This is a genomic window from Streptomyces turgidiscabies Car8, assembly GCF_000331005.1.
Lineage (GTDB): Bacteria > Actinomycetota > Actinomycetes > Streptomycetales > Streptomycetaceae > Streptomyces > Streptomyces turgidiscabies.
Map to the genome: position 1 here is coordinate 1 of NZ_AEJB01000209.1, position 54297 is coordinate 54297.

Genomic DNA, 54297 nt, shown 5'->3' on the forward strand with positions numbered 1-54297 from the left:
GACCTCCTCTCCGGTGTCGAGGTTCCTCAGATGGTGCCGGGCCGCGTTCGGGTTGGTGGCGTGCATGGTGCGATGGATGTGCCAGCGTTGTCCGTTGTGCAGGAAGGTGAGTTCGACGCTCATGGCCTGCGCACCGTCGGCGATGAGCTGCCGAGGTTCCTTGGCGTCCCAGGAGCTTTTGCGGAACAGGGCGTAGACGATGGCGTCGAGCATGCTGCTCTTGCCAGCGCCGGTGTTGCCGACGGTGGCGACCAGGTTCTTGCCGGTGAAGTCGACGGTGACCGGGGTCGGGTAGCTGCGCAGTCCGATGAGGGACAGTGTCAGGGGTTTCATCGCGTTGTCTCCGCACCGGGAGTGTCGATGCCGGGCAGCAGGCCTGAGCGGTCGATGGTGTCGAGGGATTGGCCAGCGATGGCCGCGGTCAGCAGGTTCTCCTCGCAGCACGGGGCGGGATCGTCGGGGTCGGGTTCGGCCTGCAGATGGGCGAGGGCGGCCATGGCACGGTCCAGGGCCAGGCCGGTGGTGCCGCGGCCGGGCAGGTAGTCGCGCAACAGGTCTTCGACATCGGGGAGTTCTCCGGTGGAGGCCTCCCGGTCCAGTACACGGTCGGCTGCCCCGGTGCGGCGTTCGTCGATGTCGACGAGCGTCGCCTGCGGCATCATCTTGGCGAGGGTGTCCGGCAGGAAGGGGTTGGAGACCTCCACGTTCACCACCGCCTTCACCCAGGCGTCTCCGACACGGCTGGCGCGTTGCGTGATCTCTTCCAAGGTGCCTTCCAGCCGGATCAGACGGCGGCCGGCGGTCAGCGGCACGAAGTCGATGCGGGGCTCGATGCCCGGGCCGACCTCGGCCAGCACCACGCCCTTGGTGTCGCCCCTCTCGCCGAAGTCCATCTGCAGCGGGCTGCCCGCGTAATGGGCCGGGAAGCCGGCACGGCCGACAGACTGCTGCTTGTGGATGTGGCCGAGGGCGCCGTAGGCGACCTCGGGCAGGTCAGCGGCGGCGGCTGCGTACTCGGCGGCGAGGGAGATCTTCCGCTCCGAGTGGGAAGGGGTGGCCCCCTCGACGAACAGGTGGGCGGCGAAGATCAGGACGTCCCGTGCGCCGCGGCCCGCGGCCAGGCGGCGGTACACGTCGGCCTGGACGATGCGTATCCGCTCGGTGTAGGCCGCGGTTGTCATGCCGGGGTCGGCGAAGTCGTAGGTGAACCGGTTGGGGTGCAGGTACGGCAGCGCGCCGATGCGCAGTGTCAGCTCCCCGCCTCTGGTGGGGTATTCGGCCACGAGCAGCCCGTCGGGGCGGGCGTCGGTGGCGAAGCGGACCCTGGCCTCGTCCCCTTCGCGGGTTCCCATGTCGCTCAGCATGAACTTCAGGAACGCCAGGACGTAGGTGGTGTCGTGGTTGCCGGCGACGACGACCACGGGCGCGATCTCGCCGAGGCGGCGCAGTACCTGCGCCGCACGGCGCAGGTCGTCCAGGCCCGGTCGGGAGCTGTCGAACAGGTCGCCGCTGTGCACGATCAGGTCGGGGGCGAAATCGGCGGCGATGTCGATGATCTCGTCCAGGACGGCGTCGACTTCGGTATCACGCCGGTAGCGGCCGATCTGGCGGCCCAGGTGCCAGTCGGAGGTGTGGAACACGCGTCCCGTCACGGGGTGCCTCCAGGGGAACGGTCTGCGGGGCGGCGCGGGCTGCGCCGCTGCGGCCGGAGGTTCGGTGGCGCCGACTGTACACCGAATCTCGGGAAGAAATCTGGAAAGCTCTGGAACTCTGGTAACGTCTGGGGCATGAGTGATCCGCTGGACGCCTTGGAGAAGAGCATCAGCACCCTGCGCCGCGCGATTCGCGACGCTTCCGCAGCCGGTGACACCGAGCGCGCCGGTGAGCTGCGGATGCAACTGCGCCGCGCCGAGCGGGCCTGGGACGCCCTCGTCGACGCCGACGAACCGGCCACCACCCCGCCTCACCCCGTACCGGCAGCGGCTCCGGCCGCGCGGGGGTCACAGCTCCCGGCGCGCGAGCACGTCCACCGTGCCCTGATGCTGCTCGGGACCCCGGCCGCCCCCAAACTGATCGTCGGCGTGCACGAGGCGTTCTTCCCGGGCGAGCTGTCCGCGTCCAAGCTCTCCAGCCTGCGCCGGGACGAGGAGCGCTCCTACCTGTCCAGCCCCGGCGCCCGGCCGTACTACCTGTGCCCGGCACTGGCGCACGACCTGCTGACGCCGGTGCGGGCGCTCATCACCATCAGCACCTGGACGCTGGACCAGCGAATGATCGGCCCGCTGTCACCGCGCGTGGACTTCCTCACCGGCGCGATCCGCATCGCCGAGGCCGTGCGCACCTCGGCCGAGTCCACAGTCGGCGGGCCCGGTCCGGAGGCGCTGCGGCTGCTGTGGCGCTTCGCGGTGAACATCCCCGACGCCCTGCCGAGGAGCGTGGCCGGTCACGAGGGCGCGATGGACCCGCAGCAGGTGATCGACGCCGCCGGGGCCGAGCTGGACGTGCATGCCGACGCCGACCGCGCCGCCCGGGCGGAGGCCGCACGGCGGGCACGCAAGTCGCTCAAGGACGACCAGCAGTTGTTCGGCGCGCCCGCGCAGGGCGTGACGTACCTGCGGACGGCCCGGGCCTGACCCCTGACGCTCAGCAGTCCCTTCTCCCCCGCAAGGATCTACGAGACCGTGAATGCACCAGTCGACGAACGCCTCGCCGCGCTTCGCGGATCCGCGAAGCGCCTGGACTACAACGCCCGGTCGCTGGCGGCCCTGCAGAACAACCCGCGCTGCACACTGCGGGCACTGCTCGACGCCTCCGGCTCTGACAAGGCCGCAATCGCCGCGCACGCCGGCCACCCCTCGCCCTTCGGCCAGTCCGTCTTCGCCCTCGCGCGCGGAAACGCCTTCGAGACGATGGTGAAGGACAACGGCTGCGCGGAGCTGGTGCGGGTCCTGCGCGAGACCCTGCAGCTGACGCTGCCGGAGGTGGGGTACGAGGACCTGAACAACGTCGGCGGCGACGGCCGCGCCGCGGTGCGCCACGACCGCACCGCACAGGTGCTGCTGCAGGCTGCCCGGGGTGACGGTGACGGCACCTTGTTCGACCATCCGATGCTGCGCCTGCGGGTCGGCGGGCACGATGCGTTCCTGGAGCCGGACCTGGTGGCGTTCCGTGTCGACGGGCGCTTTCACATCGTGGAGATCAAGAGCTTCCCGATCCTCGACGGGCAGGCCGATCCCACGCAGGTGCGGGCGGCGACCACGCAGGCGTGCGCGTACATCATCGCGCTGCGTGACCTGCTCGCGCGGGCCGGTATCGACGGGCAGGCCGTGTCCGACACGGTCGTGCTGGTCGCGCCGAAGGACTTCACCAACCGGCCGACCGCGGCGTTCGTCGATGCCCGCAAGCAGGTGGCCGCGCTGAGCCGCCAGCTGTCGCGCATCGAGCGCATCGGCGACCTGGTGGACCTGGTGCCCGAGGCCTCACTTTCGATCTCGACCTGGATGAGGAGCAACGGCCCCGGCGCCCGGCCGGGGAACTGGCCGCATCGCTGGATCGGGTCCTGGTGACCTACCGTCCGGACTGCCTGAACCACTGCGAGATGGCGTTCTACTGCCGCAGCCGTGCCCGCGCGGAGGCCTCGCTGGATGTCCTCGGGCCGGTGGTGCGCGAGCAGTTCGGCGGTATCGACACCACGACCATGGTGATGGGGCTGGCCCACGGCGAACTGCAGCCCAGCGAGGCACAGTCCGAGATGGCCGACGCCCTGCGGCACGCAGCACGGCTGCGCGCCGAACTGGACGGTCTCGGAGGTGCGGCGTGAGCATACTGTCGGCGTTGGCGCATGTGCAGGCGATGGAGTCGATGCGGGCGGTGCCGCTGACCGAGTACCGGCACCGGCGTCTGTCAGGCCGGCCGCTGGTGATCGTCCCGCTGGCCATGGCCGGAGAGGCCGGGGCGCCCTTGGCCGCGATGGTCGGCTCCTCCAGGAGGACCGGGACGCTGCTGGTCGTGTCGCAGCCCCGCAACCGGGACCAGCGGTTCGCGTTCGCCGCCGGTCTCGGCCGGATCGTGGTGGACTACATCGATTCCTTCCGTCACAACCGCCGCGGTGAAGACGAGCGTTCCCTGTACACCGACGCGCCGCAGGTCCTGGTGCCCAACCCCGGCGGCGTCAAGGCCCTGGCCGATCTGGGACGCATGTGCCGCTTCCGCTCGACGTCCGGTCCTCACGCGGTGCCGGATGTCGTCCCCGAGTTCGGCATGTGGCTGACGTTCCTGGTCGACAGGGCCGAGCAGGCAGGCACCTCCCTTCTGCTGCCCGTCACGGGGATGCTCACCGAGCACTGGGCGACCGGCCAGAGCACGCTGGAGGACCAGAACCTCGCCTCCCTGATGGCCTGGATCTCTCCCCCAGCGGGCTTGAGCGTCGAGCAGGCCATGGCCGAGGCGGAGAACCCGGACGTGTGCCCGCCAGCGGGCCCGACGACCTCCCCCGAGTTCGACAACCGCGACCTGGCGCCGGCGATCAGACGGTTCGACACAGCCCGCGCCCTCGGTGACCCGCGTGCGCTGGCCACCGCCGAGTCCGACCTGCGGGAGCTGATCGCGGGGCAGATCCAGCCCACCTGGCGCATGGTGTGGGAGGCCATATCGCTTCTGCGGTCCGTACGCGAGGCGCCGCAGACCGCCAGGCGCTTCGAACGCGATTGCGCGGCCTTCACCCGCTACTCCGACGACCGGGACGCCGGGGGCCTTCCGCAGCGCAAGCGGGACACCGCGATCAGCGCGGCCCGGAGGCTGAGCCGGCTGGAACGCGCGCTGGCCGACTTCGAGTCCGAGACGGCGTTCGACGACCGGTTCGTGCGGGCGGACCGGCGCAGCGCCGGGGAGGCGTTCGCCGGGACGGTCGTGGAGACCGAATCCGGCCGGACGGTCACCACGGCAAAGAACAGGCGGGTGCCACGACCGCGGGTCACCGTCCGCACCGAGGATCCCGTGCGGCTGGCCGCCGACACGAGGCTGATCAGCCCGTCCATGCCGGCCGGTCACAAGGCCGTGATCGTCTCCGTCCTTCCCGGCGGGGACGCCACGCTGGTCATGGTGGAGGTCACGGGCGGAATGGGGCGCTCTGTCGTCCCGAAGCCGGGCACGGTGCCGGAGCCCGGCCAGAGCATCGACTACCTGCCCGACCCGGGGTGGCGCCCGGAGCCACGATTCCCGGTGTCCGATCACACCCCGTGGACGCACAGTGCCGGCCCGGACGGGCCGGACACCGAATCCGCCGTACCCGAGGACGCCGCCGCAGAGGAGTGGGGCAATGACGACTGACGACACCACCACGTTCGACGCGTCCGCGGCTGCGGGCGCCGCCACCGCAGCAATCCTGGCCGACCTGGCCAACTCCCCGCACAGGGCCGTCGTCGTCGACTCCCCTCCGGGCGCCGGCAAGAGCACCCTGGTAGTCGACGCCGCCCAGGAACTCACGGCGGGCGACGAACGCCCGATCATCGTCGCCCAGACCAACAACCAGGTCGACGACCTGATCGAGCGGCTCGCCGACAAGCACCCCGACCTTCCCCTCGGCCGTCTGAGCGCGAGCACCTACAGCCCGCCGCAGGCCCTGAGCGAGCTGACGAACATCACGATCGGGCGCACCCTGGCCGATCTGGCCGGCTGCCGGATCGTCGTCGGCACCGCCGCCAAGTGGGCCACCGTCCGCGACGCCACCACGTTCGGCTGGGCAATCCTGGACGAGGCCTACCAGATGCGCTCGGACATGCTGCTGCAGATCGTCGAGCACTTCGACCGCGGTCTGTTCGTCGGCGACCCGGGCCAGCTGGACCCGTTCACAATCGTCGGCACCGAGCGCTGGATCGGGCTGCCGCACGACCCGACGCAGAACGGCGTCAGCGTGATGCTGGAACACAACCCCGGTATCCCCGTGCACCGGCTGCCGGTGTCCTGGCGCCTGCCCGCCTCGGCCGCACCGACCATCGCCCAGGCGTTCTACCCCTTCAACCGCTTCACCGCCGGCACCGAAGAGGCCACCCGCGCCCTGGAGTTCAGCACCACCGGGTTCGCCCGCACCGACCTGGACGAGACCCTCGCCAAGGCGTTCACCACCGGCTGGGCCCTGCACGAACTGCCCCGCAGACACGTACCGCGCACCGACAACGAAACCATCCGGACCGCCGCCGATCTCGCCGCCCGGCTGCTGATCCGCGGAGCAGTCGCCACCTGCGAGCGCCACCCGGACGGACGGCCCCTGGACGCCCGTGACATCGCCATCGGCGTCGCCCACCGCGACCAGGCCGAACTGGTCCGGGCCGCGCTCGCCCGGACCGGGAACCCCGCCGCGCGGGGCGTGGCGGTGGACACTGCGAACCGGTTGCAGGGCCGCGAGTTCGAAGTCGTCATCGTCGTGCACCCGTTGTCCGGCCGCCGGGACGCCACGGCCTTCCATCTGGAGGCCGGGCGGCTGTGTGTCCTCGCCTCCCGTCACCGGCAGGCATGCATCGTCGTCGCCCGCGAAGGAATCACCGACCTCCTCGACAGCCACCCCTCAATGGACCCGGTGCACCTTTCCGTGCGCGCCAAATTCCCAGACGGGTGGGAGGCCAACCAGGTCATGCTGGCCAAACTCGCCCAACACCGCGTCGCCGCATGATGCCCGTGCGACGTCAACGCCCGGGTGCGGGACTTTCCCGCTGAATTCGCAAATTCATTCGTTTTCCCGGGTTTTGTCAGTGCCGGTTTCTAGAGTGACGTCACCTGCCGCGCCCGGGGCAGGACAGACTTTGCATGCGATCGGGGGGTTGTGTGGATTTCGACCAGGTCACAGAGCTCATGCGTCATCCGGCGTGGGTGCTGCTGCGTGCGGACAATGCCGCTTTGGTGCTGTCGTTCTGCGGCACGGTGTTCGTCGACGAAAACGCGCGCGGTGTGCCGGAGACCGTGCTGGAGTCCCGGCTGGACGACCGGCTCTACCTTCTCAACGAGGAAAAGCCCGGCTCGTTTCCCCGGTCCGCCGACGTCTATCTGGCGGAGTGGACGAAGAACGGCTGGCTGCGCAAGTACTACCCGCCCGGGGAGGACGAGGCGCATTTCGACGCGACTGCGGCGCTCGAGAAGGGGGTGGCCTGGGTGCGGGAGCTGCCCGCACGTTCGTTCATCGGAACCGAGTCCCGCCTGAACACCATCGTCGCGCTCCTGCGGCAGATGGCGTTCGGCACGGAGACCGATCCGCAGACACGCATCGACGAACTGCGCCGGGAGCGTGACGCGATCGACGCCCAGATCGCCCGGCTGCTCGCCGGTGAGGTCGACATGCTGTCCCCGCTCGCTCTGCTGGACCGCTACCAGCAGGTGGAGAGCACCGCGGTCGAACTCCTGCGGGACTTCCGCGAAGTGGAGGCGAATCTTCGGGAACTGGACGTACGGCTGCGCCACCAGGTCGCTACCGCCGAGGGCGGGAAGGGAGAGCAGCTGGCCGCGTTCCTGTTGGACCGCGACGAGATCGCCCGGTCCGATCAGGGACAGAGTTTCCAGGCGTTCTTCGACTACCTCCTCTCCCCCCGCCGCCAGCAGGAACTGCGGGAGCTGCTGCAACAGGTCAACCAGCTGCCGCAACTGGACGGCAGGGCCAACCAGAGCCTGCTGAAGGTCCCCTTCGCCTGGTTGGAGGCAGCCGAGAACACCCAGGACACGGTCCGGCAGCTGACCGAGCAGCTGCGCCGCTTCCTGGTCGACCGCAGCCGAGCGGAGGACCGCCGCGTACTGGCGCTGGTGCGCTCCATCCAGCGTCACGTCACCGCCCTGGAAGGCCGAGCCGACCTGCCCGGCATGACGCTGGACGTACCCAAGGCGGATCTGACGCTGCCGATGGAGCGACGGCTGTACATGCCCGTCGAACGCATCGAGCTGGACACCGCCGCGGTGGAGGAGTCCGAGGACGCGGAAGTGGACATCTCCGAGCTTTTCTCCGGCGTCCACGTCGACACCGAGGCGCTGACCGGCCATGTCCTGGAGGCGGTCGCCGCAAGCCCGAGCGGCCAGGCGAACCTGGCCGCCATCGTCGACGACCACCCGCTGGCCCTGGGGCTCGCGGAGCTGCTCGCCTACTTCCAGGTGGAGCACCCCGGCCTGGACATGATCGTGGACCCGGACCGCGCCGACCTCCTGGTCTACCCGCGCGTCCACGTGCCCGGGCACACGCAGGCGAGAGTGCCGCACGTGACGTTCGTACGCGACGAAGGCGGCACCGCCGCCGGAAAGACGGAGCATCAGTGAGCGACCCCCTGACCGTCCCCGTGGTCCACCTGCTGAAAGCGGGCGTGCTTTACCAGGGCGACGCCCCTGCCGTCTGGGAGCAGATCGTCAGCCAGCAGGCGGCGATCGGCGACTACCTCGGCGTGATCGGCCTCGACATCGTCATCGACCGCGCCGAGGGCTACGCCTACGTCCGGCAGCAGGAGCTCGATTCCCGTGACGACGGCGTCCCGGTGCCGCGGCTGGTCACCCGCCACCGGCTCTCGTTCCCCGTCAGCCTGATGCTCGTCCTGCTGCGCGGACGGCTCGCGGACAGCGACGCCGACTCCGCCGACCCGCGCCTGGTACTCACCCGTGACGACCTGGTCGAGATGGTCCGCGGCTTCCTCCCGCCACGCAGCAACGAAGCCCAGCTCGTCGACCAGATCGACGCCCACATCAAGAAGCTCGTCGACCTCAAGGCACTGCGTCAGACGAAACAGACCGGCGCCTACGAGGTCCGCCGCCACATCAAGGCCCTGGTCGACGCCCAGGCCCTCAACGACTTCAACGACCTCCTCGCCACCTACCGCGACGCTGCCTCCACCACGGCCAAGGACGACACATGACCCTCACCACCGACCCGGCAGCGTTCATCCCCCGGCAGGCAACGCCCGCAGAGCCGGCCGGCACGTCCGGCGTCGGCCCCGGTTACCGGCTCGCCCGTCTGGAAGTGCTCAACTGGGGCACCTTTCACCGCACCACCTGCACCTTCACCATCGACGGGCACTGCGCCTTGCTCACCGGGGGCGTGGGATCGGGGAAGTCCACCCTCGTCGACGCGCTCACCACGCTGCTTCTGCCCGCCCACAAGATCGCCTACAACAAGGCGGCGGGCGCCGACGCCAAGGAGCGCGACCTGCGGTCCTACGTCCTCGGCCATCACAAGAACGAGCGCGTCGAGGCATCGGACACCACCCGCCCCGTGGGGCTGCGCGACCACACGTCCTACAGCGTGATCCTGGGCGTCTTCGCCAACTACGTCCTCGGCACCCACCTCACGCTCGCCCAGGTTTTCTACTGGACATCCCCGACCAGCACCGGGCAGCCCGAGCGGTTCTACCTCACCGCCGAGGCACCACTGTCCGTCGACACCGACTTCACCGGCTTCGGCACCGACATCACCGACCTGCGCCGGCAGCTGAAACAGCGCGGGGCCACCATCCACGGCAGCACATACACCCAGTACGGCAAGGCACTGCTGAGAGGTCTGGGCATCCCCAGCCTGCAGGCCCTGGACCTGTTCCACCAGACGGTGTCGATGAAGGCCGTGGGCAGCCTGGACGAGTTCGTCCGCGAGCGGATGCTGGAGCCGTTCGACGCGAAGACGGCCGTCGACAAGATCGTCGCCCACTTCGACGCGCTCACCGCCAGCCACAACGAGGTCGTCCGGGCCCGTCGGATGATCGAGGACCTGACACCGATCGTGACGGCATGCGACCGGTACGACACCGTCCAGGGAGAGATCACCACCCTGGACAAGCGCCGCAGCGCCGTCCCCGCGTTCTTCGCCCAGCACCGCCACCGGCTTCTCACGACACGTCACACCGCGCTGATGTCCGGTGCGGCGGACCTGGAGGAACTGCAGTCCACCCGCGAGGGGCAGCTGGAACAGCTGCGCGGGACGGCCGACGGCCTGCGGCGCCGTATCGACGGCGTCGGCGGGGAGAAGCTCATCTCCCTGACCGGCAGGATCGAAGAGCTCGGCCGCGAACGCGAACGGCGCCGCAAGCGCGCCACCGAGTACGGCACCTGGCTCACGCAGGCCGGCATGGATCCCGTCCCCGACGCCGCCTCCTTCCGTGAGCGGACCGACCAGATCTCCACCGCCCGCTCCCGGGCCGAGGAGCAAGAGCAGCAGGCCCGCGGGAAACTCGACGATCTCGCCGTCGCGCGCCACGGCAACACCCTCGCGACCGAAGCGCTGCGGCGCGAGATCAGCAGCCTGCAGCAGCAGCGCTCCAGCATCCCCGCCGAGTTGCTGGCCCTGCGCCGCGAACTCGCCACCGCCGCGGGTGTCTTGGACGAGGTCCTGCCGTTCGCCGGCGAGCTGATCCAGGTCCGCGACGACGAAGCCGAGTGGGCCGGCGCCGCCGAGGCGTACTGCACGGGTTCGCCCTGTCCCTGCTGGTCCCCCACGCCCACTACGACACCGTCTCGGCCTGGGTCAACGGCCGTCACCTGGGCCTCAGACTGGTCTACTACCAGGTCCCCGCCCACACACCCATCACCACGCTGCCGGACGACCCCGCCCTGCTGAGCGGCAAACTGCAGCTCAAGTCCGACATCTGGGCCCGCGACTGGCTCGCCGCGCGGCTGCGCTCGCGTGCCGACTACCTGTGCGCCGAAGACCTGGAGGCGTTCACTCGCGCCACCAGGCCCGCTGTCACCCGGCAGGGTCTTGTCAAGGGCGGCGGAGGTCGCCACGAGAAGAACGACGCCTACCGCATCGACGACCGGCGCAACTGGGTGCTGGGCTGGAGCAACCAGGCCAAGCTCGACGCCCTCCTCGCCGAGGCCACCCGCCTCACCCGCGAAAGCGCCGACATCACCGCAGCCACCCGGGAACTCGAGAAGCAGCAGCGGGCCCGCGCCGGAACCAGTGCCGCCCTCACCCTGCTGGCCAGCGTCGACACCTATGCGGAACTCGACTGGCGGGGCACCGTCGCGGACATCGAGCAGTTCGAGCAGCAGAAGAGCGTCCTGGAAGCAGAAGCCGGTCTGGACAAGCTCACCGCACAGCTCCGGCGGACCGAGGACGAGATCGTACAGAGCAGCAAGACGTTCACCACGGGGCAGGAGGAGCTGGGCGGTCTGCGCCGAGACGTCCGGCACATCGCCGGCCTGCTGGGCAGGACCACCACGTTCCTCGCGCAGTGCGACCTCGACGGCATGGCGGAGCACGAGGAACCCCTGAGGAAGTTCCTGCCCGCAGCCGGCAGCGACGAGCACAAACTCCTGGAGATGCTGGACGACGCCGAGCGCCGTGCCGAAGCACGTCTGCTGCGCAGCAGCGGCAGCCGCCACGACGCCCTGCGCCACGTCGGCAGCCAGGCGGCGGCGCTGATGACCGCCTTCCGCGGCAGGTACCCGGTCCACACCGCCGAGCTGGACAACACAGTCGAATCCGCCGACGGCTACCGCGCGTTGCACAGCCGGCTCACCGACGAGGACCTGCCCCGGTTCGAGGAGCAGTTCCTCCTGTACCTGCGCACCAATGTCGTCCGCGACATCGCTTCGTTCCAGGCCCGTCTCGGCGCTCAGGAGCAGCAGATCCGCGAACGTATCGATGTGATCAACACGTCGCTGGGCGGCATCGACTACAACCCGGGCCGCTACATCCGGCTCAACGCCGCCCCCACGCCGAACAAGGAGGTCCGCGAGTTCCAGCACGACCTGCGCGCCTGCACCAGCGAAACGCTCTCGAACGACACCGATGACGTGTACACCGAAGAGAAGTTCCTCCAGGTCAAGGCGCTCCTCGACCGCTTCAAGGGCCGCCCGGAGCACACCCGCCTCGACAAGGAGTGGACCTCCCGGGTCACCGACGTGCGGCGCTGGTTCGTCTTCTCCGCCAGCGAGCTCAACCGCGAGGACGGCGCCGAGTACGAGGTCCACTCCGACTCCGGCGGTAAGTCCGGCGGCCAGAAGGAGAAACTCGCTTACACCATCCTCGCGGCTTCCCTCGCCTACCAGTTCCGCATCGACCCCACCGCTCCCAAACCGAAGACCTTCCACTTCGTCACCATCGACGAGGCCTTCGGACGCGGTGACGACCCCTCCGCCCACTTCGCCCTCGACCTGTTCCAGCGCCTGGGCCTGCAACTCCTCGTCGTCACCCCGCTCCAGAAACTCCACGTCATCGAACCCCACGTCACCCGCGTCGGCTACGTCGACCGCCCCGACAAGACCCGCTCCCGCCTGAACAACCTCACCATCGAGGAGTTCCGCGCCCACAAGCAGGCAGCAGCCCAGCAGGCGAACCAGCCCCCGAAGGAGCGCTCGTGACCCCGGCAGAATGGACCCGCCCCGAGCATGTGGTGGAAACCCTGCGCCGCAAGTGGACCAGCGGCCGCTACCTCACCGCCGCCGCGGGCGGACACCCCTTCGAACCCATCGGAGTGCCACTGAAGGGCCCGACCGCAGCCGATGCTCTGCAGCATTACGAGCAGGCACTCACCTGGGCCCAATCCTGGGCCCCCAGCCGACACCCGCATCTGCGCATCCAGACCAAATCCATCGGAGCCGCAACGGCACCCCTCGAACACCGTCCCGGCCGAGCCTGGGTCGACACCCGCGACCGCCTCTGGACACTGCTCCGCGTCACCACCCAGGTCGACCACTTCCACACCCTGCACGAACAGACCACCCACCAGGATCCCGGCATCGCACGGTGGATGGCCGACCACCCCATGAAGGTCCTCGCCCACGCCGCAGACTGGCACCGGCTCGTGCGCACCACGTGCTGGATCCGCGACCACGACACCGAGGCGGTCTACCTGCGCGAGATCGACGTCCCCGGCGTGGACACCAAGTTCATCGAGACCAACAAGGGAATCCTCGCCGAACTCCTCGACTGTGTGCTCCCCGAGAGCCGCGTCGACACCAGCGCACCGAGAAACGATCTCGTCGCGCGGTACGGCTTCCGCACCAAGCCCGTCTACATCCGCCTGCGCTACCTCGGCGCCTCTCCCCTGCCCTTCAGCGAACTCGCCGTCCGCGCCGAGGAACTGGCCGGCTGGTCCCCGGGGGTGCGCACCGTCTTCGTCCTCGAGAACGAGATCACCTACCTCTCACTGCCGCCGGTCCCCGACGCCGTCGCCATCCTCGGCTCCGGATACCCCGCCGCCCTGCTGCGTCATCTGCCCTGGCTCGACGATGTCGACCTCTGTTACTGGGGCGACATCGACACCCATGGCTTCGCCATCCTCGACCAGGTCCGAGGACGTTTCCCGCACACCACGTCACTGCTCATGGACCGCGCCACCCTCCTCGCCCACGAGTCCCATTGGGGCCAAGAGAAGACACAGGCACGCGGCGGCCTGACACACCTCACCCCCGAGGAGGCCCGCCTCGACCAGGACCTGCGAACCGGCACCTACCGACCGCACCTGCGCCTGGAGCAGGAGCGCATCGCCATCACCGCCGTGCGAGAGGCGCTGACACGGCACCGGGAATGACACCCAAGGCCGAGAACACCGGCGGCCGGAGAGGACCAGGACCGTGGTCGAGGGCGAGGCCACGCCCGCGTCCGTCCGGCCGGGTGGTCCGCGGTTCCGTGATAACGCCGGACATGACCGCTCTGGCCGGCGTAACGCCCCCCCCGGGCCCCCGGGCCCGGCTACCGAGGCGGGACACCATCGTCCGTTTGCGGACGGAGACCGATGATGACGAGGCGGCCCGTGCCCTGATCCAGCGTTGGGCCCGGGCCAGGCCTCGCACCTGCACGCCCCAGCCCTCACAAGACCGGCCAGCACCAGCACCGACAGGCGCACCAACCACACTGAGCAAAAAGCGCTGCCCCACTCAGCTCACTGCGCAGCACCAAACAGCCAGTTCAGCCCACGTATCCTCCGGCGCCGGACACTCGACTCCGCATAAACCCCACCCACGGAACAGACCTACCGCTCAATACAACTGAGCAACACCAGGCCACAACCAAGATCAATAAGCAAACGCGTCAGCTACGCCACAATCCACCTCCCCGGCGGTGAATCGCGCGGCCAGCCTGCGCAGCGCGTATCGTCGGGACAGGTGGTGATCGGGCAGCTTGATACCCAATTCTTGAAGAGCCTGCTCAAATGTGTCACGGATGTCCCGGGGGTCCGCATGACGCGGCAGACCAGCGAGCTCGCACAGGGCCGGCGTGTCCATTCCAACTGCGAGTGCCTGGGCAGCGGTCATCGGCAGGTCTTCCGGACACACTTGATCCGCCTGATACAGCCACGCTGCCTCCAGCAGGGGCGGATAAGCGCTGCGGACAGGGCTGTCAGGCTCGGGTGTGTCGTCTATCGCTGCCATGATTCATACGATGCCAGCACGGCTCGCGAGAGTGCCCGGAAATTTCGACTGTCCCGGCAAACCGTCCTGCGGGCTGACCCAACTCGTGCTGCCCCAGTGACACTCCGCGACCGCTCCCCAAGATCTGTGCCAGAACCCACGACTCACCGACAGAGCCAGGCGTAGATGCACCGGTGCGGGCGCACGTAGTACTGGTTCCGGCAGACACGGCCGGCGGTGCCGCGAGCCCCACCACCGCCGTCCGGGGCGGACCGGATGGACAGGCGGAGGGTGATGCAGCACACCGGTGCGCCGGGGAACTCGGCGCCGACCCTCCCCAGGCACTTGCGCGCAGCTGCGGCGGGCCCGGACCTTCTCGGACTGCCACAGCCCGATGCGGGCGCCGGCGGGCCGGCGCAACAGGAACGGGGTGCCCAGCAGCCTCCGGATCACCCCAAACGGCTTCGCGGACTGTGCTTTGCGGCGTGGTGAACGGCCACATGGACCACGAGCCGTGGCTGGAACAGGACCGGATACTCCTTCTGGACCACGAGCCCGAGCCGGCCGGAACGGCCCCGTAGCCGCACAACACCGCCAACCGCACCGACCCCAGGATGTAAATCCCTCAGCCGATACGGAACGGAAGGGACACGTGACACCGTTCCCCCGTGCCCACAGACTGCCCGTCACAACACGATCGACGATCAGTCCGTGGGCACGGGAGGCCCCATGACCACCACACCGTTCACCAACCAAAAGGACACCACGCGACGCCGCGGTTCCCCGTGGGGAGGGCGGCCCGACCAGCTCGCCATCGCGGCTCGGGTACACAAGCCGGCGGTTCACCGCCGGCAGCGGAGCCTTCATCTCGCAACGCCATGTCGGAGACCTGCTCACCCTCACCAGCCAACTGCGCCCGGACACACCGGAACATGACCGTGTCATCGACGCCGGGCAGCAAGCGGCGGCCGCATCGAGAACCGTCGCCCGACGGGATGCCGGGATGCCGGGAATCAGACGCCGTAGGGGTTGTCGATGATGTAGACCCAGTCGCCCTCGCTCGTCCTCCTCATCACCTCGACCGCCTTTCCTTCCGCGGTGCCGCTCTCACCCGTGATCCGCCAGGACGCCTGGACCATCGCCAGGTCGCCGTTCTGATGGACCGACGCGGCCACCACCTCCATGGTGCTGGGCGAGGCGAGGTAGGGCTTCAGCGCTTCCTTGATGCCTTCCCTGCCGTAGACCGGCTCCTGTCCCGATCCCGGTACGAACATGGCGTCTTCGTCGAACAGGGAACCCAGTCCGTCGAGGTCCCGGTCCTTGAGGTACTCGGCGAAGCGCTCGTGCACGACTTCCGGTTTCATATTCTTCCTCTTCTTTTCTTTCGTTGTGGACGGGCGGGTCGGCCACAGGCCGATCCCTGTGAGCCATTGACTGGTGGTGCGCGGCGTCAGCCTCAGAAGCTGCTGGCGCTGTTGTGCGCGTCGATAGTGTCGGCCTGCACGGTGGCGAGGCCCTCGTGCAGGGCGGTGACCGCAGCCGCTCCCGCGTCTCCGGCGGCGTAGAAGGAGCGGGCCGGTGCACCGGCGGCGGCACGGGGTGAGGTGTCAGCGGGTGTGCGGGGCGGGCAGGGTGATGGGCTCGCCCGGGGTGGGCCAGCGCAGCGGGACGCCGGCGGCGTCGAAGACCTGCTGGACGTGGCCGCGGTCTTCGGTGTAGTGCGCCCAGCCCTCGGCGTGCACGGCCACCACGAGGGGGCCGCCGAGCATGCGGCGGGCCTCGACGGCCTGGGTCGCGGTCAGCGACAGTCGTATGTCACCGAGCTCCTCGAAGCCGGCCGCGCCCAGGTGCAGCAGCGCCACGTCGACGCGGTACCGGCCGGCCAGGGCGCTCATCGCGTCCAGGTCGACGGTGTCACCGGAGACGTACACACTCGGTGCCGAGCCGTCATCGGTGTGCAGGAGGAAGCCGGTGACCGGACCGGTGATGTCCTCGGTGCCGACGGGCCCGTGGCGGGCGGGGACCGCGGTGATGTTCAGCGGCATACGGCCCGGCTTCGACAGGGTCCGGGTCTGCCAGGGCTCCAGGCCGACCGCTGCGCCCCCGAGATCGGTGGCGCCAGCAGCGGTGGTGAACACCTCCGAGGCACCGGAGGCCACCGTACGCCCGATGGTGTCGAGGTTGTCCTGATGCCCGGTGTGGCTGACCAGGGCGGCGTCGAGAGCGGGCAGTTCCCCGGGCTTCAGCGCCGGGTCGGCGGTCTTGCGCACCAGGACCGGGCCGTCCTGGTATTCGGTGCCGGCGGCGTCGAAGGTCGGGTCGGTCAGCAGCGTCCAGCCGGCCAGGCGGATCAGGGCGGTAGGGCCGCCGAGCACGGTCACGGTGTTCGCGGCGCGGGTCACGGCATCGTCGGTTACCACAAGTACTCCTTGACGATCAGGGATTGGCTCCCTCACTCTGACCGAGTTACTTTCTCCTGGGAAGTACATACCTTTAGGTGAGGTGAGCACGTGCAGGAAAGCACGCGAGGCAACGTCCGCGATCCCGCCTGCCCCGGCAGGCAGCTGTTCGACCTGGTCACCGCCCGGTGGGCCGCCCTGGTCCTGGTGGATCTCATGGACGGCCCGCAACGCTGGTCCGAGCTGCGCCGGCGGGCCGGCGGCGTCAGCGACAAGATGCTCGCGCAGACCCTGCGCGACCTCGAAGGCGGTGGACTGATCACCCGCACCGTGCACACCAGCCGCCCGCCGACGGTGCAGTACGCCCTGACCGACCTCGCCCTCGGCGTCACCGCCGCACTGCAACACCTGCAGGACTGGGCCGAACAGCACACCGGCGACTACGCCCACCACCGACACACCCACACCACCGACCCGAAGCCCTGAAAAGGCAGGCTCGGTGCACACGCCACCGTGCTTCCGCCGTATGAGCGAACGCCCCGAGCAGCATGAACCGCGTGGGAGCTCAGGATTCGGCTCGCCGTCGCTGACCGTAGATGCGCAACGGCTTCTGACCCTGCTGATCGCGGTCGACGCGGGATCGTCGGTGGTCATCGTGCGGGCCACCGGAGAACCCAGGGACAAGGGTGCAGGTCGAAGCGGCACGACGGTCTTCGGCGTGCCCAGGTGCGGATGCGGCCGCTCTGCGGTCCCGTCAGGCGGACGGGGCCGACGTGCCCGATCCGGCCCGCGTGGCGTCCGCGCGCCAGCCAGCAAGAGCTCATCAGGGCCTCCGCGGACGGTGATCCCGGCTGCGCGTGATGCGTGATCAGGGCCTGGTCGTTGCCGTCGGGCAGGCTGAATGTCTCGAAGGACAGGGTGAGGTCGCCGACGAGGGGATGCCAACCGAGAACTCAGTTGTCGAACGGCGGTACGTCGCCCGGTGTGAGGTCTTCCCGAAGCCGCAGGAAGCGAAGCGCACTGGGTGACGGTAACGGCCCTCGTCGACAGCGGTATCGGCCTGGAAGCTCGGCCACCAGGTCGAGGCGCACCGGGTGGTACTCCAGCTCGCCACGGGTGCCCCAGCCCACACTGAAGCGGCGCCCCTGCCAGGGGTGATCGGCGTCAGCCTGATGCAGCCGCAGTGCGAGGGTGCGGCGTACTGCGGTGGAAAGGAGCGTGGTGCTTGCGATCAGCCGCAGGTGCCCGAGCGCGTCCTAGGCCGTGTTTTGGAAGTGACCCCGCAGTTCCTCTTCGGGCCGCGATGATCTCGGGGTGGGGCGTGGGGATCTTTCGGATGAGCAGTGGTCGGTGCTGGAGCCGTTGTTGCCGGTCGGGGGACTGGGGCGTCCGGTTCGCAACCGGCGTCTGTTGATCGACGGGGTGCGGTGGCGTGTGCGGACCGGTGTGCCGTGGCGGGATCTGCCGGTCGAGTACGGGCACTGGCAGACGGTCTACGGGCTGTTCAGGCGTTGGCAGCGTGAGGGTGTGTGGGCTGGGATCTTGACTGCTCTGCAGGCCCGGGCCGATGCTGCGGGTCTGATCGTGTGGGAGGTGAACGTCGATTCCACGGTCTGCCGGGCCCATCAGCATGCTGCCGGTGCCCGCCGGGACACGGCCGGGCAGAAGGAACCTGCGGGCGGGACGCGGACCGAGCCGGACGATCACGGGCTGGGCCGCTCGCGCGGCGGATTCTCCACGAAGATCCATCTGGCCTGTGAGCAGGGGCAGAAGCCGCTGGCGCTGCTGGTCACGGCGGGCCAGCGGGGTGACAGCCCGCAGTTCGAGCGGGTCCTCGAAGCGATCCGGGTGCCCCGCACCGCCGGCGGACGCCCGCGGGTGCGTCCATTGCGGGTACGGGGCGACAAGGCGTATTCCTCGCGAGCCAACCGCGCCTACCTGCGCCGACGCGGGATCAGGTGCACGATCCCCGAGCCGGCCGACCAGATCCGCAACCGCAGGCGCCGAGGCGGCACGGGAGGGCGTCCGCCCGCTTTCGACCGCCAGGACTACAAGGCCCGCCACGCGGTCGAGTGCGGGATCAGCCGCCTCAAACAGCACCGGGCCGTGGCCACCCGATACGACAAGCTCGCCGTCCGCTTCGAGGCGACGGTTCAGATCGCGGCGGTCCAGCAGTGGCTGTGACCTGCCGCCGGCCCATCCGGCCGTGCCATGCTGGCGCCCGAACCGACAGCGCACCATGGGGAGAGTCCAGTGGCCGCCAAGTACTACTGCGCAGACAGCGAAAACGGCGACCACATCGACGACCCGTCCGAGGATGCCCTGTTCGAATTGATCAGCGAACTCAACGACAAGGACAACACGTTCGTCGTCGTCCAGCCCGACCAGGACGACCCAGCCTGGTTTGTGTCCGTCGCTGTCGCTGACGAAGGCGGCTACGAGATCGTCCGACGCGACACCACCCGCCGTGAACACAAGGTCGACACCGATACCAGCATCGACCGGATCGCAGGCGACCTCATCGTCTGGCTGGCCGCCCGCAACTTCCCCGGACGCCCAACCCACCAGACCAGCACCTTCTAAAACACGGCCTAGCGGCCCAGAAGCAGCGTGGCCGGCGAGGCCAGGGCGCCGGTGACGCCGCCGATCAGCCCTTCGGCCGTGGTGTGGGAGCACTGGTGAAGTGTCAGTATTCGAGAGTTGCAGTATTCGCCTGCGCAGTGGGCAACCCTGGCGGGCTCTGATCCTGGCCACCATGACAGGCCGCCACCCGAGCCGAAGGACGCGGGACTTGCGGGGCGGGGTATGGAAACCGCCGACTGCTGATGTCGGCTCGGCGGGACTCAGGTGGACTCGCGGTATGTCGCATCGCCGTACGGTGGCTTCCCGCTTCTCTCGGCGGGCGATATGTCCAGTACGGCGAGTTCCTGGCCGACGAGGCTGACGTTCCCGTCGCGTTCGTTGAGGCGGCCTTGGACGGCAATGACACTGTCCGGCGTCAACGCGTGCTGGACCAGCGGGTAGGTGGCGGGGAGGTACAGGATCTCCATCTCGCCGTCGCGGTCTGCGAGGCAGACGACTGCCCAGGTCCTGCCGTCTTTGGTCGTCTTGCGTTGGACGTGGGTGACGAGGCCGGCGAGTGTGACGACGCCTTCGGTGCGGCCGGACGCGGTGAGTTCGGTGATGGTGGTGGACCGGTGGCGGGACAGGATGTGCTCGGTGTCGTCCAGGGGGTGCGCGGAGACGTACATGCCGAGCATGTCCCGCTCGGCGGCCAGGAGTTGCTTGCGCGGCCATTCTTCGTCGTCGATGGGGAAGTCGAGGCCGAACAACGGCTGGTCGTCGGTGCCGCCGAGGCCGCCGAAGAGGCCGTCCTGTCCGATCGCGGCCTGCTTCTTGACCGGGATGACCGCGTCGATGGCGTCTTCGTGGACAGCGGACAGCCCCTTGCGGGTGTGGTGCAGCGAGTCGAACGCCCCGCCCTTGATCAGCGATTCCACGGCCCGCTTGTTCAGGGCCGCGAGGTCGGCCTTGTCGAGGAAGTCGGGGAAGGATGTGTACGTGCCCTTCGACGTGCGGGTGGCGACCAGGGATTCGATGACCTTCTCGCCGACGTTGCGGACCGAACGCAGCCCGAACCGGACGTGTTCGCCGACGGCGGTGAAGTTCGCGACGGATGCGTTGATGTCGGGGGGCAGGACCCGCACGCCGAGCGTGCGGGCGTCGGCGAGGTGGATCGCGGCCCTGTCCTTGTGGTCGCCGACCGAGGTGAGCAGGGCGGCCATGTACTCGGCGGGGAAGTTCGCCTTGAGGCAGGCCGTCCAGTACGACACCAGGCCGTAGCCCACGGAGTGGGACTTGTTGAACGCGTACCCGGCGAAGGGCAGCATCACCTCCCACAGGGCCTTGACCGACTCCTGCGAGTACCCGTTGTCCCGCATCCCGCCGTGGAACTTCTCCCATTCCGCGGCCAGCACCTCGGGCTTCTTCTTGCCCATGGCGCGGCGCAGCAGGTCGGCGCCGCCCAGGGTGTACCCGGCGAGCCGGCGGCCGATCGCCATGAACTGCTCCTGGTAGACGAGCAGGTGGTAGGTGTTCCCGAGAATCGGCTCCAGGGCGTCTTCCAGCTCGGGGTTGATCGGGGTGATCTCCTGGCGGCCGGTCTTCCTGTGCGCATAGTCGGTATGCGCGTGGGCGGCCACCGGGCCCGGCCGGTACAGGGCCAGGGCGGCGCCGATGTCGTCGAAGCGGGAAGGCTCCATCAGCTTCAGCAGGGCGCGCACACCGGCGCCGTCGAGCTGGAACACACCGACGGTGTCGCCCTTAGCCAGCAACTGGAAGGTGGTGGCGTCGTTAAGGGGGATGGGGGTGGCACCGTCGGCGGGGACGGTGTCGGTGGTGAGGTGGATACGGCGGTTCTCGCGGATGTTGTGGATCGCGTGGTCGATGACGCCGAGATTGCGCAGTCCCAGGAAGTCCATCTTGACCAGCCCCAGGTCCTCGCAGCTGGGGTAGTCGAATCCGGTGATCTTCGTGCCGTCCCTGGGGCGCATGTGGAGGGGGATACGGTCGCTCAGGCGGGTCTTGGACAGAATGACCGCAGAGGGGTGGACCCCGGTGTTACGGATCAGCCCCTCGACGCCCATCGCTCCGTCGAGGACCCGGCGCACATCGGGGTCGTTCTCGTACAGGGCACGGATCTCGCCGGCCTCCCCGTAGCGGGGGTGGTTCTTGTCGAAGATCCCGGGCAGCGGGATCGACTCGCCCCTGGGGTCCTGCGGGAGGGCCTTCGTGATGCGCTCACCGTGCGAGAACGGGTAGCCCAGCAGACGCGAGGTGTCCTTGGCGGCGTGCTTCGCCTTGAGCCGGCCGAAGGTGTTGACCATCGCCGTGTACTGGTAGCCGTACTTCTGAACCACGTACCGCACCATGCGCTCGCGGTGACGGTCGTCGAAGTCGAGGTCCACATCCGGCGGGTCGATTCGCTCGGGGTTCAGGAACCGTTCGAAGAGCAGCCCGTGCTCCAGCGGGCACAGCTCGGTGATGCGCATCGCGTACGCCACGATCGACCCCGGCGCCGAACCACGGCCCGGCCCGACGGGGATCTTCTGGGCGCGGGCGTACCGGCAGATATCCGCCACGATGAGGAAGTACGAGGAGAACCCCGTCGGGCCGATGACGTTCATCTCGGTCTCGAAGCGCTCCATCACCTCGCCGGGGACCGGGGAGCCGTAGCGCATGGCCAGCCCCTTCAGGCACTCCTGTCGCAGCCACGACTCCTGGGTCTGCCCTTCGGGGGCGCCGGGGTACTGCGGCATCTCGTCTCCCGGGGCGAAGACCTCCTCGTAGGACTCGATGCGCTCCGCGATCAGCAGGGTGTTGTCGCACGCCTCAGGGAGTTCGGCGAACAACTCCCGCATCTGGGCGGCGGTCTTGAGGTAGTAGCCGGTGCCGTTGAACCTGAACCGGTTCGGATCGTCCTTGTTCTTGGCGACTCCGACGCACAGCAGGTTGTCGTGGGCGTCCGCGTGCTCTTCGAGGACGTAGTGGGCATCGTTCGTCGCCAGCGGCGGGATGCCCAGGGCCTTCGCCAGACGCAGCAGGTCGGTGCGGACGTCGCGCTCCAGGGCCAGGCCGTGGTCCATCAGCTCCAGGAAGTAGTTCTCCCTGCCGAGGATGTCCTGGTAGCAGGCCGCGACGTGTCGTGCCTCGTCGTACTGGCCCAGGCGCAACCGGGTCTGGACCGCACCGGAGGGGCACCCGGTCGTCCCGATGATGCCCTCGGCATGCTCCGAGATCAGCTCCATGTCCATGCGGGGCTTGCCGGCCGGGAACTGCCCCGTGCAGCTGGCCTCGCTCGACAGGTGGAACAGGTTGCGCAGGCCCTGGGCGTTGCGGGCCCACAATGTCATGTGGGTGAAGCGGCCTGTGCCTGGCACATCGTTGGATCCGTTGCCGTCGTCCGACATGGCACGCTGCCCGCCGGGCCTCCAGAACTCCTGCGTGCGGTTGCGGCGCCCGGACGGGGCGACGTACGCCTCGATGCCGATGATCGGCTTGACGCCGTCGAAGCCCTTGGCGACCTGCTGAAACTCGTACGCACCGAACATGTTGCCGTGGTCGCTCATCGCGATGGCGGGCATGTGCTGCCGGGCGGCCTCGGCGAACATCGGCTGCAGCCGCTGGGCACCGTCGAGCATCGAGTACTCGGTGTGATTGTGCAGGTGGACGAAGGAATCGGTCACCGGGAAGGCCCCTCCGAGGAGCGCGGGGAAGAACTCACCGGTCACGAGAACCGGATCTTGATGCGACCCCCAAGCAGAGCGTCCCCGGGGCAGACCCCGCTCCCGGCAGGTGTGAGGCCGGTCGCCGCCATGCCCCCACACCACTCGCGTGGGCCGCTGGGTGTGGGGCGTGGCGTGCGGGCGGGCTGTCAGCCGAGGCTGAGGATGGCCTCGACCAGCAGGTCGGGCTGCTGCTCCTGCAGGAAGTGACCGGCGTCGGGAACCGTCACGTGCTTCTGCCCCTTCGCACCCGGGACGCGGGCCTGGAAGATTCCCTCGAAGGGGCGCGAGATGTGATCGTGTTCGGCGAAGGCGGTCAGGAACGGCTTGTCGAAGGCTTCCAGCCCGGCCCAGGCACTGCGCAGCGTCGCCGCGAGCGTTTCCGGGGTCTCGAGCGTGACGAGGTGCGGGAGCTGCCGTGCCCCGGCGAAGTACCGCTCGGAGGGGAAGGGGGCGTCGTAAGCGGCGGCCTCCTCCTCGGTCAGGACGTCACCGCTCACGCCAAGAGCGCTGGCCACCGCCCGCGAAGCGGTCAGGTCGGGCGCCTCGGACATCTTCCGCCATTCCAGGAACGCGCTGAATCCCTGCGCGAACTGCTCCTCGGTCAGTGAGGCCATGAAATCCGGGTCGGTCAGACCGGTGTTGGAGGCGACCACGGCCACGAACCGGTCGGGGGTGAGCCCGACGTGCACGTTGAAGATGTAGCCGCCCCAGTCCTGGCCGAACAGGGTGATGTCGGTGAGACCCAGCTGGTCCAGCCACTCACCGGTCCAGGCGATATGGGACTCGTAGGTGTACGCGGCACGGTCGACCGGCTTGTCCGAGCGGCCGAACCCGATCAGATCCGGGACCAGCACCCGCCGGCCCGCTGCGACCAGGCCGGGGATCATCTTGCGGTACAGGTAGCCCCAGGACGGCTCACCGTGAGCGAGCACCACGACCGGACCGTCGGACGGCCCCTCGTCGACGTAGTGCATCCGCAGACCCTCGCCGACCGTGGCGTAGTGCGGCTCGTACGGCCAGTCGGCGAGACCTTCGAAACGCTCGTCAGGGGTACGTTCGACATCCATGCCGGTCATGAGATCCTCCGAAGTTTTGGTTCTGAAGCAGCTCTCACCGGTCGGCTCGCTCTCGTGCTGAGCCGCGTGCTGCTGCCCCATGAACGTACGACCAGATACATGACATGTGCCGTCATGTATATCGGGGACTTTTTCGGCACACCCGCAGGAGAGGCAGCGGAGAGGCAGCGCCGAATTCCGGGTCGACGTGTGCGGAGCCGAGCGTATGCGGCGGCTTTGAGGAGCCGGGGGGCCGACGCGCAGGGTGGCCGCTCCGGTCCTCGTGGGAGCGGCGTTGGTGCACCGGCCGCGGCTCGGTCGGGGCGGGCGGAGGTGCCGTGGAACACGCTCCGGATACATGACGGGCTTCGTCATGTATCCGGGTCATTCTTGAGATATGAAATCCGACCGATTGCTGTCGCTGCTGCTGTTGCTGCAGACCCACGGGCAGGTGCCCGCGACCGACCTGGCCGAGCGCCTGGAGGTATCGGTCCGGACCATCTTCCGCGATGTCGAGGCGCTGTCCGCGGCCGGTGTGCCCGTGTACGCCGAGCGGGGACGCAACGGGGGCATCGCCCTGCTTCCCGGTTACCGCACCGATGTCACCGGCCTGACGGCCGACGAAGCCCGCGCCCTGTTCGTCCTGGTCACCGACCGGGCCCACGCCGACCTGGGACTGGGCCAGGCGATCGGCTCGGCACTGCGCAAGGTCATGGCCGCCGTGCCCGCGCCGTTTCGCGGCGTCGCCGATCTCGCCAGCCGCCGCATCCTGATCGACCCGGTGCGCTGGCGCGGCAGCCCCCAGGAGCTCACCGTCGACCTCGGCGTACTCCAAGTGGCGGTCTTCAACGACCGGCGGCTTCGGCTGCGCTACCGTCACGGCCGCGATGCCGAGGTCCGCTCCTACACCCTTGATCCGTACGGGCTGGTGAGCAAGGCGGGCATCTGGTACCTGATCGCCGATCACCGCGAGAAGCCCATGATGTTCCGGGCGGATCGGATGCTCTCGGCGACGGTCACCGAGGATCCCGTCCGGCGGCGCACCGGGGTGGAGCTGGCCGAGCTGTGGGAGAGCCTGCGTCATGGGGTCGACAACGTGCCCACACCGGTGAGCGTGACGGTGAAGGTCCAGCGCCGCATGCTGGCGAAATTCCTGGCTCTGCACGGTGCGGAGCTCGCCGCCCCGCCGCCGCAGGAGCCGGCCGATACCGAGAGCACCGATCCGGTGCAGCTGGAGGTGAGGTTCCGTTCGCTGGGCTCGGCCGAGCAGTTGCTCCTCTTCGGTCCCGCCGTCGAGGTCCTTCAGCCGGCCGAGCTGCGTGGGGTGCTGGTCCGCAGGGCGCAGGAGACCATCGCCCTGTACGAGGACGCCCGAGCAAGCTGACAGCGGTCGCCTGGTCACTTTTGTCGGGACGTTCGCTTCCGCCGTCGCTGCTGGTGTCCTGACCTTCGCCGGGGCGCGGAAGGCTGTACACCTGTGGGGCGAACTCACGCGAGAGGTCTGCGCGGACGGCGCGTGGGGCATGGGCGCCGTTCTCGCGCTGGGCGCGCGACGATTAGCCACCCGAGGGGAAGATTCGATGAGTTCAGAACGCATCCGGCGTATCGCCGCACTGGGCAGCTCGTACGCGGCGGGGCCCGGCATCGAGCCGATCGCGGACCAAAGAGCGCATCGCTCGTCCCGGAACTATCCGCACCTGCTCGCCGAACGGCTCGATGCCGCGCTCACGGATCTCACCGTGAGCGGAGCCACCACCGAGACGATCACCTCCACGGCCCAACGGCTCATGTTCCGCACGTTTGCGCCCCAGTTGGACGGCCTGCCAGCGGATGCCGACCTGGTGACGATCACCGTCGGCGGCAACGACCTCAACTACATCGGCAGCATGGTCCGGCTGGGCCTGGCCGGCCGCTTCTCCTCCCGCCCGCTCACCCGCCCGCTGGGCGCGGTACTGAAGCGGCGCGGCGTGCCGCGACCATCAGAGGACGACATCGACCGGGCGGCGGCCGGTCTCGCCCGAGTCGTGGAGGAGGTCCGAGGCAGGGCGAAAGGCGCGCGGGTGGTCCTGGTCGACTACCTCACAGTGGTCGGACCCGACACCGGCTACGGCCGTGCAACGCCCTTCGACGCGGCGACCCTGGACGGCTTCCGCCGCCTCGGCGGCCACGTCGCCGACGTCTTCGCCCGTGCGGCAAGGCGCACCGGTGCGGAACTCCTCGCCATGGGACAGCTCAGCCGTGACCACGCTCTGGGATCCTCTCAGCCCTGGGTCACCGGTCTCCCCGAGCGTGTGAGCGGCTCAAGCCTCATGGGCGCCTTCCATCCCAACAGCGCCGGTATGCAGGCTGTGGCAGATGCCATCGCCGATCACCTGTAACGGCCGCACATGATGATGCAGCCCTCTCTGGGACAGGAGCTTCACCCAGCTGGCGGAGATGCCGAACGGCCGGCTTCGCATGCGCGGAGCCGGCCGTTCGCCGTGGGGGCAGGGGGTGGCTACGAAGCCGAGCCGTTTCGCTGCGTCGTCGCGTGCGCCGAGACCAGCAGGCTCCAGTCGTTGGCGTGGTGCGGGTACTTCGCCTTCATCATGCCGAAGAGCTCACCGGTTTCCTTGGCGACCTCGGATGCGGCGGCGAAGTCGTGGATGAACGACCGGGTCTGACTGAGCATGGCCGCGACGGCGTGGTCGTCGCCGTCGGGGCGACGGTGCCCGGCCACGACCATGCGCGGCGCGAGGTCCTCGATGACCTGGAGGGTGTCGAGCCAGTCCTTCCATTCCTCCGGGGTCGAGAGAGCGAGCATGGGGAAGACCTCGTTGTAGATCGAGTCCCCCGCGACGACGACGTCGATAGCCGGGACGTGAACAATGCTCGTGGGGTGAATGTCGGCCTGCTTGACCGGGATGACGTCGACCGGACAGCCGTCGACGTACAGGGTCGTGCCCTCCAGCGCTTCGGGCATCGGCCCGTGCGGCACTGCCTTGTCGCCGAACATCAGTTTCCACTGCGCCGCCTGTGCGGCCCAGGTGGTGCGCATCGACTCCAGGATGTGCGGCAGCGTCACCGCCTTCGCACTGGGGAAACGCTCCAGGAGCGGGCCGATGCCGAGGTAGTGGTCGGCGTGGTCGTGCGTGACGTAGACGGTGGTCAGGCGCTTGCCGGTCCGCTCGATGAGATCACCCAGTTCCCGCACCTCGGCCTTGAGGTGCAGGGCGTCGATCAGGACGATCTCGGTGGGGCCGCTGATCAGCGTCGCGGTCGTCGGCGAGAACGTGCCGGGCGGGACCTCGGCGCTCTCCTGGGCGGGGATCGTCGGCCAGTGGCCGGCGAAGACGGTCGCCCTCAGGGGTACGTCGTTCGAAGCAGGCGAGCGCGGGGTGGAGTCCACGGTGAAACCTCCGGTTGTGGAGTGAAGGGTGGGAGGGGACGGGCGGCTGGTCGGGCATGCCGCTGTCAGGCGGCCTTGAGGGTGCCGCCGTCGATGACGTGGTCGGCGCCATGGATGTTGGCCGCGCGCTCAGACAGCAAGAAGGCGACCAGGTCCGCCACTTCCTCAGGTTCGGTCAGGCGCCCCGAGGCGATGCCGACCTGCGCGGGCAGAGAGGCGAGCAGGTCGCCGTGGCCGACCCCGTATGCGGCGGCGACCTTGCCGCCGAAACCGTCCGGGTCGGTCCACAGCCTGCTGGCCACGGTGCCCGGGGAGACGGTGTTCACGCGGACACCGCGCGGCGCCAGCTCCTCGCTGAGCCGCTTGCCGAACTGGGTCAAGGCCGCCTTGGCCTCCGCGTAGCCGACCGGCGTGCCGGTGTGCACGCGGGCGTTGATCGAGGAGATGTTCACGATCGCGCCCTTGCGTTGAAGGATGCTCGGCAACGCCGCCTTGGTGGTCCACACCGCGCTGAACAGGTTGAGATCGAAGATCCGCTGCCACTGCTCGTCGTCGATGTCGAGGACTGTGCCGACGGTCAGCCCGTCCGGGTCGCCCGCGCCGACGTTGTTGACGAGGAAGTCGATCCCGCCGACCGCGGCGCGCGCCTGATCGGCGACCGAGGTCGCCCCGTCGCGGGTGCTGAGGTCGACGGAGACGGCCGCGGCGGCCACCTCCTCCAGCTCGGAGGTGACGGTACGGGCGGCACCCACCACCCGGACGCCCTCCGCGGCCAGGGTCCGAGCGATCGCGAGGCCGATGCCGCGACTCGCGCCGGTGACCAGAGCGGTCTTTCCGCTGATGCCAAGGTCCATGATCTCCCTTTCGTGAAGCAGCGCAGATTCTTGAACTGAAGGTCAAAAATTAGGGCGCCAAAAGGAGCCGTTTGCCCGAAGTGCCGTTGCTCAGAGGCCCGTCAGGGCCGTGTCGATGATCCGATGGAGCGCCGGCCGGTCGAACGTCTTGGCCATGACCCGTAGCCCGGCGAGGGTGTTCTGGAGGAACAGTGCCTGCGCTCTGGCGTCGACGTCCCGGTCGACGTCACCGTCCCGCCGCCCTTGCGTGATACGGACGGCGAGGAGTTCGATCAGACCCTCCTCCATGCGGAGCACCAGGCGTGCGGCCTCCGGGTCGCGCCCGCCCAGCTCCCCGATCGTGTTCTGGGCCAGACATCCGCGCCGGACCGGCCCGTTCAGGTCCGCGTCCACGAGCAACAGGAAGTAGGCGCGGATGCGCTCCTTGGCGGTGCCCGGCCGCGAGAGGAACTCCTCGGCCTGCTCGGCTCGCGTCCGGCCGTAAAGGTCCAGCACCTTGCCGAACAGCTGACGCTTGGAACCGAAGGAGTGGTACAGGCTGCCCTTGGCCACTCCGGTCACCTCCGCGAGGTCGGCCGGGGAGGTGTCGGTGTAGCCCTTGGTCCAGAACGTCTCCATCGCCTGCGCGATGACCACGTCCGGCTCGAAGCCCTTCGGTCTGCCCATACCGCTACCGTAGCCAGTATTTGACCTATGGGTCAAATACTGGGGCCGCAGGCCAACGCCAAAGATCAGCGCGGCCGACCTGAAGTCGTGTGCCTTCCCGGGTGAGCTGGTACTCCACCCGGGGTGGGATCCCCGGGTAGGCGGTGCGGGTGACCAGCCCGATGAAGACGAACGCCGGAGCCGTGAGGACAGGGTCTTGAAGCTGATCCCCGGGAGCGCGGCGCGCAACTCGGTGAAGCGTTTGCGGTGCCGTCCAGCACGAGCGCCTCGCCGAGCTCGGTGGCCGCAGCCGCATCGTCAGGGAAGGCGCCATCCGGTGCGCATCCACTCGGTAGGTGGTGCGCATCGGGTGGGGGCCGTGCGATGGAGTCGGCCGGTTGAGGGCAGCGCGTTTCTCCTTGAACTGAGCCGAGGTCAAGGAGAAACGCGGCGGGTGGCATCGGGTGGATGCACGGCATCGTCCCCGTCGATGTCGCCCACTCCCCCACGGTGTCGTCCACTCCCGCCAGTGGACTCCACTCGGTGGAGTGGTACCGGGCATCGTCGGTGCGCACCACGGCATCGGGTGCACTCAGTGGCCGGCCTCCCGGCCGCGGTGCGGTCCGGGCTCCTGCGGGCGGCGCGCCCGCTGGTCGCCTTTGCGCACCGGGTGCACTCCATCGGCATCGCCCTGGTCGGTGTAGCGGTCCGCGCGGACGCGGGAGTTAGTCGACGCCGGTGACCGTCACCCGGCGTCCGAGGGCGCCGGCCTTGGACGCCTTCTTCGGGGAGTCGCCCTTGGCGAGCCGGTCGGCCTCGATCCGGTCCGCGTACGGGTGTCGGCCACGCTCGCCGAACAGGCTCCGCAACTGCGCCTCGGTGACCTCCTTGCTGCAGCGCGCCGACGATTCGGCCGTCGCCGTCCCGCGCGACCAGCGGCAGGGACAGCTCTCCCGCCGCCCGCTGGAGTTCCCCGGCTGCCGCCGCTCTCACGAGCCGCTCCCCGGGATCGGTGCCCGCGAGGGCGTCCATCAGCCACGTCCCGTACTCCCCGCGAGCGAGTGCTTCGAGATGGCCGGCCTCCAGATCGTCGGCGGCCTCCTTCACCAGCGTGTTCACCACGGCGACTTCCCCCCGGCCTCGAAAGCCCGATCCGCACACCGTCGGGCCCCGGCACACCGTCCAGAGCTGCCGGCGCGTCAGCCGGGCCCACCCCGCTGAGGAACCTGCCGTCGCCGTCCTCTTGGCTGTTGTCCTCTTCATCTTCGTCTTCTTCTTCGCCATCCCGAGGATCTACCCGCCCCAGGTCCTGCGGACCCAACGGCCGGAAGGAGCGCCGATGGCCGTGATGTCAGCCAGCCAGGACCACCGGCTGCGACGGCGTGTGTCCTGCGGCAACGGCCGCGACCAGGTCGGCGAGACCTGCGGGGTAAACCGTCTCGTGGGTGGTGCGCAGTTCGGTCAGGGTCCACCAGCGGTACTCGCGGATGCTGTCGGGCTGCGTCGCACGGGCCGGGTCGACGTCGGATACGGAGAGGCGGGTGAGGTAGTACAGCTCCACCCGCCGGACTTCGCGCCCGCCGACCAGATGCTCCTTGGTGCGCTCCGCGAGCTGGGGCCCGAGCTCGATCGCCTTCTCGTCGATGCCAAGCTCTTCACCCAGCTCACGGAGGGTTGCCGTGGCGTGGTCCTCCCCCAGAAGCCGCCCCCATGTCCGGCGACTCCCAGGTGAGGACTCAGTTCGAGACCGGAAGAAAAAGAACAAGCTCAGTACAGCTTGTTGACCGCCGTGACGGTCGTGGCCTTGAAGTCGGCCACCTGGGCGTGCTGGAAAGTGCCCATCCGGCCCCACCGGACGACCGTCACGGTGGCACCGTCGCGGCCGACCGAGAAGAGGCCGATGTCGGAGGAGCCCCAGGCAGAGGCTGTGTGGATGCCGTAGACGTCGGCACCCTCCTCGACGTTCAGCCGGCCGTAGTACTTCTGCGTCGCCGTGATGTCCGGGTCCTGCTGCATGAGCTTCTTCGCGCAGCCGGCCAGGTCCTTGCGCAGCAGCGCCGCGAAGTCCTTCGCCCACTGTTCGCTGCGCCCCTCGACCGTGAGCTGCTGGGCGTTCGTGTCGTACTCCGTCCAGTACTCCCGGTGCGTGGTGGTGGACGGCAGTGCGTCGCCCACGCACATCGGCAGCGGGTCGGGCTGGCCGGCCGTGACCGCTCCGGCGTACCACGGCGAGGACGGGTGGGGCGGCAGGTCGGCCGGCTCCAGGAACCGGGGTGTGTCGGAAGCCGGCGTGGCGGCGGCCGGGACAGCGGCTGCGGCGACACCGGCCACCGCCGCCAGCGCGGCCACGGTGGTACGGATGCCTCGGGTACGGATCTGCATGGTCTCCCCCATTGATTCCCCGGTCGAACGCGCGGGCTTGTGCCCTTGCCCCCCCGTAAGACCCACCGCCACCCGTGACAGTTGCCCTGTACATCCGCTACGGATCCGTCCCGATTGTCACCGTCCTGCCACCGGGTTCAAGGCCGGTGATCGCTCTCACTCCCGCCCGTGATCGGCTCACGTTCGGAAGTTCAGCCTGACTCTGAGGTCGTGGAAGCGGAGCGGCGGGCGCGGGAGACCCGCGTCACAGGCACAGTTCCGCCACTTCCGGCCAGGGGCTGCCCTCGTCTGCACGGGGACAACGGGCATCCGGGCCGGCGACGGAATCCGGCCCACCCCCTGCCGACGGGAGTGGGCCGGACCGCGGCAGCGCTCCGTGGGTCAGCGGACCGTGGTGACCCGGTGCTCCTTCAGCGAGGCGCAGTTGGAGCCCGTCACGTAGACGTACACGTTGTCGATGTGGCCGCCCCAGTCGACGCAGTGGGCCTTGCCCTGGACATAGGCCGGTCCGGCGTACGACGTGTACGCGCCCTCGTCCTGGGCGTACTCCTCGGTGTCGGAGACATAGATCCACGCGCCCATGTCGCGCGCGGTGCCAGGGTTGGTGCGGATGGTGGCAACGCAGTTCTTGCCGTTGGAGGCGTTGTAGGTCAGGTAGACGGTGCCCTGCGTGCCGACGGGCGCGGAGTTGACGGTCTTGTAGCTGCTTCCGCAGACCTTCTGCGCGGTGGTGTTCGGTGCTGCGGAGGCGGGGCCGGCCAGAACGGTCGTTGCGCCGACTGCCAGGGCCGCCATCGCGGTACCGGCAAGAACAGAATGATTGAACCTCATATTTCCCCCTTATGGCCTTAGGAGTGCCTTGCTCCTGATAGATCAGACACGTGCCGGGTGCGCAGGGTTGTGACCCGGCACCGGCTCGATCCGGCCGAGTTGACCGGGCGGGCCGGGAACACGGTCGGGTGGCCGTGACCTGGGTGGGCGGTGAGGTTGCGGCGTCGCCCGGGCCCACCGCCCGCGCGCCGGATCAATCCGCGCCGCCACGGCCGAGATCCTCGTCCGGGGACGTCGCAAGCCGGAAACGCCAGGCTGCGGCCGGGGCGACCTGTGGCCTTCCGCGCCCGGCACCCCGCCGTCGCGGATCCGCCCAAGAGCACGACAACGCACGGACGTCGGCGCATTCTCGCCACAACCCCTCGGCGCACCGGGTGTCGAGGGGTTCACTCAGGTCTGGCTCAGGGCCGGGTGTGACCAGATCGCGCGGCGCGGCCCACGCCGGCCGGGAGCAGCATCAGGCAGCAGACTCACCCTCACGGCCTTCGTCCCGATCTGTGCACCTTGGTCGTAGCACATGATCAGGCGAAGGCCGCTTCAATGTCCGGCGAATGCCAAGTGAGTGGTCTAGTGCATGGGCGCTTTCGAGTGGGAGGCAGGGCTCAAAGCACAGGGGCGGCAGGCTCCCGCAGAAATCAGGCGCTCCACCATTCGCCGGTGCCGCAGTTGACTTCGCAGCGCCACCACTCCTCCGTCTGCCCCGTGCCAAAAGAGCCCTGACGCCGGCGAAGTCCACATCTGCCGGCACGGTGAAAGCCACCATGGGGAAGCCCCCACTGAAGACCTCACCTCCAAGCCCGAACTGCGAAAAACGCTGATGGACCGCCTGTGGGCTCTCGCCCAGGGGGCCAGTGGGTATGAACTGAGGCCCGACCACGCCCAAACGGCGGGTGTGACGTCGGCGAGGTTCGCAGGAGAAGGCGCGCGAGATCGTGCAGGAGAAGGCGCAAAGGGGGCGCAGCGGACGGTGCCGCGCGGCGGACCGAAGCTCGGTTCGAACGGCAGTTACCTTTGCCGCGTGGCAGCTTCGTACGGCTCCCCCCAGGACCTGACCGACGCTCAGGACGAACTCCGTCAGGTCCGCGCTGATCTGCAGACCCTCTACCGGCGGGTGCCGTGGTCGGCGGAACCGCTGGACGCGGGGAAGATGCACGACAACGCCTGGCGGCAAGCGTCCCGCCCCGCCTCCCCCGGCTGAGATCCCCAGGACGCGGCGGAGATCGCCCGGCTACGGAAGCGGGAGCTCGAACTCGCGGGAACGATCATCACGCACGCGTACTGGAGCGAATTCACCTCGGCCGACGTCCTCGCTGCCCGTACCGCGCTCAAGCACCACAAGCCGGAGATGGCCGACGCCTCCAGCTAGTGCTCTGGCCGCATGGGTCCGCCGGGCCGGGGGCGTAGCGGTTGGATGGGTGGTGATGGCGTCGGCCGCTGCGCGAACCAGCGGTCGGTGACGATGGGAGCGGGCTATAGGTCCGGCACGGAGTACGGTCCGGAAAATCGTTCGCAAGCCGAGGGGTTTCGAGCCGATACTAGGGGTTTGATCACATCGGACAGAAGAGTGGCCAGCGCTGACGTACAACCGTGACACCCTGCCCTTCCCCGAAAACCGTGTGCCCCCCATCACCTACGAGGGCATTCGAAACTGGGATGAACTCGACCCGGCCCGACACCCGTTCGCCTGGGATGAGGACGAGGAAGCCCGCCTCCGCTCGCTGGTCCGCGAGTGGGTGCCGCCCGTGCTCTCCGGGATGGGCGGCTGGTGGCAGGGCGAACGCTGGTGTGAAAGCCAGGTGGACGCGATCATCCGGGAGCGATACGGCACCTGGGCCTGGGGATGGAACTGGTGCTACCGCGACGGCGGGCCCATCGGTAACTGGGTCAGCGGGCCGAACTCGGTGACGACCCCCGACGAGACTGCGGCACGCGTCGTAGCCGCACTGCTGGAGTGGCGGAAGTGGCTGGAGCGCACGGCCCAGCGCTTCGCCGAACTGGCGCCGCCGCCGGATGCCTCACCCGAGGATCGCAGCTGGCACCTGGAGCGGGCCTGCGTCCGGCTCGTGACCCACGCACTGGACTCGGGCGCGGAGGGCGGCTGGCACGGGCAGGCCTCGATGGTTCTGGGCTGGTTCCTCACCAGCACCGGCCTGGACCGAGCCGAAGCCGCGCGCGCGGTGGAGAACGCGATCGGCGGCCGGTTCAAGAGCTGGGTTACCCCGGAACGGACTCAGATCGAATCCGTCGGCGGTGACCTCGCCGTTGGCCTCACCGGTCGCGCCCCCTACCGGGACCATCGTGAGAGGGCCGCGCTGGAGGATCTCCATGACCGCTACTGACAGTCTTTCGGTCTGGCTGCATGCGCGCCGTGAGGCCAACTGGCAACACGCACCCGTCCTCCTGCGGATTCCTCCTACAAGCGACGGTTTCCGGACGTGGTGCGAAGGGCCGGTGCGCCGGCGCGACTCCGTGCGTGCCCAGCGTCTGCTCGCTGCCCACACCTTGGCCCGAGCCGTTGCCGCACGCCGCACCCCGCTGAACTTCGCCCTGCTGGCCAGCTGGCAGCGCGAGGTCCTCGGCGAAACAGAGGCACCGCTCCGCGTGAAACCCGGCGCGACAACAGCCTGGTGCCGTCCGAGTCGATCACCGTGCAGTGATGCGCGGCCTTGCCGGCATCCGTTCCCGCCCACAGCTCGGGCACCCGAGCCCCCTTCGTCGTTCGGTCTTCTGGACCCTGCAGACGACCACGCCGACGTGTCCTTACGAAGCGATCTCTGTTCGCTCATCCCAATGAGTGGCCGTGTCGCCGCGGGGCACTGGGTGGCCTGTCAGTCAAAGCCACACGTACGGCATGAGCGCTTCAGCTACACCCAGGCCCCTGGGTCTCCCGAAGGACCAGAATCAACCCGCCAACAAGGTGGGTGATTTCGTCCGTTCGCCCGTGACATGCGGTGTCCTGGCTCCGTGAACGACGTACACGGCGCGGCATGGTCCAAGTCCCGGACGGCGTCCTACTCTACCGGTTCGCGCCAGGCGGCGACGAGATCGTGGAAGCGCGGGAAACGGGCACCCGGAACAGTCTCGTCACTGACCGTCTCGCCGTTGAGCCAGCAGATGTCGAAGACGTCGGCCTCGGTGTCGAGTAGGCAGCACACACCGCCGGTGGCGGCGGTGAGGTCGGTGAACACCTGCCTGACGGTCGCGGACTGCATGAACATCCGGCTCATGCCCGAGGTGGCCGCCATGAACTGCAGCGACGCGAAATTCGGGTGCTGTGTGGGCGAGAACGTGACAGTCAGGTAGATGTACCCCACCGACACTCGTCCCTGCTCGTCGACCCTGTCGGAATCCCGGAGGTGGAACTCGCGCACCGCTTCGTCGACGCCAACCATGACTGAGGTGTCCAGTTCGAGCGTGCCGCCTGCCGAACAGTCGACCGGTTCGCTCTTGAACCTCGAGGTGAACGGCACGGTCAACTGCTCGCCGCTCGGCAGCGTAATCGGAAGCGGTGGCGTGTGGCGGCCTTGCGTGGCGAGCTCGGCCAGCCGGGTCAGGGCCCTCGCAACGTTCCGAGGCGGCATGAAGATCTCGTAACTGTAGTCCAGCCCCATACCGCTTCGCCTCCTCTGGCTCTGAGCAGGGATCCTTTCACGGTGTGGACTGGTCGCCCAGTTGATTATTTGGGGGTGACCGGCTTCACCCTGCAGGGGCCGGAACGGGCGGGAACATCGGCTCGTCTCCGAAGCGATCAGCTCTGAGCAGAAGCACAGCCGCCCACGGGTGGTCACCGAGAACCTGGCAGTGGGTGGAGACGCTGATGTCCCGCGGCTCCGCCCGCCGTTCCAAGCCGTGACCTGACTGACGAAGCCAACCGGAACTTCGACGTGTCGCACGGATTGTGCCGACTGGCCTGGCGTGACACCAACTACCGTGCCGCAGCGCGAGGGACTGACCGTAGTCGAACGCTCAAGTGGCCAAATCAACCACTCACTGGCCAACTGAAGCGCTCCTTACCTTGTTGGCGGGTTGATTCTGGTCCTTCGTGCGATCGGGAGACCCAGGGGCCTGGGTGTAGCTGAAGCGCTCATGCCGTATGTGTGGCTTTGACTGAGCGTTTTCAGCGTTGTCTCTCCAGGGTGAGGACAGCTCTGGTGATGACGGTCATGCGGTTGGGGCTGATGCGGGATCTGCGGAAGATCTGCCAGGACTTCAGCCGTGCCATGCCTCGTTCGACAGGCGCCCGGGCCACGGACAGGGCCCGGTTCTCGGTCCGCTCGGTGACAGTGAGTTCACCGCCTGGCGGGCGGCGCTTGGCGGTGGTGACCCAGTCGCCTGCACCGATGTAGGCCATGTCGGCGAGGATCGGGACGCCCTGGCGCGCACAGATCCGGAGGGTCTTGTGGGTGCGGGCGGCCGTCAGATCGTGGGTCCGGCCCGGCAGCGCCGGCGACAGCCACAGAATCTCACCGGCCGGGTCCGTGACGACCTGCACGTTAACCCCGTGCCGCTTGTGTTTCGAGGAGTAGTCGGCCCTGCCGTCGCCGACGCGGTCGCACTCGGCGAGCGTGCCGTCCAGGAGGACGAAGTCCGGGTCGTGCACGCGTAGCGTCTTCAGCAGGCCGGGGGCTTGCTCGGCGAGCAGACCGGTGACCGCGGTGACATAGGCGTGGGCGGTGCCGACGGATATCCCGAAGGCTCTGGCGATACGGGCGAGGGTGTCATGGCGGCGCAGGTACACGAGTGCGACCAGCGCACGGCGGTGCGGCGGGAGTTTGCACCGCCGGTCACCCTCACGGGTGACGATGAGCATCGTGACCCACTCGACCAGGGCGTGGGGCAGGTCGAGTGCGGCAGGATACGGAACCAACAGGGCTCCTGTGCTGCTGAGTTGAGACGTCGAACACCTCTCTCAACGGCACGGGGGCCCTGTCCGTTGCGCACCCCGACCTCACAACGCCCCCGTCACCCGATCAGTGGCCACACTGAAAACGCTCACTGACAGGCCACCCAGTGCCCCGCGGCGACACGGCCACTCATTGGGATGAGCGAACAGAGATCGCTTCGTAAGGACACGTCGGCGTGGTCGTCTGCAGGGTCCAGAAGACCGAACGACGAAGGGGGCTCGGGTGCCCGAGCTGTGGGCGGGAACGGATGCCGGCAAGGCCGCGCATCACTGCACGGTGATCGACTCGGACGGCACCAGGCTGTTGTCGCGCCGGGTCCTCAACGACGATCCGAGCTGCTGGAATTGATAGGCGACGTCCACGCGCTGGCCGAGGACCGCCCGGTGACCTGGGCAGTCGATTTGAACGCGGGCGGGGCCGCACTGCTGACCACCCTGCTCACCAGCCACCGTCAGCGCCTGCTCTACATTCCAGGCCGCACCGTCCACCACGTCTCCCACAGCTACCGGGGCGATGGCAAGACCGACGCGAAGGACGCCTGAGTGGGATGAGATCTCGGTCGACCTGAAGATCCTCACGGCCCGACGCTACGACTTGGCGGCGGATCGGACCCGCGCCATCAACCGGCTTCGGGCTCAACTGCTGGAGTACTTCCCCGCACTAGGCCGTGTCCAGTGAATCGTTCGGAACGTGGCTAACCTTCTGCCGTGGACCTCTACTTCGATCCGGTGCCTCTGCTCAACGACGCACGCGGAGCGTTTCTGGGGCGGTGGTCGGAGTGGAAGTGGCTCAACGCACCCGGACCGTTCTACGGAGCCGAGACCGACAACTGCGGTACTGGCCGTATCCATGCCCCTGGGCTCGTGCTCTACGAGGCCGACTACTTCACCGAATACGTGTACCGGCAGCCCCGGACGCCGGAGGAGCTTCAGCAGCTGGTCGACGCAGCAGAAGCTGAGGCCTTCTCCGGCTACGGCTGTGACGGCGACACCCACTGGACACCGGAAGCGGTCCGGGAATGGTGGCACGACCGAGGGCGGATCAGAGAGTACCTGGCAAACCGGCGAGCCGACTGGGAGGCCGACGACGCGAAGGCAGGGCAAGGTGTGGCTGCCGCTGCCATGAAGTACGCGGCCTACCTCGACGGCGATCTGGCGGCGCATCTCCGTGTCTATCTCTTCTGGCTTGAGGAGCAACGCTCTCCCACAGCTGCGGACCGACTGCCGCAGCTCTGACGGCGGTGACCCATCAGGCACCGCGGAGTTGGACTTGACGGTGATGATCGGGACGCCCCGAGTGACCCTGGCCTTGACCGTGTAGCTGCCGGCGAACACCGACTGGGTGGTCACCGGGCCGTCGTCTCCGGCCTCGATGTCGATGGCGTCGGTGATCAGCCCGGAGCCGGTCAGAATCGCGAGGCGGCCGGCGACCTCCTTGCCCTCGGCGGATGAGGCGATCAGTACCGCGCCCACGCCACCGGACTGCGAGGTTCTCTCCACGAGTTGCTGGAGCGCCTCGGCCTTCGGTGCCACCAGGTAGCCCTTCAGACCCTCGTTGTCGACGATGTACACCCGCTGCGCGCCGTACCGCTTGACGGCATCGGCGACCTCCGCCCCTCGGCCCTCGGACCGATGAACACCGCCGACGCCTCGCCTATGCGCGCCGCGAGCGTGAGCATCTCGTACGTCGGCTTCTTGATCGCCACCCCCTCAGGAACGGCGACGTGGTCGACGACCACCAGGATCTCGGACATGGATGCACTCTCCGCAATCTATCGTCGGATGACTCGGACGGACTTGCCTAGACGAACTTGTGGGTGGCGAGGAAGTCAGCCAGGGCCTCGGCACCCGAGCCATCCTCGTCCTTGACGATCTCGCCGGCCTCACGCGGCGGACGCGCGGTCGTCTCCTCAACCACGGTCCACGCCGCGGAAAGTCCCACATCGCCGGCGTCGACCCCGATGTCGGACAGCGTCAGGATCTCCACCCGTTTCTTCTTGGCCGCCATGATCCCCTTGAACGACGGGTACCGCGCCTCACCGGACTGATCAGTCACCGACACCACCAGCGGCATTGCTCCATCGACCACTTCGGTCGCGACATCGCCGTCGCGCTGGATCCGCACCTCGACACCCTGCGTCTCGATTTTCGAGGCCAAGGTGAGCTGAGGCAGCGACGGGCCTTCCCCCGTGAAGGTGGGCACGCGGTTATTGATCACGCGGCGAGCGTGATTTTAGCGGTGTGGTGTCGGTGTTCGTATTCGTTGGGGCTGAGTTGGCCGTTGGCGGAGTGCCGGCGGCGGGTGTTGTAGCGGGTCAGCCAGGCGAAGACCGTCCTTCTGCAGGTGCCCGCATCGCCGTAGTCACCGGCGCCCTGGAGGGTTTCGCGTTTGAGGGACGCGTGGAAACTCTCGCAGGCCGTGTTGTCCGCGCTGGTGCCGACCGCGCCCATCGACCGTATGACCCCGAACTGGTCGCAGAGGCCGGCGAAGGCCCGGGAGCCGTACTGGGCTCCGTGGTCGGAGTGGAACACGGCGCCGTCCAGGCCGCCGCGGGTCGCGGCCGCCATCCGCAGTGCGTCGGCGACCAAACTCGTGCGCATGTGGCCGGCGATGGACCAGCCGACGACCTTGCGGCTGAAGCCGTCCAGCACGGTCGCGAGATAGAGGAACTCTCCGTTTTTCAGGGGGAGATAGGTGATGTCGCCCATGTATTTCCGCCCCGGCTCGATGGCGGTGAAGTCCCGCTGGAACAGGTCCGGGACCGGTGAGGTGGCCGGGTCCGGGACGGTGGTGCGCACGCGTCTGCGCAGGCGGATGCCAGTGATGGAGAACGTCCGCATGAGGCGGGCGATGCGCTTTTCGTTGACCAGCCGTCCCTTCTCGCGGAGCTCGGCCGTTATCCGCGGGGAGCCGTAGGCACCCCCGGACTCGCCGTGGACCGCGCGGATCTCCCCGGCCAGGATCCGGTCCTCGTGCTGCCGGGCGGCCCTCGCCTCGGCGCCGGCGAGCCACTTGTAGTAGCTGGACCGGTTCACGTCCAGGACCTGGCAGAGCCGCTTCACCTCGTAGGTGTCCCGGTGGTCGTCAACGAACTGGAAGCGGCTGATCACCAGTTCGTCTCTCCGGCGAAATACTTGGCCGCCTTGCGGAGGATGTCCCGCTCGGTGGCGAGCTTGCGCTCACTCGCCTCGAGTTCGGCCACTCGGGCCTCCAGCTGCCGGACCCGCTCGTCCGGATCAGCAGACGGTGCCGTCTCCCGGGGCTGGGAGCCCGTCTTCGCAGGCGTGGCGGTGATGCCACGGCGTTCGCGGTCCCGCAGCACCCACTCCCGCAGGGTCGCCCGGTTGACGCCCAGGTCAGCGGCGATGCTCTTGTAGGTCGCCCCGGGTGTGGACTCGTACAGGGCCACGGCATCGGCCTTGAACTCGTCCGAGTAGTCCTTCATCGCCATCGGCGGTCTTCTCGCTTCCTCCGGATCAAGCAGATCCAGTATCAGCGTGCCCACCACTCAGGGGGAGGCCAGACAGCCGCTGGGCCAGCATCGCCGGCACCACGCTCATCGAACCGTCAGTGGACGCCATGCCGCACATCACCAGGTCGTACGGCATGCCTCCGTCATCAGCGCCGCCACCCCATTGCACCGCCTTCGCCAGTACCAGCGACGTGGCGATCGCGTCGGAGCCCGCGACCGCGTCGTCCTGGACGTGCACGCCGTTGTCAGCACCCATCTGCAGCGCCTTGCGGACCGCGTCGACGGCCTGTTCGGGGCCCACGCACAACACAGTCACCTCGACGTCGTCGGGGCTTGTGGCCTTCTCCTTGAGCTGGAGCGCCTGCTCCACGGCGTACTCGTCGAGCTCGGACAGGAGTCCGTCCACGCCCACGCGGTCGACGGTCCTGTCGTGCTGGAAGTGCCGGTTCCCGGTGGCGTCAGGCACATACTTCACACAGACAGCGATCTTCATTGGGTCCTGCTTCCTGATGTTCATGGACTGCGCATAGGGCGCGCCGCCACGGCATGCGGGACGATGTCACGTGCAGTCACATGGGCGGCGCTGCGCGCCCTGGGGGTCCAGCTCCTGCCCTACACCTGTCAGATCTCGCGACCGGCCTGATGCCCCTGGACGATGGCGATCTCGATGTCCCGCGGCTGATAGCAGTCACCGATCGCCTGGACATTTGGGTGCTGCTTCGCCAGCTGTCGGTAGAGCGAGTCGTCGGCGATGCCGCCGGCGGCTACGACGACGGTGTCGATGCCCTCGATGCTGTCGGGCTCCCAGGTGACGACATTGAACGTGGTGATCGAGCCGTCTTCGATCTCGTGGATGGAGGTGTGGGTCCGCAGTTCGACTCGTGGGCTGTTCATGAGCACTTCGAGCAGATGGTGTCTCGCCGGTGACGGCATTTCGGGGGCCACGGTCTCCATCCCGGTCACGAACCTGACGTTGTGTCGCTTGGCGGCGAGGTGGTCGGCTGTGGTGGCCCCTTCTGCACGGCCGCCGACGTCGAACACGAGCACGTTCCTGCCGGCAACGGTGTCGTCCGCGAGAACTTCTCGTGCGGTGCGCACGTGCGGGAGGTCCGCGCCGAGCAGCTCCGGAACGAAGGGCGTGGACCCGGTGGCGACGAGGATGACATCGGGAGACTCGGCCAGGACGGTCTTCGCGTCAGCCTCTACACCGAGTCGAACATCCACCCCGAGCTTCGGCAGCTGGCGTTCGAACCAGAGGATGACCTCCTCGAAGTTGCCGCGCTTCGGTGTCATCATGACGAGGTTGACCTGGCCGCCCATGCGCTGGTCTCGTTCGAAGAGGACCACGTCGTGTCCCCGCATGGCAGCGGTGCGGGCGGCTTCCATGCCGGCCGGCCCGGCGCCGACGATGACGACCCGCTTCGGTTCGTCAGCAGGCTCCAGTTCTCCCCACGCCTGCTCCCGGCCGGTGACGGGGTTGTAGATGCATCCGACGCCAAGGCCCTTGTCGACATGGCCGACGCAGGACTGGGTGCAGGCGATACAGGTACGGATGTCGTCGGTGCGGCCTTCCCGCGCCTTGTTCGGGAAGTGTGGGTCGGCGATGAGGGTCTTCGCCATGCCGACGATGTCGAGTTTTCCGTCGGCGACGCACTGCTCAGCGAAGGCCGGCGAGTCCTGACGACCCGCCCCGATGATCGGCAGTTCGATGCCTGCGTCCTTCATGGCTTCGGACAGGTGGACGAAGGCCCCGGTCTCGAAGTAGTGGCTGGGCCAGTGCGCGCGACCGCTTCGGGGGATGGAGGTGATGGCCTGCCAGACGCTGATGTAGTCGACGAGTCGCTCCGCTTCGAGGATCTTCGCCAGCTCGACGTGCTCGGGCAGACTCATGCTGTAGTCCACACCGTCGTCGTAGAGTCGGACGCCGAGAATCCGGCCCTTGCCGATGCCTTGGCGCGTCACCTCGATCACTTCGTTGAGGAACGTCATCCGTTCACGCAGGTCATCGCCGCCGTACCTGTCGTCGCGGCGGTTGCCGTGCGGATGCAGGAAGTTCGCGAACAGGTAGTCCATGCCGATGGACAGCTCGATCCCGTCGAAGTCGCAGCGACGCATACGGTCCGCGGCGGCGCCGAACGACTCGACGATCCCTTCCACCTCGCCGGTCGACAGTTCGTGGGGCATGAACAGGGGCACCGAATAGTCGGGGGTGGGGACGGGCGAGGGGGCGACGATGTCACGGCGAAGGAATCCCGCGTGATCCATGAGGCGACGTCCACGGTGACCGAGCTGCGCGATGAGGGGGACGTCGAACTCGTGGCACCCGTGCGTCATTTTGCTGAACGCGTCCATGGTCGCGTCGCTGTAGGTGGCCAGCGAGAGTGACGCGTCGCCGTCGTAGACGGGAACCGTATGCCCGGTGACGATGGCACCGGCACCGCCCTTGGCTCGTTCGCGAACGTAGTAAGCGTAGGCATCGGTCGGGGTGCCGTCCCCCAGTTGGAAGTGTGCGGCGTGACCGGTGTTCATGATCCGGTTTTTCAGGGTGTATGGACCTACCTGAATCGGGTTGAACAGGTTCGGGAAGTCCGTCATGTCTGAGTCCTGGGTCTTGTACGCGGGTCAGGTTACGAGTGCGCGCGATGGGGGCGCACTCGGTCCCTCGAGGTGTCCTGCGGCCCGGATTCGGGTGCCCGGGTCGTCGTCAGTGGGTCGGTTGCGCTGCTGGACGGCTAACCAAGACTGGCCGCTCCCACGCGGGGCGTGAGGTTGAGTTCGTCGTCGCTCGGGGCGTACTGCCGTGCCTTCTCGGCCGGCAGTCTCGTCCTGATCGCCAGGTAGTAGACCGCGAGACTGAAAGCAACCACGACTGCGGTGTCCCAGAAGGGGAACGACAGGTAACCCAGGCCGCTGGGGTGGGAGGCTTGGCCGAAGGTGCCCATGTAGCTGATGGCCGCTGTCCCCAGGATCCAGACCCAAACCCACCAAGAGGAGCGGAAGTCGAGGTCGGGCCGCTCCTCGGCCTGCTGGAAGGCACGATTGATGAAGAACACCGCGTAGCCGATGGCGATGGCGACGAAGACCTTCCAGTCCGTTTCCCAACCGGTCCAGTACACGAGCAGGTTGGCTGCGGCGAAGCCCAGAGGCGCCCAGAGACCAGCCGGTCTGAGGCGGAACGGACGGGCCGCGTCGGGGAACGAGCGCCGGAGCGACCCGAGCGCGATGGGAACGCCTGCCCACAGCATGGCCGTCGCGGAAGTGAGGAATCCGAGGAGGGACTGCCAGCTCGGGAACGGCAGCAGACACAGCAGGCCGACCACGAAACTGATGATCACGCCGATGACGGGGACGCCGCGCTTGTCGACGCGGGTGACCACTTCGGGAATGTACCCGTTCCGCCCCATCCCGTAGGTGACTCGCGCGGTCGAGGTGACCTAGGCGATTCCGTTGCCGGACGGGGAAACGACGGAGTCGATGTAGACGATCGCGGCAATCAGGCCCAGGCCAAGAGACGTGGCCAGAGCCGCGAACGGGCCCGTGGTGACGTCGACGCTGGTTGCTTCCCAGCCGTGCGCCAGTTTCGCGGGCGAAAACGCGCCGATGTACGCGACCTGGAGGCCGATATAGAGGATCGAGCAGACGACAAGGGAACCGAGGAGCGCGAACGGGATGTTCCGGCCGGGGTTCTTGGTCTCGGCGCCGAGCTGAACGGCCTGCTCGAAGCCGGTGTAGGCGAAGACGATGCCGCCGATGGCGACAGCGGCCAGCACGCCGTGGAAGCCATAAGGCGCGAATCCGTGAGAGTGGAAGTTCGACGGTTGGAAGCGGGCGAACAGGATAGCCACGATGACCAGCACGATGGTGCCGACCTTCCACCAGGTGATCGCGTTGTGCACTCGACCCAGGGCCTTGATCGCGAACAGGTTGAGCACGACGAAGATCGCCAACAGTGATATGGCGACGACATAGCCGAGCGAGGTAAGGGTCCCGTCGCCGTCGAACAGGTTCAGGTGCGTGTAACCCTCGGCATAGCTGAGGACTCCCTGAACCTCGATGGGGGCGGTCGCCGCTCCGTAGATCCAGGCCATCCAGCCGATACCGAATCCGGCGAGGGTACCGTGGGAGTAGTGGACGAACCGGGCCGAGCCTCCGGCCACGGAGAACATCGCGCCCAGCTCAGCATGGTTGAAGGCGATGAGGACGAGAATCGCGATCGCGACGAACCAGGCGATCAGCGCCGCGGGGCCGGCGATCGCGGCAGCGTTCATCGCACTGAACAGCCACCCCGTTCCGATGATCGAGTTGATCGTGATCTGAAGGATGTTCATGCGGGACAGTTGGCGCTTGAGGCCATGGTCGGCTACATCGGTACTCGCACTCACGCTGTCTCCTGGTCGCTCGTGGTGAGGTGGGGCTGAGTTGGCTCGCGATTTCGGTACACGACGTGACGGGCAAGCGGTCGCGCACTGTGGGCACAGGACGGTTCGACGCGGTTCTTCACGCGCTTCGCGGACATCCAGTCCCCGGGCCCTCGATCAGCGTGCGGCCAAGTGACGCACGTCCCGCTCTCCAGGTAAAGCGGGGAAATATGGATGGAACCATGAAGAAATACTTCTTGATCTGCCCGAGGCCCCACACCTGGAATCTGTTGACCGACGTTCGGCGTGACCATGTGGGCGCCGTTCGCGGTCTTCGTGTTGTGGGGTTGAAAGAGCCCCGCCAGGTGTTCCTGTGCGGGGCTTTCGTGATCACTCCGGCGCCAGGGTCAGCGCGTTGACCTCGTGGTCAGGGTCGTGCCGAGTCGGTGGTCGTTGTGCTGTCACCTCGGACACGGGGGTGCGGGCGCCGCTCTCGTCGACGAAGGCCTTGCCCTCGGACAGCGCGGCGAGCAACGCCTGCCTCGCGAAGGTCCACCGCTTCCACGGCGAGGTCATCGGACACCGGACCATGCTGGATCACACGGCTCCCCGGCCGTTGCCGCGGATGCGCGATATCCGCCAACTCCTCCGCACGACTGGACACACCATCCATCCCACCGACCAGCAACTCACCACCCTGGAGCACCTCTACGACCGTGCGAGCACGGAGGCATCACGGTCTCACCGAAGATCAGGACAGCGAGTTGATGACCTGCGGGCCCTAACGGTCGCCAATGCTGGGCCTGCTGTGTCGGTAGGCCTCTCGGAGCGCCCCGCGCACGGCGACGAGCGCGGGATTGCGGTGTGAGCCGGCCCGGCAGGTCGTGACGATCTGCCGTACGTGCGAGGCCGCCATCTGGCGCAGATGGAATCTTGGTTCGCGGTCGAACCATGTGAGGTCCGGCAGGAACGCCACCGCGTGGCCGCTCGCGACGAGTTGCGCTTGCACCAGTACGTCGGGGGTTTCGTGGGCCACTCTCGGTTCGAAGCCGGCTTGGCGGCAGGTGGCCATGGCCCAGTCGCGCCCTGGACTGCCTTCCGGTTCCAGAACCCAGGGACAGCGGGCAAGATCGACAAGAGCTACCTCGCCCGGTTGGCGTCCCTCGGGCGGTCGCATGAACGCGACGCGGATGGGATCTTCGGCAACCACATCGGAGTTCATCTCGCTCGAGCGGCTGGTCGGATAGTCGACGTAGTTTTCACCGCAGACCAGATCGAATTCGCGCGCCAGTAGACCGGGCAGGGCGACTTCGGGCTCGGCCTGGGTGAGCTGAACCTGTAGTCCGGGGTGGCCCTCCGCCAACGAGGTCAGCATCGCGGGCACGAGCGCAAGCGCGGCGGTCTGGATCGTGGCGAGTCTGATCGTGCCAAGGACGGTGTCCAGCGACGCAAGGATGTCTGTTTCAGCACGTTCCAGCTGTTCCAGCACGGCGGCTGTGTGAGCGACGAGGATGTGCGCCTGCTCGGTGAGCCTGATGCGTCGGCCGTCCGGCTCGAAAAGCCTCGTTCCGATCTCCTCCTCGAGCACGGCGAGCTGTTGGGAGACGGCTGACGGGCTGTAGGCCAGCGCGGCGGCCACCGAGGTGACGGTGCCACGTTGCGCCAGCTCTCGAAGCAACCGCATGCGGTGGAGATCGAACTTCACGCCCGGAACCTACCATGAAGAAATTCTGAAAGATATCGGTCAAGTTTCCGCGCTATTCATGAACCAATTGTCGCGGCATCCTGTGTTGCACCGGCGGTCATGTGCCGCACCGGCTCGCTGGCCACCTCGGTGTTGCCACGGAGTGCACGTCCGACCGCGGAGTCAGGAGCGTCGATGAAATCTCATGACAGCGGCGTGCGGACCACAGGGTTACCCGGCATCGGCTCGAGGCTGAAACGCGAAGTCAGCAGTGGGCAGATGTCCTGATCACTCTGGCCGTGTTCATCGGCTGCCAGCCGCGGTCTCGCGGTGATCTCGTACTGCGGGCGGTCGGAGCCGCCGGAGACAGTGCTGCTCGGGCTCGGCCGTATCTATGCGGTGGGGACATCGCCCTGGCCGCGGACCGGAGCCTCGCGAACTTCGACCGGGCGTTGGCTGTCCGCCCACGAGCAGCGCTCGTCGAACAGGATTCCAAGAGAGGAGCAGCTTCATGAATTCCCGGGTGGCCGCCGTCACGGGCGGCTCGAGCGGACTCGGAAAGGCCTCGGCACGACGCCTGGCCGCCCACGGAAATGACATCGCGACGAAGTCCAGGGAGTGCGGCGACGGTGTACGCGCGACGGTCGGCAAATCACCCTGGATCCAGGCTCGTTCGGACGGGAGTGGGCTGTGCCGCTGGTGGATGTGACCTGGTACGAGGGGCGCTCGCACGAGCAGAAGGAGCAGCTCGCACGCGCGATCTGCGAGGCCTTCGTGGAGATCGGCAACGCGCGTCCGGACACGGTCCACGTGATCTTTCGCGACGTGGACCCCACTCAGTGGTTCAAGTCGGCAGAACTGTTGGAGGAAGAGCGATGACCATGCGGATCCGCAAGATCCTGAGCGTCCGGGAAGAGACCCGGTCCGAGGGCGGCCAGGAAGCGGACCGGCCTCTCGTCAAGGCGGCCGCGATCGCCGTGCTGAGCAACCCCTATGCCGGACGGCCCTACTCCGACGACCTCGCGGCGATCACCGACGACAACTACGAGCTCGGCCGCTTGTTGGCCTCCACCGCTGCCGAGACCCTCGGACTCGAGGTCGAGGGCTACGGCAAGGCGTCCCTCGTGGGCGTCGGCGGAGAGATCGAGCACGGCGTCGCTCACAAGATCGGCGAGTTCGGCAAGGGCGTCCGCGACGCGGTGGGCGGCGAGGCGTGGATCTCCTCGGTCAGCAAGCGCTGCGGCCCCGGGGTACAGATCGACGTCCCCCTCGCCTACAAGGACGAGATCTGGGTCCGCTCGCACTACGACGCCTTCACCCTGTTCGTTCCCGACGCACCGCTCGCCGACGAGGTGGCCGTCATCGTGGCCGTCTCCTCCCGCGGCCGGCTCAACGACCGCGTCGGCGGCATGACGGTCGAGGATGCGAAGAGCCGGGAGGCGTCGTGAGCACCCTCGACATCATCAATCTCGCCGGCGCCGTCAGCGGGCGGCTCGGTGACCCGCTCATGGCGATCGAGTCGGTCCGCTGCGTCGACGGACAGATCGCGGCGCTCGGCGCCGACGGTGCAGCCGACGACGCCGACGTCACCCTCGACGCCAACGGAGCGATCCTCGCCCCGGGCCTCATCGACACCCACGTGCATGTCACCTTCGGCGACTGGACTCCCCGGCAGCAGACCGTCGGCTGGATCGAGAGCTACATGCACGGCGGCACGACACTGATGATGTCGGCCTCCGAGATCCACGTCCCCGGGCGTCCCAGCGACCGCGCCGGCCTCAAGGGCCTCGCGATCGCGGCGCAGCGATCCTGGGAGAACATCCGTCCGGGCGGCGTCAAGGTGCTCGGGGGGTCGGTCATCATCAGCCCCTCCCTGCGGGAAGAGGACTTCGCGGAGCTGGCCGCCGAGCGCGTCGGCCTGGCGAAGGTGGGATTCGGTGCCTTCGAGAGCCAGTCGGACGCGGCCCCGCTGGTACGCGCAGCCCAGGCCGCGGGGTTCATCGTCATGAACCACACAGGCGGCGCGTCCGTTCCCGGGTCCGCGGCCGTCTCGCTCGACGACGTCATCGCGCTCGGCTGCGACATCGTCGGCCACGCGAACGGCGGCACGACCTCCCTTCCCGACGAGCACCTCAAGGCCGTCTTCGAGGCTCCCGGAGCTCTCCAGCTGGTGCAGGCCGGCAACCTGCGCTCCAGCCTGCTGATGCTCGAGATCGCCAAGGAGCGCGACGAGCTCGGCCGCATCCTGATCGCCACCGACTCGCCCACCGGCACCGGCGTGATGCCGCTCGGCATGATCAAGACGGTCGCCGAGTTCTCCTCCCTCGGTGGCCTCAGCGCCACGGACGCCCTCGCGCTCGCCACCGGGAACGGCGGCCGGGTGCTTCGCCGCCGCGAGGGCATCATCGAGATCGGTCGCCCCGCCGACTTCGTGCTCATGCAGCCTCCCAGCGGAGGCGTCGCCACCGACGCGCTCTCCGCCATCGAACGCGGGGACATCCCCGGCATCGGCGGTGTCGTCATCGACGGCGAGGTGCGCGCTCTGCGTTCTCGCAACAGCCCCGCCCCCGCCCGGCTCGCGACCCAACGGTCCTGACTCTTCCCGATGCGTAAAGGACACGCCGTGGACCTGAAGACACTTCGTACGACCGACCAGCGGTGGGAGATCGCCCTACTGAGCGGCCCCAACACCACCAGCCAACTCCAGCCTGCCGACGCGTTCGAGCGTGAGCTGCACATGTGGGGCGACAGCCTCGGGATCGCGGTTCAGCACTTCCAGTCCAACCACGAGGGCAAGCTGCTGGAGTACGTCCACGCGAACGCCGGCCACGTCAACGGGTTCCTCGTGAACCCCGGCGGCCTGGTGCGCGTAGGCGAGTCCCTGCGGCACGTCCTCAAGGACGCCAAGAAACCCGCCATCGAGGTGCACCTGAGCCAGGAGGAGCTCCGAGGCGAATCGATCTTCGCCCCCAGCGTCACCGGGATTTTCGCCGGGCCCGGCCGACACGCGGTACTGGGAGCCCTGGTGGCCCTTTCCCTCGCGCTCGACGACCTCGACTTCCTCAACCCCGAGGGAACGAGCGAGATCAACCGCTCGCACGGCAACCCACGTTCCCTCTACGGCTGACCCGGAGGCTTCAGATGACCAACGCAGACACCGCAGGCAGTGCGGGCACCACGGGCACCCAGGACGGCAGGCGCCTCCGTTTCGCACTGCTCAACGGCCTGAACATGACCAATCTCGGCCGGCGCGACCAGAACATCTACGGGAGCATCGCCTCGCTCCAGGCGCTCGAGGACCTGGTCGCCGAAGTCGGCGACGCCGTCGGTGTCGACGTGACCGCCTTCCACTCCAACCACGAAGGCGACCTCGTCGACTTCCTCGAGGCCAACCCGCACATGGACGGCTACGTCATCAACCCCGGCGGGCTCTGGGCATTCGGCGACCCCACTCGCATCGCCCTCGAGGAGACCGGCAGGCCGTTCGTCGAGGTGCACTTCGCCAACATCTTCGCGACCGGACACCTCTCCACGTTCACCCAGTCCTGCGACGCCACCGTCATGGGTCTGCGCCACCACGGCTACATAGGAGCGGTCGTCGCGCTGGCCGCTTCGGTCCGCGCGCCCGCCAGTAACTGACCACGGTTGCGCAATCCGCACCAACGGGATCGACATGCCGAACACCCCACGCCGAGACGCTCATCGTCCCGACACGGCAACCATGACGAGGAGGACGGAGATGTCCGAACCCGACGTCGGCAGCTACAGGCGGCCCGGCAACCTTGCCGAACTCCTGACCCTGCTGGACCGCCGACCGGCGTCGGTGCTCGCCGGCGGCACCGACCTCGTCGTGATGCGCGCCGACGGAACGATCGACCCCGCACACGACATCGTCGACATCAAGGGCGTCCCCGACCTGCGAGGAATCACTCTCGACGCGGACGGCACGCTCACCATCGGCGCCGCCACCTCCTTGCGGGAGCTGGCCAGGACCACCGTCATCCCGCCCAACGCGATCACCGACGGAGCGGCACTTGTCGGCGGCTGGCAGACCCGCGCACGCGGAACGATCGGGGGCAACATCTGCCGGGCCTCACCAGCAGGCGACACCCTCCCCGGGGTTCTGGCCGCAGACGCTCAGCTGGAGCTCGCCTCCACCACCGGGACACGACTGGTACCAGGACACGAATTCTTCACCGGGCCGGGCCGGACGGTCCGCAAACCCGACGAGCTGCTCACCCGGATCATCGTTCCCGCGTCCCGAGGTGCCTCCGCGTATCTGCGCTTCACCTACCGTCTCGCGATGGACCTGGCCGTCGTCGGCGTGGCAGCCCATCTGGAGATCGAGAACGGACGCTGCGTAGCCGCCCGCGTGGCGCTCGGCGCGGCCGCGGCCACTCCTGTGGTGGCTCCCGACGCCGCCGACGCGCTCATCGGGACACGGCTGGACGCATCCTCCATCGAGGCCGCCGCCAAGCTGGTGCTCAACACCGCCACCCCCATCGACGACGGCCGAGGCTCACGTGCCCACCGGCGCACCGTGCTACCAGTGCTCGCCAGACGCGTGATCGGCATCGCGTTCGAGCGTGCGCGAGAAGGACACCGAGGATGACTACACGCATGACCCTGCGGGTCAACGGCTCGGACCAAGACATCGAGGTCGCGCCCGACACGCTGCTCCTGGACGCCCTTCGCTACGACTGCGGTCTCACCGGCGCGAAACTCGGATGCGGCACCGGCGACTGCGGTGCCTGCACCGTCACCATGGACGGCGAAGCCGTCAACAGCTGCCTCGTGTACGCGCTGGAATGCGAGGGGCACTCGGTGGAGACGGTCGAAGGCGTCACCGCGAGCGGGATCGGCGCGGTCGTCGCCGAGGAGTTCGTGAAGGCCGACGCCGTCCAGTGCGGCTTCTGCAGTCCTGGAATCGTCATGTCGACCTGCGCGCTGCTCGCCAGGACCGAACCAGGAGCGGCCACCGACGAGGACATCAAGGAAGCACTCGCCGGCAACCTGTGCCGCTGCACCGGCTACCTGCCGATCCTCGAAGCCGTCCGACGAGCGAGTGGGGCACCGCGATGAGCACAGAAGAGTACGGTCCCCACACGAACATCGGCACCCAGCTCGTCCGCCGCGACGCGGCCGAGCGCCTCACCGGCCACGCCGCCTACACCGAGGACATCCGCCTCCCTGGGATGCTCTACGGCGTCCTCGTGCAGTCGCCCGTCGCGGCCGGTCGGCTCCTCGGCATCAACGTCACCCGGGCAGTGGCACTCGACGGCGTCGTCAAGGTGCTGACGGCCGAGGACGTGACGGGCCGCCGCTACGGGAACTACGTCAAGGACCAGCCCATCTTCGCCCGTGACCGGGTCAGGTTCGTCGGCGAACCCGTCGCGATGGTCGCGGCCACGTCCCTGGCCATCGCCCGTCGGGCGGCAGGCGTGGTCGAGGTCGACATCGAGGTGACCGCACCCGTGGTCGACCTCCGCGAGGCACTGACGAGCGCCGAGGTGCTCGTGCACGACCGGGACACGAACGTCATCGAGGACGTCCACATCTCGCGAGGTGACGTCGAGGCCGTCTTCGCCACGGCACACGCCGTGGTGCACACCGAGATCGAGTCGCACCGGGCACACCAGGCCTACCTCGAACCACGAGCGGTGACCGCCGCGCCCGCCCCCGGCGGGTTCTCGCTGATCATGAGCACCCAACAACCGTTCGGCGTACGCGCCCAGCTCGCTGAGCTGTTCGACATCCCCACCGGCGCCATCGAGGTGCGGGTGCCCGCCGTCGGCGGCGGCTTCGGCGGCAAGCTGCACCTTCTGTTCGCACCCCAGGCGGCCGCGATGACCCTGGCCACCGGTCGTCCCGTCCAGATCGTCTGCTCCCGCGCGGAGGACATGGCGACCGGCAACCCGCGCGAGAACTCGATCGTGCGGATGTCCAGCGCGGTCGACGAGTCGGGCCGCATCCTGGCCCGCAGGTGCGACGTCGTGCTCGACGCCGGCGCGTACGCGATGGACACCCCCGTCCTGACCTCGATGGCCGCGTTCTACGCGACCGGCCCCTACCGCATCGACGCCCTCGACATCCGAGGCCGTGCCGTCTACACCAACACCTGCCCGACCGGCTCGTTCCGCGGCCCGTCGGGCCCCCAGATGGTCTACGCCGTCGAGGCCCAGATCGAGGACATCGCCGAACGGCTCGAGATGGACCCCGCAGAGGTCCGACGACGCAACTTCATCGGCGAAGGTGACCGCGGTCCCACGGGCGAGCTCATCACCCTCCGCGGGACGACCGACGAGTGCATGCGGGTCGTCGAGAGCCGCCTCCAGCGATGGCGGCAGGCCGACGTCGCCCCGGGTGACCACCGGCGACGGGGCTACGGGCTCGCCTGCGCCTGGTGGTCCACCCTTGGCACGCCGTCGGCCGCGACCGTCGAACTGCACGAGGACGGCACCGCGACGCTCTCCTCGGGCGGAACCGAGATCGGGACCGGCGCCATCTCGACCGCATTGCCGAGCATGGTCGCCGAAGAGCTCGGACTGCGGCCCGATCGCGTCGTCCTGAAGTCCGGCAGCACCCGGGACTCCCCCTACGACTCAGGCTCCCGCGGCAGCCGCACCATGTTCGCCACCGGCAACGCCACGGTCCTCGCCGCTCGCGCCGTCGCCGAGCAGATCAGGAACGAAGCGTCACGACTGCTCGAGGTCGACCCGGACGACCTGGTGCTCCGCGAAGGACGCGTCGAGGTCAAGGGCGCACCGGAGACGGGCATGACCATCGGCGAAGCGTCCGCATCCGCTCACACGCGTTCCGGCCCGGTGGTCGCGACCGGTCGATACCGAGCGGAGCTCGCGCCCGTCGAAGGCTCCGACCTTCAGGGCGCACGCTTCCTCAGACTGGGTGAGCCCACCTTCCACTGTCACGGCGTGGAGATCGCCCTGGACGAGGAGACCGGACGCGTCGACGTCCTCAACTTCGTCGCCGTCCACGATGTCGGCAGGGTCGTCAACCCCGTCGGCGCACGCGGACAGGTCGAGGGAGGCGTGGTGCAGGGCATCGGCTACGCCCTGACGGAGAACCTCAGGACGAACGACGCGGGAGTCATCGTCAACGGCAACTTCCACGACTATCGGCTTCCGACCATCGCCGACGTACCGCCGGACATCGAGACCGTCTTCATCGAGACGAACCACTCGCGCACCGGACCGTTCGGAGCGAAGGGCCTGGGCGAGCCCCCGGTGATCCTCCCGGCGGCGGCCGTCGGCTCGGCTCTCCGTGACCTCCTGGGAGTACAGCCGTACCACCTGCCCCTGGACGCGGACCGGGTCGTTCTCACGATGGCCGAGCGGGACTCCCGTCCGGCGCCGGGGTCGCCGCCGACAGCGCGCCCGCCGGCACCGGAGGTTGGGGGATGAAGTGGTTCCAGAGCCTGGTGCGCTTCCTCAGCGACGCCTTCGACGGCGTCACCAAGGCATGGAGCACGAACGACGAGCCCTCGTCGAAGCCGCCGTCGCCGCCGGTCACGCCCCCCTGGTGAGGCACCTGACCCTCCGCCGAAGGAACTCGCCGGTCGGCTCCGACCACAAGTGCCGGGCCAAAGCGTCCTGACGCAGCACCACCCTGTCGGCGATGTGGTCGTGCGATCACCCGTATCGGCCTGTCCCTGGTCACGTGGCGGCCACGCGCAACTCTCCCTGTAGAGAGGACCGTTTGACACTCACCCCC

The 54297-nt window shown here is 68.4% G+C and carries 52 protein-coding genes and 5 pseudogenes; 29 read left to right on the plus strand and 28 right to left on the minus strand.

Annotated elements, in window-relative coordinates; genetic code table 11:
* Positions 1 to 333: AAA family ATPase (locus STRTUCAR8_RS13775; RefSeq protein ID WP_006374540.1), on the minus strand; the 333-nt coding region annotated here is incomplete at its 3' end.
* Positions 330 to 1652 carry a metallophosphoesterase family protein gene (locus tag STRTUCAR8_RS13780; RefSeq protein WP_006374596.1) on the minus strand — a complete coding sequence of 441 codons (1323 nt, stop codon included), beginning with the start codon at positions 1650 to 1652 and terminating at the stop codon, positions 330 to 332. The genes STRTUCAR8_RS13780 and STRTUCAR8_RS13775, both read right to left, overlap by 4 nt.
* A gap of 135 nt (positions 1653 to 1787) precedes the next feature.
* Here STRTUCAR8_RS13780 and STRTUCAR8_RS13785 point away from each other — a divergent pair, with 135 nt between their 5' ends.
* From STRTUCAR8_RS13785 to STRTUCAR8_RS13820, 10 genes are all read left to right on the plus strand, one after another.
* The gene (locus STRTUCAR8_RS13785) at positions 1788 to 2633 is read left to right on the plus strand and encodes a hypothetical protein (RefSeq protein ID WP_006374566.1); all 846 of its coding nucleotides are present in this window, start codon (positions 1788 to 1790) and stop codon (positions 2631 to 2633) included.
* 48 nt (positions 2634 to 2681) lie between these two features.
* Positions 2682 to 3566 (plus strand): hypothetical protein, encoded by an 885-nt coding sequence (locus STRTUCAR8_RS13790; RefSeq protein WP_006376370.1) that lies wholly within the window; start codon positions 2682 to 2684, stop codon positions 3564 to 3566.
* Positions 3563 to 3820, plus strand: a complete 258-nt coding sequence (locus tag STRTUCAR8_RS54120) for a hypothetical protein (RefSeq protein WP_006376372.1) — start codon at positions 3563 to 3565, stop codon at positions 3818 to 3820. The genes STRTUCAR8_RS13790 and STRTUCAR8_RS54120 overlap by 4 nt, the downstream gene beginning before the upstream one ends.
* A complete protein-coding gene (locus tag STRTUCAR8_RS13795) occupies positions 3817 to 5328 on the plus strand; it encodes a hypothetical protein (RefSeq protein WP_006374568.1) in 1512 nt (503 codons plus the stop codon). Before STRTUCAR8_RS54120 ends, STRTUCAR8_RS13795 begins: the two co-directional genes overlap by 4 nt.
* Entirely contained in the window at positions 5318 to 6667 is a 1350-nt protein-coding gene (locus STRTUCAR8_RS13800; RefSeq protein WP_006374542.1) for an AAA domain-containing protein, read from the plus strand. The genes STRTUCAR8_RS13795 and STRTUCAR8_RS13800 overlap by 11 nt, the downstream gene beginning before the upstream one ends.
* A 179-nt stretch (positions 6668 to 6846) precedes the next feature.
* Positions 6847 to 8289 carry a DUF3375 domain-containing protein gene (locus STRTUCAR8_RS13805; RefSeq protein WP_234372766.1) on the plus strand — a complete coding sequence of 481 codons (1443 nt, stop codon included), beginning with the start codon at positions 6847 to 6849 and terminating at the stop codon, positions 8287 to 8289.
* Positions 8286 to 8876, plus strand: coding sequence for a DUF4194 domain-containing protein (locus tag STRTUCAR8_RS13810; RefSeq protein WP_006376354.1), 591 nt, complete (start codon positions 8286 to 8288; stop codon positions 8874 to 8876). Before STRTUCAR8_RS13805 ends, STRTUCAR8_RS13810 begins: the two co-directional genes overlap by 4 nt.
* Entirely contained in the window at positions 8873 to 10567 is a 1695-nt protein-coding gene (locus STRTUCAR8_RS54125; protein WP_006374556.1) for an ATP-binding protein, read from the plus strand. Before STRTUCAR8_RS13810 ends, STRTUCAR8_RS54125 begins: the two co-directional genes overlap by 4 nt.
* Before the next feature lie 806 nt (positions 10568 to 11373).
* A complete protein-coding gene (locus tag STRTUCAR8_RS54130; RefSeq protein ID WP_234372768.1) occupies positions 11374 to 12315 on the plus strand; it encodes an SbcC/MukB-like Walker B domain-containing protein in 942 nt (313 codons plus the stop codon).
* Complete coding sequence (locus STRTUCAR8_RS13820) at positions 12312 to 13487, plus strand: Wadjet anti-phage system protein JetD domain-containing protein (protein ID WP_006376377.1); 1176 nt, start codon at positions 12312 to 12314, stop codon at positions 13485 to 13487. The genes STRTUCAR8_RS54130 and STRTUCAR8_RS13820 overlap by 4 nt, the downstream gene beginning before the upstream one ends.
* 484 nt (positions 13488 to 13971) lie before the next feature.
* Here the strand turns inward: STRTUCAR8_RS13820 and STRTUCAR8_RS52490 are convergent, their stop codons facing one another.
* From STRTUCAR8_RS52490 to STRTUCAR8_RS13830, 3 genes are all read right to left on the minus strand, one after another.
* Positions 13972 to 14328: a hypothetical protein gene (locus tag STRTUCAR8_RS52490; RefSeq protein WP_143666387.1), complete on the minus strand. Its 357-nt coding sequence runs from the start codon at positions 14326 to 14328 to the stop codon at positions 13972 to 13974.
* Positions 14329 to 15320: 992 nt separating this feature from the next.
* A complete protein-coding gene (locus STRTUCAR8_RS13825; RefSeq protein ID WP_006374543.1) occupies positions 15321 to 15671 on the minus strand; it encodes a YybH family protein in 351 nt (116 codons plus the stop codon).
* Between the two features lie 243 nt (positions 15672 to 15914).
* Complete coding sequence (locus tag STRTUCAR8_RS13830; protein ID WP_006374553.1) at positions 15915 to 16727, minus strand: MBL fold metallo-hydrolase; 813 nt, start codon at positions 16725 to 16727, stop codon at positions 15915 to 15917.
* A 90-nt stretch (positions 16728 to 16817) separates the two neighbouring features.
* On the opposite strand from STRTUCAR8_RS13830, the gene STRTUCAR8_RS13835 reads away from it, so the two are divergent.
* Entirely contained in the window at positions 16818 to 17192 is a 375-nt protein-coding gene (locus tag STRTUCAR8_RS13835) for a winged helix-turn-helix transcriptional regulator (RefSeq protein ID WP_006374544.1), read from the plus strand.
* A gap of 268 nt (positions 17193 to 17460) precedes the next feature.
* On the opposite strand, the pseudogene STRTUCAR8_RS53320 reads toward STRTUCAR8_RS13835, so the two are convergent.
* Positions 17461 to 17647: pseudogene (locus STRTUCAR8_RS53320) on the minus strand (MmyB family transcriptional regulator); the annotation flags it as partial.
* A gap of 373 nt (positions 17648 to 18020) precedes the next feature.
* Here STRTUCAR8_RS53320 and STRTUCAR8_RS13840 point away from each other — a divergent pair.
* Entirely contained in the window at positions 18021 to 18890 is an 870-nt protein-coding gene (locus tag STRTUCAR8_RS13840) for an IS5 family transposase (protein ID WP_006374571.1), read from the plus strand.
* A 27-nt stretch (positions 18891 to 18917) separates the two neighbouring features.
* Positions 18918 to 19289 (plus strand): hypothetical protein, encoded by a 372-nt coding sequence (locus STRTUCAR8_RS13845; protein WP_078507127.1) that lies wholly within the window; start codon positions 18918 to 18920, stop codon positions 19287 to 19289.
* A 260-nt stretch (positions 19290 to 19549) separates the two neighbouring features.
* On the opposite strand, the gene dnaE is transcribed toward STRTUCAR8_RS13845, so the two are convergent.
* Together dnaE and STRTUCAR8_RS13855 are read right to left on the minus strand one after the other, a co-directional pair.
* Entirely contained in the window at positions 19550 to 22951 is a 3402-nt protein-coding gene (gene dnaE, locus STRTUCAR8_RS13850; protein WP_078507191.1) for a DNA polymerase III subunit alpha, read from the minus strand.
* A 188-nt stretch (positions 22952 to 23139) separates the two neighbouring features.
* Positions 23140 to 24060: a haloalkane dehalogenase gene (locus STRTUCAR8_RS13855; RefSeq protein WP_044472170.1), complete on the minus strand. Its 921-nt coding sequence runs from the start codon at positions 24058 to 24060 to the stop codon at positions 23140 to 23142.
* Positions 24061 to 24445: 385 nt separating this feature from the next.
* Here STRTUCAR8_RS13855 and STRTUCAR8_RS13860 point away from each other — a divergent pair, with 385 nt between their 5' ends.
* Complete coding sequence (locus STRTUCAR8_RS13860) at positions 24446 to 25432, plus strand: helix-turn-helix transcriptional regulator (protein WP_006376389.1); 987 nt, start codon at positions 24446 to 24448, stop codon at positions 25430 to 25432.
* 196 nt (positions 25433 to 25628) lie between these two features.
* Positions 25629 to 26426: an SGNH/GDSL hydrolase family protein gene (locus STRTUCAR8_RS13865; RefSeq protein WP_006376384.1), complete on the plus strand. Its 798-nt coding sequence runs from the start codon at positions 25629 to 25631 to the stop codon at positions 26424 to 26426.
* 119 nt (positions 26427 to 26545) lie between these two features.
* On the opposite strand, the gene STRTUCAR8_RS13870 is transcribed toward STRTUCAR8_RS13865, so the two are convergent.
* From STRTUCAR8_RS13870 to STRTUCAR8_RS54135, 9 genes are all read right to left on the minus strand, one after another.
* The gene (locus STRTUCAR8_RS13870; protein ID WP_006376365.1) at positions 26546 to 27436 is read right to left on the minus strand and encodes an MBL fold metallo-hydrolase; all 891 of its coding nucleotides are present in this window, start codon (positions 27434 to 27436) and stop codon (positions 26546 to 26548) included.
* Between the two features lie 65 nt (positions 27437 to 27501).
* Positions 27502 to 28290 (minus strand): SDR family oxidoreductase, encoded by a 789-nt coding sequence (locus tag STRTUCAR8_RS13875; RefSeq protein ID WP_006376343.1) that lies wholly within the window; start codon positions 28288 to 28290, stop codon positions 27502 to 27504.
* Positions 28291 to 28380: 90 nt separating this feature from the next.
* Positions 28381 to 28956: a TetR/AcrR family transcriptional regulator gene (locus STRTUCAR8_RS13880; RefSeq protein ID WP_006376373.1), complete on the minus strand. Its 576-nt coding sequence runs from the start codon at positions 28954 to 28956 to the stop codon at positions 28381 to 28383.
* Between the two features lie 25 nt (positions 28957 to 28981).
* On the minus strand, positions 28982 to 29518 hold the full coding sequence (locus tag STRTUCAR8_RS55615; protein WP_107117898.1) for a winged helix-turn-helix transcriptional regulator: 537 nt from the start codon (positions 29516 to 29518) through the stop codon (positions 28982 to 28984).
* Between the two features lie 142 nt (positions 29519 to 29660).
* Positions 29661 to 29804 (minus strand): hypothetical protein, encoded by a 144-nt coding sequence (locus STRTUCAR8_RS53325; RefSeq protein ID WP_006376344.1) that lies wholly within the window; start codon positions 29802 to 29804, stop codon positions 29661 to 29663.
* A gap of 482 nt (positions 29805 to 30286) precedes the next feature.
* Positions 30287 to 30700 (minus strand): NUDIX domain-containing protein, encoded by a 414-nt coding sequence (locus STRTUCAR8_RS13885; RefSeq protein WP_006376381.1) that lies wholly within the window; start codon positions 30698 to 30700, stop codon positions 30287 to 30289.
* A 2-nt stretch (positions 30701 to 30702) separates the two neighbouring features.
* A complete protein-coding gene (locus STRTUCAR8_RS13890; RefSeq protein ID WP_006376368.1) occupies positions 30703 to 31329 on the minus strand; it encodes a hypothetical protein in 627 nt (208 codons plus the stop codon).
* 369 nt (positions 31330 to 31698) lie between these two features.
* Entirely contained in the window at positions 31699 to 32148 is a 450-nt protein-coding gene (locus STRTUCAR8_RS13895) for a hypothetical protein (protein ID WP_006376371.1), read from the minus strand.
* Positions 32149 to 32605: 457 nt separating this feature from the next.
* The gene (locus STRTUCAR8_RS54135; protein ID WP_234372749.1) at positions 32606 to 33025 is read right to left on the minus strand and encodes a DUF4265 domain-containing protein; all 420 of its coding nucleotides are present in this window, start codon (positions 33023 to 33025) and stop codon (positions 32606 to 32608) included.
* A 141-nt stretch (positions 33026 to 33166) separates the two neighbouring features.
* Here STRTUCAR8_RS54135 and STRTUCAR8_RS55350 point away from each other — a divergent pair, with 141 nt between their 5' ends.
* Together STRTUCAR8_RS55350 and STRTUCAR8_RS13905 are read left to right on the plus strand one after the other, a co-directional pair.
* Positions 33167 to 33346 (plus strand): hypothetical protein, encoded by a 180-nt coding sequence (locus STRTUCAR8_RS55350; RefSeq protein ID WP_006376374.1) that lies wholly within the window; start codon positions 33167 to 33169, stop codon positions 33344 to 33346.
* A 418-nt stretch (positions 33347 to 33764) separates the two neighbouring features.
* Entirely contained in the window at positions 33765 to 34487 is a 723-nt protein-coding gene (locus tag STRTUCAR8_RS13905; protein ID WP_006376342.1) for a hypothetical protein, read from the plus strand.
* A 672-nt stretch (positions 34488 to 35159) separates the two neighbouring features.
* On the opposite strand, the gene STRTUCAR8_RS13910 is transcribed toward STRTUCAR8_RS13905, so the two are convergent.
* Together STRTUCAR8_RS13910 and STRTUCAR8_RS13915 are read right to left on the minus strand one after the other, a co-directional pair.
* Positions 35160 to 35759 (minus strand): hypothetical protein, encoded by a 600-nt coding sequence (locus tag STRTUCAR8_RS13910; RefSeq protein ID WP_006376364.1) that lies wholly within the window; start codon positions 35757 to 35759, stop codon positions 35160 to 35162.
* A 506-nt stretch (positions 35760 to 36265) separates the two neighbouring features.
* A complete protein-coding gene (locus STRTUCAR8_RS13915) occupies positions 36266 to 37015 on the minus strand; it encodes an IS5/IS1182 family transposase (RefSeq protein ID WP_006376383.1) in 750 nt (249 codons plus the stop codon).
* Positions 37016 to 37274: 259 nt separating this feature from the next.
* Here STRTUCAR8_RS13915 and STRTUCAR8_RS55620 point away from each other — a divergent pair, with 259 nt between their 5' ends.
* From STRTUCAR8_RS55620 to STRTUCAR8_RS53330, 3 genes and pseudogenes are all read left to right on the plus strand, one after another.
* Complete coding sequence (locus tag STRTUCAR8_RS55620; RefSeq protein WP_407705496.1) at positions 37275 to 37400, plus strand: hypothetical protein; 126 nt, start codon at positions 37275 to 37277, stop codon at positions 37398 to 37400.
* A pseudogene (locus STRTUCAR8_RS55625) lies at positions 37397 to 37730 on the plus strand (IS110 family transposase). Before STRTUCAR8_RS55620 ends, STRTUCAR8_RS55625 begins: the two are co-directional and overlap by 4 nt.
* A gap of 29 nt (positions 37731 to 37759) precedes the next feature.
* Complete coding sequence (locus STRTUCAR8_RS53330; protein ID WP_044472173.1) at positions 37760 to 38287, plus strand: ferredoxin; 528 nt, start codon at positions 37760 to 37762, stop codon at positions 38285 to 38287.
* A 72-nt stretch (positions 38288 to 38359) separates the two neighbouring features.
* On the opposite strand, the pseudogene STRTUCAR8_RS55630 reads toward STRTUCAR8_RS53330, so the two are convergent.
* The 9 genes and pseudogenes from STRTUCAR8_RS55630 to STRTUCAR8_RS13970 all read right to left on the minus strand — a co-directional run.
* Positions 38360 to 38623: pseudogene (locus STRTUCAR8_RS55630) on the minus strand (electron transfer flavoprotein subunit alpha/FixB family protein); the annotation flags it as partial.
* Entirely contained in the window at positions 38596 to 38805 is a 210-nt protein-coding gene (locus STRTUCAR8_RS53340; RefSeq protein ID WP_006376390.1) for a hypothetical protein, read from the minus strand. The pseudogene STRTUCAR8_RS55630 and the gene STRTUCAR8_RS53340, both read right to left, overlap by 28 nt.
* Before the next feature lie 47 nt (positions 38806 to 38852).
* Positions 38853 to 39269 (minus strand): electron transfer flavoprotein subunit beta/FixA family protein, encoded by a 417-nt coding sequence (locus STRTUCAR8_RS13935; RefSeq protein WP_006376379.1) that lies wholly within the window; start codon positions 39267 to 39269, stop codon positions 38853 to 38855.
* A protein-coding gene (locus STRTUCAR8_RS13940) for an IS3 family transposase (RefSeq protein WP_234372747.1) occupies positions 39266 to 40503 on the minus strand; the annotation gives its coding sequence in 2 pieces (ribosomal slippage) (positions 39266 to 40177 and positions 40180 to 40503; 1236 coding nt in all). Before STRTUCAR8_RS13940 ends, STRTUCAR8_RS13935 begins: the two co-directional genes overlap by 4 nt.
* A 61-nt stretch (positions 40504 to 40564) precedes the next feature.
* Positions 40565 to 41017: pseudogene (locus STRTUCAR8_RS13950) on the minus strand (electron transfer flavoprotein subunit beta/FixA family protein); the annotation flags it as partial.
* A gap of 128 nt (positions 41018 to 41145) precedes the next feature.
* Entirely contained in the window at positions 41146 to 43119 is a 1974-nt protein-coding gene (locus STRTUCAR8_RS13955) for an oxidoreductase (RefSeq protein ID WP_006376363.1), read from the minus strand.
* 137 nt (positions 43120 to 43256) lie between these two features.
* Positions 43257 to 44852 (minus strand): annotated as a pseudogene (locus tag STRTUCAR8_RS54145) (APC family permease).
* Between the two features lie 420 nt (positions 44853 to 45272).
* Positions 45273 to 45458: a hypothetical protein gene (locus STRTUCAR8_RS52505; RefSeq protein WP_044472167.1), complete on the minus strand. Its 186-nt coding sequence runs from the start codon at positions 45456 to 45458 to the stop codon at positions 45273 to 45275.
* 205 nt (positions 45459 to 45663) lie between these two features.
* On the minus strand, positions 45664 to 46587 hold the full coding sequence (locus tag STRTUCAR8_RS13970) for a LysR family transcriptional regulator (protein WP_006376369.1): 924 nt from the start codon (positions 46585 to 46587) through the stop codon (positions 45664 to 45666).
* 597 nt (positions 46588 to 47184) lie between these two features.
* Between STRTUCAR8_RS13970 and STRTUCAR8_RS13975 the strand changes: the two genes are divergently transcribed.
* The 9 genes from STRTUCAR8_RS13975 to STRTUCAR8_RS55100 all read left to right on the plus strand — a co-directional run bounded on the left by STRTUCAR8_RS13975 (position 47185) and on the right by STRTUCAR8_RS55100 (position 54109).
* Positions 47185 to 47445 carry a tautomerase family protein gene (locus STRTUCAR8_RS13975; RefSeq protein WP_267889081.1) on the plus strand — a complete coding sequence of 87 codons (261 nt, stop codon included), beginning with the start codon at positions 47185 to 47187 and terminating at the stop codon, positions 47443 to 47445.
* Positions 47442 to 48014, plus strand: coding sequence for an amino acid synthesis family protein (locus STRTUCAR8_RS13980; protein ID WP_006376382.1), 573 nt, complete (start codon positions 47442 to 47444; stop codon positions 48012 to 48014). The genes STRTUCAR8_RS13975 and STRTUCAR8_RS13980 overlap by 4 nt, the downstream gene beginning before the upstream one ends.
* On the plus strand, positions 48011 to 49162 hold the full coding sequence (locus STRTUCAR8_RS13985) for an amidohydrolase family protein (RefSeq protein WP_006376386.1): 1152 nt from the start codon (positions 48011 to 48013) through the stop codon (positions 49160 to 49162). Before STRTUCAR8_RS13980 ends, STRTUCAR8_RS13985 begins: the two co-directional genes overlap by 4 nt.
* Positions 49163 to 49189: 27 nt before the next feature.
* The gene (locus tag STRTUCAR8_RS48260; protein ID WP_006376345.1) at positions 49190 to 49693 is read left to right on the plus strand and encodes a type II 3-dehydroquinate dehydratase; all 504 of its coding nucleotides are present in this window, start codon (positions 49190 to 49192) and stop codon (positions 49691 to 49693) included.
* 14 nt (positions 49694 to 49707) lie between these two features.
* Positions 49708 to 50205, plus strand: coding sequence for a type II 3-dehydroquinate dehydratase (locus STRTUCAR8_RS13995; RefSeq protein WP_006376366.1), 498 nt, complete (start codon positions 49708 to 49710; stop codon positions 50203 to 50205).
* 100 nt (positions 50206 to 50305) lie between these two features.
* Positions 50306 to 51178, plus strand: a complete 873-nt coding sequence (locus tag STRTUCAR8_RS14000; RefSeq protein WP_006376380.1) for an FAD binding domain-containing protein — start codon at positions 50306 to 50308, stop codon at positions 51176 to 51178.
* Positions 51175 to 51648, plus strand: coding sequence for a (2Fe-2S)-binding protein (locus STRTUCAR8_RS14005; protein ID WP_006376362.1), 474 nt, complete (start codon positions 51175 to 51177; stop codon positions 51646 to 51648). The genes STRTUCAR8_RS14000 and STRTUCAR8_RS14005 overlap by 4 nt, the downstream gene beginning before the upstream one ends.
* Positions 51645 to 53987, plus strand: coding sequence for a xanthine dehydrogenase family protein molybdopterin-binding subunit (locus STRTUCAR8_RS14010; protein ID WP_006376357.1), 2343 nt, complete (start codon positions 51645 to 51647; stop codon positions 53985 to 53987). The genes STRTUCAR8_RS14005 and STRTUCAR8_RS14010 overlap by 4 nt, the downstream gene beginning before the upstream one ends.
* Positions 53984 to 54109 carry a hypothetical protein gene (locus STRTUCAR8_RS55100; RefSeq protein WP_006376387.1) on the plus strand — a complete coding sequence of 42 codons (126 nt, stop codon included), beginning with the start codon at positions 53984 to 53986 and terminating at the stop codon, positions 54107 to 54109. Before STRTUCAR8_RS14010 ends, STRTUCAR8_RS55100 begins: the two co-directional genes overlap by 4 nt.
* Positions 54110 to 54297 lie beyond the last annotated feature (188 nt).

Coding starts and splice junctions, on each gene's coding strand:
- STRTUCAR8_RS13785 (WP_006374566.1), top strand. CDS start 1,788: ATGAGTGATCCGCTGGACGCCTTGGAGAAGAGCATCAGCACCCTGCGC.
- STRTUCAR8_RS13800 (WP_006374542.1), top strand. CDS start 5,318: ATGACGACTGACGACACCACCACGTTCGACGCGTCCGCGGCTGCGGGC.
- STRTUCAR8_RS13805 (WP_234372766.1), top strand. CDS start 6,847: ATGCGTCATCCGGCGTGGGTGCTGCTGCGTGCGGACAATGCCGCTTTG.
- STRTUCAR8_RS54125 (WP_006374556.1), top strand. CDS start 8,873: ATGACCCTCACCACCGACCCGGCAGCGTTCATCCCCCGGCAGGCAACG.
- STRTUCAR8_RS54130 (WP_234372768.1), top strand. CDS start 11,374: ATGACCGCCTTCCGCGGCAGGTACCCGGTCCACACCGCCGAGCTGGAC.
- STRTUCAR8_RS52490 (WP_143666387.1), bottom strand. CDS start 14,328: ATGGCAGCGATAGACGACACACCCGAGCCTGACAGCCCTGTCCGCAGC.
- STRTUCAR8_RS13825 (WP_006374543.1), bottom strand. CDS start 15,671: ATGAAACCGGAAGTCGTGCACGAGCGCTTCGCCGAGTACCTCAAGGAC.
- STRTUCAR8_RS13845 (WP_078507127.1), top strand. CDS start 18,918: ATGCTGGCGCCCGAACCGACAGCGCACCATGGGGAGAGTCCAGTGGCC.
- STRTUCAR8_RS13855 (WP_044472170.1), bottom strand. CDS start 24,060: ATGGATGTCGAACGTACCCCTGACGAGCGTTTCGAAGGTCTCGCCGAC.
- STRTUCAR8_RS13860 (WP_006376389.1), top strand. CDS start 24,446: ATGAAATCCGACCGATTGCTGTCGCTGCTGCTGTTGCTGCAGACCCAC.
- STRTUCAR8_RS13865 (WP_006376384.1), top strand. CDS start 25,629: ATGAGTTCAGAACGCATCCGGCGTATCGCCGCACTGGGCAGCTCGTAC.
- STRTUCAR8_RS13875 (WP_006376343.1), bottom strand. CDS start 28,290: ATGGACCTTGGCATCAGCGGAAAGACCGCTCTGGTCACCGGCGCGAGT.
- STRTUCAR8_RS13880 (WP_006376373.1), bottom strand. CDS start 28,956: ATGGGCAGACCGAAGGGCTTCGAGCCGGACGTGGTCATCGCGCAGGCG.
- STRTUCAR8_RS55615 (WP_107117898.1), bottom strand. CDS start 29,518: ATGCCGTGGTGCGCACCGACGATGCCCGGTACCACTCCACCGAGTGGA.
- STRTUCAR8_RS13890 (WP_006376368.1), bottom strand. CDS start 31,329: ATGGGGGAGACCATGCAGATCCGTACCCGAGGCATCCGTACCACCGTG.
- STRTUCAR8_RS13895 (WP_006376371.1), bottom strand. CDS start 32,148: ATGAGGTTCAATCATTCTGTTCTTGCCGGTACCGCGATGGCGGCCCTG.
- STRTUCAR8_RS13910 (WP_006376364.1), bottom strand. CDS start 35,759: ATGGGGCTGGACTACAGTTACGAGATCTTCATGCCGCCTCGGAACGTT.
- STRTUCAR8_RS53340 (WP_006376390.1), bottom strand. CDS start 38,805: ATGTCCGAGATCCTGGTGGTCGTCGACCACGTCGCCGTTCCTGAGGGG.
- STRTUCAR8_RS13955 (WP_006376363.1), bottom strand. CDS start 43,119: ATGACGGACTTCCCGAACCTGTTCAACCCGATTCAGGTAGGTCCATAC.
- STRTUCAR8_RS52505 (WP_044472167.1), bottom strand. CDS start 45,458: ATGACCTCGCCGTGGAAGCGGTGGACCTTCGCGAGGCAGGCGTTGCTC.
- STRTUCAR8_RS13980 (WP_006376382.1), top strand. CDS start 47,442: ATGACCATGCGGATCCGCAAGATCCTGAGCGTCCGGGAAGAGACCCGG.
- STRTUCAR8_RS13995 (WP_006376366.1), top strand. CDS start 49,708: ATGACCAACGCAGACACCGCAGGCAGTGCGGGCACCACGGGCACCCAG.
- STRTUCAR8_RS14000 (WP_006376380.1), top strand. CDS start 50,306: ATGTCCGAACCCGACGTCGGCAGCTACAGGCGGCCCGGCAACCTTGCC.
- STRTUCAR8_RS14005 (WP_006376362.1), top strand. CDS start 51,175: ATGACTACACGCATGACCCTGCGGGTCAACGGCTCGGACCAAGACATC.
- STRTUCAR8_RS14010 (WP_006376357.1), top strand. CDS start 51,645: ATGAGCACAGAAGAGTACGGTCCCCACACGAACATCGGCACCCAGCTC.
- STRTUCAR8_RS55100 (WP_006376387.1), top strand. CDS start 53,984: ATGAAGTGGTTCCAGAGCCTGGTGCGCTTCCTCAGCGACGCCTTCGAC.